At 64.4% G+C, this 49,208-nt stretch carries 53 protein-coding genes, 1 pseudogene and 2 riboswitches; of the genes and pseudogenes, 25 read left to right on the forward strand and 29 right to left on the reverse strand.

Annotation, left to right across the window (positions count from 1 at the left end; translation table 11 throughout):
• Positions 1 to 182: 182 nt before the first annotated feature.
• Positions 183 to 1,682 carry a UbiD family decarboxylase gene (locus L5876_RS13625; RefSeq protein ID WP_236956909.1) on the reverse strand — a complete coding sequence of 500 codons (1,500 nt, stop codon included), beginning with the start codon at positions 1,680 to 1,682 and terminating at the stop codon, positions 183 to 185.
• 125 nt (positions 1,683 to 1,807) lie between these two features.
• Here L5876_RS13625 and L5876_RS13630 point away from each other — a divergent pair, with 125 nt between their 5' ends.
• The gene (locus L5876_RS13630) at positions 1,808 to 2,071 is read left to right on the forward strand and encodes a hypothetical protein (protein ID WP_236956910.1); all 264 of its coding nucleotides are present in this window, start codon (positions 1,808 to 1,810) and stop codon (positions 2,069 to 2,071) included.
• On the opposite strand, the gene L5876_RS13635 is transcribed toward L5876_RS13630, so the two are convergent.
• Genes L5876_RS13635 through L5876_RS13650 form a run of 4 tightly spaced genes read right to left on the reverse strand, consistent with a single transcriptional unit; the run spans position 2,068 to position 5,076 of the window.
• On the reverse strand, positions 2,068 to 3,435 hold the full coding sequence (locus tag L5876_RS13635) for a serine hydrolase (RefSeq protein ID WP_236956911.1): 1,368 nt from the start codon (positions 3,433 to 3,435) through the stop codon (positions 2,068 to 2,070). The genes L5876_RS13630 and L5876_RS13635 overlap by 4 nt on opposite strands.
• 56 nt (positions 3,436 to 3,491) lie before the next feature.
• A complete protein-coding gene (locus L5876_RS13640) occupies positions 3,492 to 4,364 on the reverse strand; it encodes an SRPBCC domain-containing protein (RefSeq protein WP_236956912.1) in 873 nt (290 codons plus the stop codon).
• On the reverse strand, positions 4,361 to 4,723 hold the full coding sequence (locus L5876_RS13645; RefSeq protein ID WP_236956913.1) for a metalloregulator ArsR/SmtB family transcription factor: 363 nt from the start codon (positions 4,721 to 4,723) through the stop codon (positions 4,361 to 4,363). The genes L5876_RS13640 and L5876_RS13645 overlap by 4 nt, the downstream gene beginning before the upstream one ends.
• Positions 4,724 to 4,776: 53 nt before the next feature.
• Positions 4,777 to 5,076, reverse strand: a complete 300-nt coding sequence (locus tag L5876_RS13650; RefSeq protein ID WP_236956914.1) for a GNAT family N-acetyltransferase — start codon at positions 5,074 to 5,076, stop codon at positions 4,777 to 4,779.
• 117 nt (positions 5,077 to 5,193) lie between these two features.
• Between L5876_RS13650 and L5876_RS13655 the strand changes: the two genes are divergently transcribed.
• A complete protein-coding gene (locus L5876_RS13655) occupies positions 5,194 to 5,634 on the forward strand; it encodes a BLUF domain-containing protein (protein ID WP_272906984.1) in 441 nt (146 codons plus the stop codon).
• Here the strand turns inward: L5876_RS13655 and L5876_RS13660 are convergent.
• From L5876_RS13660 to L5876_RS13700, 9 genes are all read right to left on the reverse strand, one after another.
• Complete coding sequence (locus L5876_RS13660; RefSeq protein WP_236956916.1) at positions 5,618 to 6,352, reverse strand: hypothetical protein; 735 nt, start codon at positions 6,350 to 6,352, stop codon at positions 5,618 to 5,620. The two genes, L5876_RS13655 and L5876_RS13660, sit on opposite strands and share 17 nt — an antisense overlap.
• Positions 6,349 to 7,266 carry an aminotransferase class IV gene (locus tag L5876_RS13665; RefSeq protein ID WP_236956917.1) on the reverse strand — a complete coding sequence of 306 codons (918 nt, stop codon included), beginning with the start codon at positions 7,264 to 7,266 and terminating at the stop codon, positions 6,349 to 6,351. The genes L5876_RS13660 and L5876_RS13665 overlap by 4 nt, the downstream gene beginning before the upstream one ends.
• Positions 7,266 to 8,042, reverse strand: coding sequence for an enoyl-CoA hydratase (locus L5876_RS13670; protein ID WP_236956918.1), 777 nt, complete (start codon positions 8,040 to 8,042; stop codon positions 7,266 to 7,268). The genes L5876_RS13665 and L5876_RS13670 overlap by 1 nt, the downstream gene beginning before the upstream one ends.
• A 59-nt stretch (positions 8,043 to 8,101) precedes the next feature.
• The gene (locus L5876_RS13675; protein ID WP_236956919.1) at positions 8,102 to 8,539 is read right to left on the reverse strand and encodes a MarR family winged helix-turn-helix transcriptional regulator; all 438 of its coding nucleotides are present in this window, start codon (positions 8,537 to 8,539) and stop codon (positions 8,102 to 8,104) included.
• Positions 8,540 to 8,580: 41 nt separating this feature from the next.
• The gene (locus L5876_RS13680; RefSeq protein WP_236956920.1) at positions 8,581 to 9,240 is read right to left on the reverse strand and encodes a 50S ribosomal protein L11 methyltransferase; all 660 of its coding nucleotides are present in this window, start codon (positions 9,238 to 9,240) and stop codon (positions 8,581 to 8,583) included.
• Between the two features lie 70 nt (positions 9,241 to 9,310).
• Positions 9,311 to 10,717, reverse strand: coding sequence for a pitrilysin family protein (locus tag L5876_RS13685; RefSeq protein ID WP_236956921.1), 1,407 nt, complete (start codon positions 10,715 to 10,717; stop codon positions 9,311 to 9,313).
• Entirely contained in the window at positions 10,714 to 12,159 is a 1,446-nt protein-coding gene (locus L5876_RS13690) for a pitrilysin family protein (protein WP_236956922.1), read from the reverse strand. The genes L5876_RS13685 and L5876_RS13690 overlap by 4 nt, the downstream gene beginning before the upstream one ends.
• Positions 12,160 to 12,239: 80 nt before the next feature.
• A complete protein-coding gene (gene ubiA, locus L5876_RS13695) occupies positions 12,240 to 13,106 on the reverse strand; it encodes a 4-hydroxybenzoate octaprenyltransferase (RefSeq protein WP_236956923.1) in 867 nt (288 codons plus the stop codon).
• A 98-nt stretch (positions 13,107 to 13,204) separates the two neighbouring features.
• Complete coding sequence (locus tag L5876_RS13700) at positions 13,205 to 14,569, reverse strand: NAD-dependent succinate-semialdehyde dehydrogenase (protein WP_236956924.1); 1,365 nt, start codon at positions 14,567 to 14,569, stop codon at positions 13,205 to 13,207.
• 89 nt (positions 14,570 to 14,658) lie between these two features.
• Between L5876_RS13700 and L5876_RS13705 the strand changes: the two genes are divergently transcribed.
• The 3 genes from L5876_RS13705 to L5876_RS13715 all read left to right on the forward strand — a co-directional run bounded on the left by L5876_RS13705 (position 14,659) and on the right by L5876_RS13715 (position 18,872).
• Positions 14,659 to 15,501, forward strand: a complete 843-nt coding sequence (locus tag L5876_RS13705; protein ID WP_236956925.1) for a 16S rRNA (uracil(1498)-N(3))-methyltransferase — start codon at positions 14,659 to 14,661, stop codon at positions 15,499 to 15,501.
• 90 nt (positions 15,502 to 15,591) lie between these two features.
• Positions 15,592 to 16,965: a glutamate--cysteine ligase gene (locus L5876_RS13710; protein WP_236956926.1), complete on the forward strand. Its 1,374-nt coding sequence runs from the start codon at positions 15,592 to 15,594 to the stop codon at positions 16,963 to 16,965.
• Between the two features lie 191 nt (positions 16,966 to 17,156).
• A complete protein-coding gene (locus L5876_RS13715) occupies positions 17,157 to 18,872 on the forward strand; it encodes a peptide MFS transporter (protein ID WP_369281046.1) in 1,716 nt (571 codons plus the stop codon).
• A 94-nt stretch (positions 18,873 to 18,966) separates the two neighbouring features.
• Here L5876_RS13715 and L5876_RS14840 read toward each other — a convergent pair whose 3' ends face one another.
• From L5876_RS14840 to L5876_RS13735, 4 genes are all read right to left on the reverse strand, one after another.
• Positions 18,967 to 21,108, reverse strand: coding sequence for a TonB-dependent receptor (locus tag L5876_RS14840; RefSeq protein ID WP_236956928.1), 2,142 nt, complete (start codon positions 21,106 to 21,108; stop codon positions 18,967 to 18,969).
• A gap of 102 nt (positions 21,109 to 21,210) precedes the next feature.
• A complete protein-coding gene (gene tldD, locus L5876_RS13725) occupies positions 21,211 to 22,623 on the reverse strand; it encodes a metalloprotease TldD (protein ID WP_236956929.1) in 1,413 nt (470 codons plus the stop codon).
• A 73-nt stretch (positions 22,624 to 22,696) separates the two neighbouring features.
• Positions 22,697 to 23,263, reverse strand: coding sequence for a tetratricopeptide repeat protein (locus L5876_RS13730; RefSeq protein WP_236956930.1), 567 nt, complete (start codon positions 23,261 to 23,263; stop codon positions 22,697 to 22,699).
• Positions 23,264 to 23,402: 139 nt separating this feature from the next.
• Positions 23,403 to 23,846: a hypothetical protein gene (locus L5876_RS13735; protein WP_236956931.1), complete on the reverse strand. Its 444-nt coding sequence runs from the start codon at positions 23,844 to 23,846 to the stop codon at positions 23,403 to 23,405.
• A 342-nt stretch (positions 23,847 to 24,188) separates the two neighbouring features.
• Here L5876_RS13735 and coxB point away from each other — a divergent pair, with 342 nt between their 5' ends.
• From coxB to L5876_RS13785, 10 genes are all read left to right on the forward strand, one after another.
• Entirely contained in the window at positions 24,189 to 25,037 is an 849-nt protein-coding gene (gene coxB, locus L5876_RS13740) for a cytochrome c oxidase subunit II (RefSeq protein ID WP_236956932.1), read from the forward strand.
• A gap of 11 nt (positions 25,038 to 25,048) precedes the next feature.
• Entirely contained in the window at positions 25,049 to 26,677 is a 1,629-nt protein-coding gene (gene ctaD / locus L5876_RS13745) for a cytochrome c oxidase subunit I (RefSeq protein WP_236956933.1), read from the forward strand.
• A gap of 72 nt (positions 26,678 to 26,749) precedes the next feature.
• A complete protein-coding gene (locus tag L5876_RS13750) occupies positions 26,750 to 27,724 on the forward strand; it encodes a heme o synthase (protein ID WP_272906985.1) in 975 nt (324 codons plus the stop codon).
• On the forward strand, positions 27,724 to 27,963 hold the full coding sequence (locus L5876_RS13755) for a hypothetical protein (protein WP_236956935.1): 240 nt from the start codon (positions 27,724 to 27,726) through the stop codon (positions 27,961 to 27,963). Before L5876_RS13750 ends, L5876_RS13755 begins: the two co-directional genes overlap by 1 nt.
• Entirely contained in the window at positions 27,960 to 28,535 is a 576-nt protein-coding gene (locus L5876_RS13760) for a cytochrome c oxidase assembly protein (RefSeq protein WP_236956936.1), read from the forward strand. Before L5876_RS13755 ends, L5876_RS13760 begins: the two co-directional genes overlap by 4 nt.
• Positions 28,536 to 28,612: 77 nt before the next feature.
• The gene (locus L5876_RS13765) at positions 28,613 to 29,464 is read left to right on the forward strand and encodes a cytochrome c oxidase subunit 3 (protein WP_039718566.1); all 852 of its coding nucleotides are present in this window, start codon (positions 28,613 to 28,615) and stop codon (positions 29,462 to 29,464) included.
• A 3-nt stretch (positions 29,465 to 29,467) separates the two neighbouring features.
• The gene (locus tag L5876_RS13770; RefSeq protein WP_236956937.1) at positions 29,468 to 29,836 is read left to right on the forward strand and encodes a DUF983 domain-containing protein; all 369 of its coding nucleotides are present in this window, start codon (positions 29,468 to 29,470) and stop codon (positions 29,834 to 29,836) included.
• 9 nt (positions 29,837 to 29,845) lie between these two features.
• Positions 29,846 to 30,517 (forward strand): SURF1 family protein, encoded by a 672-nt coding sequence (locus L5876_RS13775; RefSeq protein ID WP_236956938.1) that lies wholly within the window; start codon positions 29,846 to 29,848, stop codon positions 30,515 to 30,517.
• Positions 30,518 to 30,581: 64 nt separating this feature from the next.
• Complete coding sequence (locus L5876_RS13780; protein WP_236956939.1) at positions 30,582 to 31,160, forward strand: GNAT family N-acetyltransferase; 579 nt, start codon at positions 30,582 to 30,584, stop codon at positions 31,158 to 31,160.
• On the forward strand, positions 31,157 to 32,284 hold the full coding sequence (locus L5876_RS13785; protein ID WP_236956940.1) for an EAL domain-containing protein: 1,128 nt from the start codon (positions 31,157 to 31,159) through the stop codon (positions 32,282 to 32,284). The genes L5876_RS13780 and L5876_RS13785 overlap by 4 nt, the downstream gene beginning before the upstream one ends.
• Positions 32,285 to 32,536: 252 nt before the next feature.
• On the opposite strand, the gene L5876_RS13790 is transcribed toward L5876_RS13785, so the two are convergent.
• Positions 32,537 to 33,103, reverse strand: a complete 567-nt coding sequence (locus tag L5876_RS13790; protein ID WP_236956941.1) for a YqgE/AlgH family protein — start codon at positions 33,101 to 33,103, stop codon at positions 32,537 to 32,539.
• A 131-nt stretch (positions 33,104 to 33,234) separates the two neighbouring features.
• On the opposite strand from L5876_RS13790, the gene L5876_RS13795 reads away from it, so the two are divergent.
• Genes L5876_RS13795 through L5876_RS13805 form a run of 3 tightly spaced genes read left to right on the forward strand, consistent with a single transcriptional unit; the run spans position 33,235 to position 35,196 of the window.
• Complete coding sequence (locus tag L5876_RS13795; RefSeq protein WP_039718571.1) at positions 33,235 to 33,717, forward strand: peroxiredoxin; 483 nt, start codon at positions 33,235 to 33,237, stop codon at positions 33,715 to 33,717.
• 27 nt (positions 33,718 to 33,744) lie between these two features.
• A complete protein-coding gene (locus L5876_RS13800) occupies positions 33,745 to 34,728 on the forward strand; it encodes an SPFH domain-containing protein (RefSeq protein WP_236956942.1) in 984 nt (327 codons plus the stop codon).
• Positions 34,729 to 34,734: 6 nt separating this feature from the next.
• Positions 34,735 to 35,196 carry an NfeD family protein gene (locus L5876_RS13805; RefSeq protein WP_236956943.1) on the forward strand — a complete coding sequence of 154 codons (462 nt, stop codon included), beginning with the start codon at positions 34,735 to 34,737 and terminating at the stop codon, positions 35,194 to 35,196.
• 3 nt (positions 35,197 to 35,199) lie between these two features.
• Here L5876_RS13805 and rnhA read toward each other — a convergent pair whose 3' ends face one another.
• Genes rnhA through ispH form a run of 4 tightly spaced genes read right to left on the reverse strand, consistent with a single transcriptional unit; the run spans position 35,200 to position 37,433 of the window.
• Positions 35,200 to 35,655 (reverse strand): ribonuclease HI, encoded by a 456-nt coding sequence (gene rnhA, locus L5876_RS13810; RefSeq protein ID WP_236956944.1) that lies wholly within the window; start codon positions 35,653 to 35,655, stop codon positions 35,200 to 35,202.
• Positions 35,652 to 36,038: a nuclear transport factor 2 family protein gene (locus L5876_RS13815; protein ID WP_236956945.1), complete on the reverse strand. Its 387-nt coding sequence runs from the start codon at positions 36,036 to 36,038 to the stop codon at positions 35,652 to 35,654. Before L5876_RS13815 ends, rnhA begins: the two co-directional genes overlap by 4 nt.
• Entirely contained in the window at positions 36,035 to 36,463 is a 429-nt protein-coding gene (locus L5876_RS13820) for a DUF1801 domain-containing protein (protein ID WP_236956946.1), read from the reverse strand. The genes L5876_RS13815 and L5876_RS13820 overlap by 4 nt, the downstream gene beginning before the upstream one ends.
• Before the next feature lie 10 nt (positions 36,464 to 36,473).
• On the reverse strand, positions 36,474 to 37,433 hold the full coding sequence (ispH, locus tag L5876_RS13825; protein ID WP_370469070.1) for a 4-hydroxy-3-methylbut-2-enyl diphosphate reductase: 960 nt from the start codon (positions 37,431 to 37,433) through the stop codon (positions 36,474 to 36,476).
• 123 nt (positions 37,434 to 37,556) lie between these two features.
• On the opposite strand from ispH, the gene L5876_RS13830 reads away from it, so the two are divergent.
• The 7 genes from L5876_RS13830 to L5876_RS13860 all read left to right on the forward strand — a co-directional run bounded on the left by L5876_RS13830 (position 37,557) and on the right by L5876_RS13860 (position 45,078).
• Entirely contained in the window at positions 37,557 to 38,108 is a 552-nt protein-coding gene (locus tag L5876_RS13830) for a hypothetical protein (protein WP_236956948.1), read from the forward strand.
• 4 nt (positions 38,109 to 38,112) lie between these two features.
• Positions 38,113 to 39,876, forward strand: coding sequence for an arginine--tRNA ligase (argS, locus tag L5876_RS13835; RefSeq protein ID WP_236956949.1), 1,764 nt, complete (start codon positions 38,113 to 38,115; stop codon positions 39,874 to 39,876).
• A gap of 56 nt (positions 39,877 to 39,932) precedes the next feature.
• A riboswitch (glycine riboswitch) is annotated at positions 39,933 to 40,023 on the forward strand.
• 3 nt (positions 40,024 to 40,026) lie between these two features.
• Positions 40,027 to 40,123, forward strand: a riboswitch (glycine riboswitch).
• Positions 40,124 to 40,172: 49 nt separating this feature from the next.
• Positions 40,173 to 41,267: a glycine cleavage system aminomethyltransferase GcvT gene (gene gcvT, locus L5876_RS13840; RefSeq protein WP_236956950.1), complete on the forward strand. Its 1,095-nt coding sequence runs from the start codon at positions 40,173 to 40,175 to the stop codon at positions 41,265 to 41,267.
• 26 nt (positions 41,268 to 41,293) lie between these two features.
• A complete protein-coding gene (gene gcvH, locus L5876_RS13845; protein ID WP_039718580.1) occupies positions 41,294 to 41,659 on the forward strand; it encodes a glycine cleavage system protein GcvH in 366 nt (121 codons plus the stop codon).
• A 32-nt stretch (positions 41,660 to 41,691) separates the two neighbouring features.
• Complete coding sequence (gene gcvPA, locus L5876_RS13850) at positions 41,692 to 43,035, forward strand: aminomethyl-transferring glycine dehydrogenase subunit GcvPA (RefSeq protein ID WP_236956951.1); 1,344 nt, start codon at positions 41,692 to 41,694, stop codon at positions 43,033 to 43,035.
• A 2-nt stretch (positions 43,036 to 43,037) separates the two neighbouring features.
• Positions 43,038 to 44,603, forward strand: coding sequence for an aminomethyl-transferring glycine dehydrogenase subunit GcvPB (gene gcvPB / locus L5876_RS13855; protein WP_236956952.1), 1,566 nt, complete (start codon positions 43,038 to 43,040; stop codon positions 44,601 to 44,603).
• 160 nt (positions 44,604 to 44,763) lie between these two features.
• The gene (locus L5876_RS13860) at positions 44,764 to 45,078 is read left to right on the forward strand and encodes a hypothetical protein (RefSeq protein WP_236956953.1); all 315 of its coding nucleotides are present in this window, start codon (positions 44,764 to 44,766) and stop codon (positions 45,076 to 45,078) included.
• Between the two features lie 73 nt (positions 45,079 to 45,151).
• Here L5876_RS13860 and L5876_RS13865 read toward each other — a convergent pair whose 3' ends face one another.
• The 6 genes and pseudogenes from L5876_RS13865 to L5876_RS13890 form a co-directional block, all read right to left on the reverse strand.
• Complete coding sequence (locus tag L5876_RS13865) at positions 45,152 to 45,646, reverse strand: F0F1 ATP synthase subunit B (RefSeq protein ID WP_236956954.1); 495 nt, start codon at positions 45,644 to 45,646, stop codon at positions 45,152 to 45,154.
• 10 nt (positions 45,647 to 45,656) lie between these two features.
• Positions 45,657 to 46,229 (reverse strand): F0F1 ATP synthase subunit B', encoded by a 573-nt coding sequence (locus L5876_RS13870; protein WP_236956955.1) that lies wholly within the window; start codon positions 46,227 to 46,229, stop codon positions 45,657 to 45,659.
• 82 nt (positions 46,230 to 46,311) lie between these two features.
• Positions 46,312 to 46,539 (reverse strand): F0F1 ATP synthase subunit C, encoded by a 228-nt coding sequence (locus L5876_RS13875; protein WP_039718586.1) that lies wholly within the window; start codon positions 46,537 to 46,539, stop codon positions 46,312 to 46,314.
• A 53-nt stretch (positions 46,540 to 46,592) separates the two neighbouring features.
• Complete coding sequence (locus L5876_RS13880; RefSeq protein ID WP_236956956.1) at positions 46,593 to 47,366, reverse strand: F0F1 ATP synthase subunit A; 774 nt, start codon at positions 47,364 to 47,366, stop codon at positions 46,593 to 46,595.
• A 41-nt stretch (positions 47,367 to 47,407) separates the two neighbouring features.
• Entirely contained in the window at positions 47,408 to 47,743 is a 336-nt protein-coding gene (locus L5876_RS13885) for an AtpZ/AtpI family protein (protein WP_236956957.1), read from the reverse strand.
• A 113-nt stretch (positions 47,744 to 47,856) separates the two neighbouring features.
• A pseudogene (locus L5876_RS13890) lies at positions 47,857 to 49,208 on the reverse strand (chromosome segregation protein SMC); the annotation flags it as partial.

Genomic DNA, 49,208 nt, shown 5'->3' on the forward strand with positions numbered 1-49,208 from the left:
CCGGGGTCGTGCGCGCATTCGCGTGAAGCCGGACCTGCATCACCCAGCCCTCCGTCTCAACGCAACATAGGCTAGCCCAGCAACGATCGCTGGGGAATCAAAACAATCGTCCGAAACGAAACACGAAAGCCGGGGTCCAGATTGAAGAGTGCTCTGGATTCCGGCTTTCGCCGGAATGACGCTTACAGCCCCAGCCTCTCCCACATCTCGGTGACGCGCTGCTTGGTCGCCGCGTCCATGTCGAGCTTGTCGCCCCATTCGCGGTTTGTCTCGCCGGGCAGCTTGTTGGTCGCGTCGAGGCCGATCTTCGAGCCGAGGCCCGAGACGGGCGAGGCGAAGTCGAGATAGTCGATCGGCGTGTTCTCGATCACGGTGATGTCGCGGCCCGGGTCCATGCGGGTCGAGACCGCCCACATCACGTCCTTCCAGTCGCGCGCGTCGATGTCATCGTCCACGACGATGACCCATTTCGTGTACATGAACTGCCTGAGATAGGACCACACACCCATCATCACGCGCTTGGCGTGGCCGGCATAGGCCTTCTTCATCGACACGACGGCGATGCGGTAGCTGCAGCCTTCCGGCGGCAGCCAGAAGTCGACGACTTCGGGGAATTGCTGGCGGAAGAGCGGGATGAAGACCTCGTTCAGCGCCTCGCCCAGCACGCTCGGCTCGTCGGGCGGGCGGCCGGTGAAGGTGGAGAGGTAGATCGGATCGCGGCGCATCGTGATGGCGCTGATCTCGAACACCGGGAAGCGCTCGACCGAATTGTAATAGCCGGTGTGGTCGCCATAGGGGCCTTCGGGGCCATCCTCGTCGAGGAGGACATGGCCTTCGAGCACGATCTCCGCCTCGGCGGGCACTTTCAGCGGCACGGTCTTGCAGTCGACCAACTCGGCCTTCTTGCCGCGCAAGAGGCCCGCGAACTGGTATTCGCTGAGCGTGTCCGGAACGGGCGTGACGGCAGCCAGGATGGTGCCGGGATCGGCGCCCAGCACGACGGCGGCGGGCAGGGGTTCGGGCTTGGCCTTCTTCCAGCGCTGATAGTGCTGAGCGCCGCCGCGATGCTTCAGCCAGCGCATCAGCGTGCGGGTCTTCGACAGCTTCTGCATCCGGTAGATGCCGAGATTGAAGTCGTCCTCGCGATCGGCCGACGGCCCCTTGGTGACGACGAGCGGCCAGGTGATCAGCGGGGCGGGTTCGCCGGGCCAGCAGGTCTGGATCGGGATGCGGTCGAGGTCGATGTCGTCACCGGTCAGGACGATGTCCTGACAGGGCGCCTTGTTCACCGTCTTCGGGCGCATCGCCAGCACGTCCTTCGCGATGGGCAGCATGGCGATGGCGTCCTTCAGGCCGCGCGGCGGTTCGGGCTGGCGCAGGAAGGCGAGCAGCTCGCCAACCTCGCGCAGTTCCTTCGCGTTCGTGCGCGGCTTGCCGCCCAGTGTGACGGCGCGGGCGACGCGCTCCACCGTGCCGAACAGGTTAACCAGCACGGGCATTTCGGCCGGGGTGCCGTCTTCCTTCACGGCGTTCTCGAAGATCACGGCTGGGCCGCCCTCTGCGAGAAGACGGCGCTGGATCTCGGTCATTTCGAGCGCGGTTGAGACCGGTTCGGTGACGCGTTTCAGAAGGCCGTCGGCCTCCAGTATGTCGATGAAGTCGCGCAGCGATTTGTAGGCCATGCCCTGCCTCTTCGTGGTGCGCGGTTCAATCTGCCCCTTTGTCTGTCCAAGTCCAGAGCAGAGGGCTGCGACGGAACCGCGCCCGGTCTTGCCGGTTAACGATACGAGCCACCTATCCGCCTGCCATGTCGACCTTCTACAAGCTGATCGGAATTCTCCTGATCCTCGGCGGACTTCCGCTGTTCTGGACGCCCATCCCGGTCGGGCTGATCATGATCGCGGTCGGCCTGTCGCTGATCATCGCGAACTCGAACACGGCGCGCGGTGTCGTCCGCCGCCAGCGGGAACGGCATCACGGGTTCAATGACTGGCTTTTGAAGGCGGAGAAGGTCATCCCCCACCCGTTCGCCCGGATATTGAGACGGACCGACGCCCCGCCGCGGGCCTAGTCTTCGCTGGCCTCCGGCGTGCGCATCGCGGCGACCACCAACACGGCGAGGTCACGCGCGCCCGTACCGCCCTGGTTCGACGCGCCCATGCGGATGACGACGAGTCCGCGTTCCGGAATGGCGTAGCCGTACTGTCCCTGGAAACCCTGCGCATGGAAGCTGCCCTCGGGCAGGTAATCGCCGTCGAGCCAGACGCCGGAGCCATAGTCTCCATTCGATCCGGGCGTGGGTGTGGTCACATAGTCATCCCACCAGTTCGGGATCAGGCGCTGACCGTCCGGGGCGAGACCGTCATCGACATAGAGCTGCATCATCCGCGCCCAGTCGTGCGGGGTGGCGTACAGGTAGGACGATCCCTGGAAGGTGCCACTCTCGTCCGGCTCGATGACGGCGGAATGCATGTTCAGCGGTGCGGAAAAAAGGTCGCGGATTGCGCGCGCCTGCTCAGCGAGCCCGTCACCCATCCGCTGCTGCATGGCGTGGGTCGCCAGGATCGTGTTGCCGCTCATGTATTGCCAGTGGTCGCCCGGCGCGTGAAGGCGTTCGCGCGTTGCCGCGAAGCGCGCCATGTCGGACTCGGTCATCAGCATGTCGGAGTTCGGGTCGAAGCCATTGTTGATCTCGGCAATGGAAAGGCCGCCGGTCATCCGCAGGAGTTGATCGATCGTCGTGGCCTCGGCCTCTTCGCCCCGGCCCAGAAGTTCCGGAACCTGTCCGGGTTCGAAGGCGTCGATCTGGCCGCGCTCGGTCAGAATGCCGGCCAGCGTCACCATTGCCGTCTTGGTCATCGACCAGCCGTGCAGGCGGTTCTCGCGGGTCAGGCCGTCGGCATAGCGCTCGGCGACAAGGTGTCCGTCATGCAGGACGACGACAGCCAGCGTGTTGCGGGTGCCGCGCGGATCATCGAAGGCGGCATCGACCGCAGCTTGAAGCGCGTCGGTGTCGAAATTCGCATCGCGGTGCGCGGCGTCGAGATCGAAATAGACGGGGGCTTCGGTCTCGATCGTGAGGTCGGGATCGAAATCGCCGGTCCCGTGCACAAGGGTGCAGCCCAGCCCGTCGCGCCAGACGGCGCGCTGACGCCAGAACAGGCCCAGCACGCCGGCCGTGACCTCGCGATTGTCGCGATCGATGTCGTAGTGGATCAGGCTGGCCGCGTCGCCAAGAAGCGGGGTGATGTAGAGGGCATTGGCCCGCTCTTCGTCCAGGCCGGACAAGAAGACGAGGGAACAGTTCTGCTTCGCCACCAGACCGGTTCCGGCCCAGAGATAGGTCCGTCCCACCGGTGAGACATTCAGAGCGACCAGCGCAATGACGATCACCGCGGCGAGCCCGCCGCCGATCCACGCGAATATCCGGCCCATCGAATTCCCCTGCCGCCCGTCTGACGTTGGTCAGTGTGCGGTCGCACGGGGCGGGGTCAAGCCTTCGCGGCCTTTTCGGCCGCTTCCCTGATCTTGCCGAGGAAGTAGCTCCAGCCGAAGGGATAGTCGCTGACGTCCACGGCGCGCACGAAGCCGTCATGGATGAGGGTCACGCGGGTGCCCTCGCCCTCGTCTTCGAGGAGCCAGGTCACGCGCTGGTCGGGGACAGACTTGTCGCCGCGCCAGTCCGGCCAGCTGGTGACGAATTTCCGGTCCTGTTCGAAGTCCAGGATCTTCATCGGCGGCGGCACGACCATCTGGCCGTCATTCTCATAGGCCCAGCCGAAATCGAGCGTGCCGGCATCAAGGTCGACCTTGGCGTCCTTGGCGATCCATTGATTGAGCAGTTCGGGATCGTTGAAGGCACGGAAGACGACGCTTCGCGGCGCATCGACATAGATCGAGCTTTTGACCACGGCCTCGGTTTCCGTGAAGTCGGGGAGGGTGACCGGCGCACCCATCAGGTGGCACATCAGCGCGCCCAGATGGATGCGCCACATGTCATCCACCAGCTCTTTCGCACGGCCGATGGAAGGGGCGCGTTCGAAGCTGTGTGTAATGTTGAGCTTGGCCTTTTCGCCATCGGGCTCGACCTCGAGCCGGGCGAGACCTTTGCATCCCTCGACGGGCCAATCGAAAGTGATCATCTTGCCTGGTTCGAACTCGCGGATCACGCCGCTGGCATCCGCCGGGCCGGGCGTGCCGTAGGTGTGGCGGCCCCAGAAGCGGAACTTGCCCAGCTTTCGCGGTTCGATGTCGACGTGTTCGGCCAACCAGACCCTGAGGTCTTCCGGATCGGTGAGGGCGTCGAACAGGCGGGACGGTGTGGCCTCAAGCGTCACCGAATGGGTGTGGGTCAGACCGGTCATGGCGTGTCTCCCTCGCCGGATGATTTCGATTTCCGGTGTTCGGCCTCGACGGCCTGCTTGAGGCCGGTCAGCCGGGCGGCCCAGTAGAGGCGATAGGGCTGAAGCCAGCGATCGACCTGCTTCAGGCCAGAAGGGTCAAGCGAATAGAGGCGGGCACGAGCCTCACGGCGTTCCCTGACCAGCCCGGCTTCGCGCAGCACACGGACATGCTTGGCGATGGCCGGCCGGCTGACCGGGAAGCGGGCGGCAATGTCTCCCGCCCGCATCTCGCCGCCGCGCAACAGGTCGAGAATGTCCCGCCGCGTCGGATCGGCGATGGCGGAGAAGCTGTCCCGTTGCTCGCTATTTTGTGTAACCATACGGTTACGTATAGCGGTTCGGAATATCGCTGGCTAGCCCATGGATCGAAAAATCAGGCGATGAGGTCGGCTTCGTCGGGGTGTTTGCGGAACCACGCTGCCACATAGGGGCAGAGCGGGACGATCTTCACACCTGCCGCACGGGCTTCTCGTACGAGCGCCCGTGCCAGTTGGCTGGCGATGCCGCGCCCGGAATAGGCGTCCGGCACGCCTGTGTGGTCGGCGATCCATTTGCCCGTACCGGCGCGGGAATAGGTCAGTTCGGCTTCGGCCCCGCCGTCGAGGTCGATGACGAAACGCCCGCGCGTTTCCTGCTGCTCGTGGCGAACCTGATGTTGCTCGGCTTCTGACATCGATCTGCAAATTCCTATCCGAAGTTGTGGTTGAGCGGCATCGCTCATGGCTAGGTTCAAGGTTACAATCGAACTCGGTTTCCACCCAAGCAAAACCGCCGTGAGCGTTTCCGTTCCATGTTGCTTTGCCGTCTCATCTATTTCAGTCGCGCTGCCATACCGGCAGGACCGGGTGCCTTGAGCGGCGATCTCGGCCGCATTCTCAATGCCAGCCTGAAAAACAACACCCGCGACAGGATCACGGGGGCGTTGATTTATGACCGTGGCCGCTTCGTGCAGGTGCTGGAAGGTGGCCGATCGGTCCTGAACCAAACCTATCAGCGCATCCGTTACGACATGCGCCACGAGAAGGTGACGCTGACAGACTTTGCCGAAATTCCGGCCCGCGAATTCGGAGCCTGGTCAATGGCCTTTGCTGATGCCGCCAATGCCGGCGACGTCGGACCTGCGCTGATCGACCTCGAAGTTGCTCCGGCGGAGGTGCTGCTTGAAAAGATCCGGCGGGTCACCGCGAAGGGCGTCATCGCCGAAACTCAGGAAATCATCGACCGGGTGTAAGTTTGAGCTTCCTCAGCGCTTCGTAGTGCGGGCGGCATTCGGCGACGACCGGGTCGAGACTGTCCGGGAAATCGTGCGGGCTGTCGCGCGGAGGTTCGAAGCCGATGGAGGTCTCGACACGGCCATACCACCAAGGCGCCCACGGCCCGTCGCTGTCGCGTTTGCCGGCCGGCCAGGACAGCATGTGTTCGTCGAACGGCACGTCGACCGCAGCGCAGATCTTTCGCAGCATGCCCTCGGGTTCGCGCAGCACGTCGATGCCCTCGACCACCGGCCAAGCATAGCCGCTGAAACTGCAGGCGACTTCATAGAGTTCGCGCTGGACGGCCATGCCGAGATCGTCGGCGGTGACGCCTCCGGCAGCAGCGTTGAAACTGGCGGCGACCTCGGCCGGGTCCCGGATCAGGAAGATGTGGCGGCACACGGCCATCCAGTCGCGGCGGAAGCCCGGAAGCATGTGCTGGGCCATGTGCTTCTGGAAGAAGATCGGACTGCCGCCCGGCGCGTCGCCGGCGCATTCCGACGCGATGGTAAGCGCGTCGAGCGGCACCGATTGCAGGATGTGATCCCGGCCGGGATGGTCGAGGCCGGTCTGTAGCAGATAGGGACCGTAGAAGGGTTCGTCCCACACCTCGCAATCGGGCCGGTTCTCCCACGACCGCATGGTGGCAGTGGAGATGTTGCGCGGTCCCGACCACAGGCAGATGCGGATCGTCATCCCCGCGCCTCCCGTTCGATGCGCTCGCGGTAGAGGGTTTGAAGCCGTTCCACGACCGGGCCGCGCTCCGCGCTGATGGTGCGGCCATCGATTTCGGTCACGGGCACAACGCCGGCGAACGTGCCGGTGGTGAAGGCCTCGTCCGCGCCATAGACATCGGTCAGCGAGAAATTCTTCTGGAAGACCGGTATTGCGGCCGCCTCGCACAGTTCGATCACCACGCCGCGCGTGATCCCGCCGAGGCAGAAATCGCCGGTCGAGGTCCAGACCTCGCCCTTTCGCACAATGAAGAAATGGGTCGAGTTGCAGGTTGCCACGAAGCCGTGCGGGTCGAGCATCAGGGCTTCGTCCGCGCCAGCTTTCGTCGCCTGGATGCAGGCCATGATGCAGTTGAGTTTCGAATGCGAGTTGAGCTTCTGGTCCTGCACGTCGGGATATCCGCGCCGGACGTGAACGGTGAAGAGTTTCAGACCGCGTTTGGCGACTTCCGGATCGGGGGTCTTCCATTCCGGCAGGATGACGATCGTCGCCGGCCCGATGGTGACGCGCGGATCCTGATACGGCGTCGCCTTGACCCCGCGCGTGACCATCAGGCGGATATGCACACCCTCGCCCGTCAGCATGGCGTTAGCGGCAAGCGTGTCGCGGATGGCAGCGGTGAGTTCGTCCCGATTGAGCCCGATATCGAAGTCGAGCGTCTTCGCGCCCTCGTAAAGCCGGTCGAGATGCCGGTCGAGGAAAGCGATATGGCCGTGATGGACGCGCAGGCCTTCCCACACGCCGTCGCCCAGCACGAAGCCGGAATCGAGCACTGATACGGTCGCTTCGGCGCGCGGTTTCAGCGTGCCGTTGATCCAGACCTTCACCGCCTCGTTGCGCGGATCGGGCAGGTAAGTATGCGCGCCGGTGCCCATCAGCCGAACTTCGAAAAATCAGGCTTGCGCCGCTCCATGAAGGCGGTGGCCGCTTCGGCGAATTCCGGCGATTGCAGCATTTCAGCGAAAAGCTGGCCTTCCTTCAGCATGCGCGCATCGACCGATTCCGGTTCGGCGTTGATCAGCGCCTTGGCCTGGCGCACCGCACCCGGCGATTTCGCCGCGAGGGCAAGGGCGCGATGGTGAACCTCGTCGGCCAACGTGCCGGAGGGGAAGATGCCGGCAATCATGCCGGCCTGCAGCGCACGTTCGCTGTCCCATACCGAGCCAAGGAGGAGCAGGTCGGACGCCGGGGACCGGCCAAGCCGAGCCGGGAAGAGGAGGCTGGACGCGTATTCCGGCGCGAGGGCGAGATCGACGAAGGGTGTCTTGAACTGCGCGCGCTCGGACGCGTAGGCGAGGTCGCAATGCATCAGCAGCGTGGTGCCGATGCCGACGGCGACGCCGTCAACCTCGGCGATGACCGGCTTCTCGGCATTGAGGAGCGCACGCATGAAGCGTTCGACCGGCGGGGTCTCGGCGGCGCCGATATGCGGCGGGGCCTCCATGAAATCCATCAAATCGTTGCCGGCGGTGAAGACACCCGGCTGACCGCCAAGGACGAAGACCTTCACCGACTTTTCCCGGTCGCCGGTCTCGATCGCTTCGGCGGCGGCGGAATACATGGCGCGGGTCAGCGCATTCTTCTTGTCGGGGCGATTCCAGCGGATGGTCCGCACGCCGCTATGATCCTCGACCGTCACCAGTTCCGTCATCGTCATCCCTCGCTTGGTTCGGCGGAAAGACTAACGGCAGTTCCGCGGCACGAAAACGCCTATTCCGCCGGGCGGGTGACGATCGCCGTCAGCGCGTCGTGCAGCGCGTCGGCAGCATCCTCGCCGAGCATGTCTTCAAGCTCGGCATTGAGCGATTTGAGGGCGGCGTCGGCCTTCTCGCCGGCCTCCCGGCCCTTGGCCGTCAACGTCACGAGGGCGCCGCGGCGGTCGGACGTGTCGGTGCGCTTGGCCACCAGACCGGCCTTCTCCATGCGCGTGACGAGGCCCGTGACGGCAGGCGGGTTCAGCGACAGCGTCTCGCCGATCGCGCCCATGCGGCGGTCACCGCGGCGAAGCAACAGGAACAGGACAGCGGCCTGAGATACGCTGACACCGGCTTCGGACTTGAGGCGTGTGTCCGCATCCCGGCTCATCCGCCGGGCGGCGATCTCGATCAGAAGGAAAAGCCGCCGGTCGACGGCGCGTGCCTTGGCCATGACGCAAATCTGCGCCGATTCCTTCGCCTGCGAAAGAGATGTCAGGCGATATAGCGCCAGACCTTGGCGTGCCGGACCTCGCGGTCTTCCAGGTCGCGCGTGACCGGCACTGCATATTCCGCCAGCTTCTCGAGCCGGTCCGTCGGCAGGAAGCTTCGCCCCGGATCACCGATCAGCACGGTTGCGCCCTTTGCGTGACGGGCCGAGAGCCAGCAGTCGATCCGCTCGGCCGGCCCCTTCTCGTAGAAGACGTCTCCGGCGAGAATCACGTCCCATTCGCGGTCCATCTCCGTGACGTCACCCAGTACGGTCTCGACGCTGCTGGCGTTGAGCGCGGCGTTCAGCTTCACGGCTTCGATCGCGAAGGCGTCGATCTCGCTGGCGGTGACGGCAGACGCCCCGGCCCGGCCCGCGGCGATGCCCGCCATGCCGCCACCCGCGGCAAAGTCGAGGATGCGCTTCCCGCTGACGATGTCCGGCCGGTCGAGGCAATAGCGTCCGAGCGCCTGGCCGCCTGCCCAGGCGAAAGCCCAGAAGGGCGGCGGCAGGCCCTGTTCCTCCAGCGCCTCCTCGGTCTGGCTCCACAGTTCGACGGTTTCCTCGGCGAGGTGGAAGCGCAATTCCGGCAGGAGCGGGGGCGCGATGACGCCGGTCACGCGTTCGATGAAGGCCGCCGGTGTTTCGCCATTCTTCAGGATCACGCCAAAGGCTCCGATACGAAACGGCCGGGCCCGTTTCCGGACCCGGCCGTCACCAGGGATACGAGAACGATCAGTCCTCGATGAAGTCCGCGCCCGACAGGGCCGGCAGGAGCTGGATCTCGTCAGAGATCGAGCCCTCATCGCCGACCACGACCAGGACGAGATTGTCGGTGTCGAGATACTCGGTGGCGACACGAGCGATATCCTCGCGGGTCACCGCCATCACGCGCGGGACATAGGTCTCGAGATAGTCGTCCGGCAAACCATAGGAATCCCGGAAGGCGATCTGGTTGATCAGCCCGCCGGTCGAGGCGTTCTGCAGGATGAAAATACCCGATATCCAGGTCTGCATCCCTTCGGCTTCACTTTCCGGGACGAGGTCAATCTGCATCCGGTTGATTTCGCCAAAGGTCTCGGCCAGGGCTGGAGCGGTCTGCGCCGAGACGATGTCAGCATTGAACGTCCAGTAGCCCGAGCCCGGGCGGTTGGTGATCCCGGAACCCGGCGAATAGGTCCAGCCCTTGTCCTCGCGCAAATTCTGCGTGAGGCGCGAGGTGAAGGACCCGCCGAGGATGGCATTCATCACCGTCAGCGGAATGGCGTCCGGATGGTCGGGACCGACCGTCGGAAAGCCGAGGCGAAGGGTGGATTGCGGCGCGCCGGGACGGTCGATGATTCGAACCACCGGGCCGACTTGCGGCGGGATCGGCTCTGCCGTCCGTGCTTCGCCTTCTTCCCAGTCGCCGAAGGCCTCGCGGATCGCGGCCTCCATCGCGGCCTCGTCGAACCGGCCCGCGACATAGATCCGGGTGCGCGCCGCCCCGAAATTCTCGTCGTGGAAGCGGTTGATGTCGGCCATCGTGTAGCTGTTCAGTTGTTCGATGGTCGGCAGGGTGTGACCATAGGGGTGGTCCGTTCCGTAAAGCAGTTCGGCATACGCCTCGTTGGCGACCGGCTGCGGACGCGAGCGCGCATCGGTCACGTTGCGGATGATATTCTGACGAACCCGGTCGAGTTCCGATTCCGGCAGGTCCGGACGGCGTACGACGTCGGCCAAAAGCGCCACCGCTTCCGGGCCATTCTCGGCCAGGACGTTCAGCGCCAGCGTCGTGTCATGGATGCCGACGCCGACATTGAGATTGCCGCCCATGGCCGCTGCCGCGCGGGCAATTTCGTCGGAAGCGCGGCCACCCGCCCCCTCTTCCATCATCGCGCCGGTGAGGTCGGCGAGCCAGGTCTGTTCACCGTCATCGATATTGCCGGCTTCGACGCGGACCTGGATGTTCACCATCGGTGCCAGGCCGAAGTTGATGAAGGTCATCTCCAGACCGTTCGAGAGTTCGACGGTGCGGGTGTCGGGCAATTCGAAGGGGCGCGGTTCGCCGATTTCCGGGCGCGGAGGGCCGGATTGGGCGAAAGCAGGCCAGGCGGCAAAGGCCGCGGCGGCCAGCCCGGCGATCAGGATGGAGCGATTCATTGCGCGTCCTCCTCTTCACCGGCCTCGTCTTCTTCGGCCGGGACGACTTCCAGAACAGTGCGGTTGGTCGGGCGCAGATATTCCTGCGCGGTGGCCAGAACGAGTTCCGGCGTGACCTGGTCGAAGCCTTCCTCGATGCGGTTGATCCGGGAGGGATCGTCATCGAACAGGGCGAAGGCGGCGAGCAGGTCGACGAGACCGAAACGCGTGCCGGAATCGACGATGCCGTAGAAATCCGAGCGCAGCTTGGTCAGCGCGCGGTTCAGCTCCTCGTCGGTGATCTCCTCGGTGCGAACGCGTTCGATCACGCTGTCGACCGAGGTCATGATCTCTTCCCGGCTGTTCTCGCTGCCGTGGATCATGCCGACCGTCCAGAGCATCGGGCCGTTGTAGTTGTAGATATTGCCGAGCAGGTTGATGCCGCCGAACACGTCCGACGTGTAGCCCTCATCGACCACGAGTTCCTGGCGCAAAAGACTGTCATTGCCCTGGACCAGAAGCTGATCGAGCACCGCCATCGCGTAGTATTCCGGGGTGCCGCGATCCGGCATCTGGTAGCCGAAGGCAAGCGCGGGCTGCGGCGCGAGCGGGTCCGGATTCACGCCGAACTTCTCTTCTTCCTGACGCGGCTCGGAGACGTCGATCTCGGGCAAGGGATTGCCGGAGGGAATGTCCGCGAAATAGGTCTCGACCCACTCCAGCGTCGCTTCGGGATCGATATCGCCCGCGACGACGATCACCGCGTTCGACGGGCTGTAATAATTGTCGAAGAAGGTCTGGGCGTCTTCGAGCGAGGCCGCGTCCAGATCGGTCAGGTCGCCGTAGAAGTTGTGCGCGTTGTGCCAGTTCTCGAAAGCGAGCATCGGCAGGTCGATCCAGATCCAGCCGCCATAGGGCTGGTTCAGGACATTGACGAAGACCTCGTTGCGGACGACTTCGCGCTGATTGTCGAGGGCTTCCTGATCGATGATCGGGCGGGCCATGCGGTCCGCCTCGGCCCAGAGAATGGCCTGGAGTGCGTTCGAGGGAACGACTTCATAGTAGTTGGTGAAGTCGAACCGGGTTGAGCCGTTGTTCACGCCGCCGGAGTTGTAGATCAGCTGGTCGAATTCTCCGCCCGGCAGGTTTTCCGAGCCCTGGAACATCAGGTGTTCGAACAGGTGGGCAAAGCCGGTGCGCCCTTGCGGTTCGTTGCGGAAGCCGACGCCGTAGTAGACCGCCACGGTCGCCGTCGGAATGGTATCGTCTTCCGAAAGAACGACGCGCAGGCCGTTCTCGAGTGTGTGATAGCTGACATCGATCTCGATGCCGCTTTCCATCGCGCCGCCCGTGTCCGTGCCGGTGTCCGTGGTGTTCGGATCGTCCGCCGGAGGGCCGTCAGTTCCATTGCCGCAGGCGGCGAGCGTCAGCGCGCCGAGTGCGGCAAGAAGCCGGATTAGCATAGGTCAGTCTCCCCAATGACCGCCGCATCCCTCAAAGCGGCGGAGATGAACACCCATCACGCCATGGGCGGCGGTCCGGGTCAAATGAACGCTGCGACAGCCAGTGCCAGAACCAGTAACAGTCCGGTGAGCTGGTTCGCCTTGAAGACGGCGAGGCATTGATTGCCGAAGGCCGGATCGACATGGCGGATCTGGTCGAACAAATGCCAGGCGTAGAGCGCGAACGGAACCACGAACCAGGGCGAAGCTCCGGCCAGCAGGGCGGCCAGACCCGCCAGCGCAGCGGACGCGCCGTAGAAACCCCAGAGCCAGAGATGCAGGTTCGATTGCAGCGCCCGCGCCGTCGATCGCACGCCGACCAGGGCGTCGTCTTCCATGTCCTGGCAGGCGTAGATCGTGTCGTAACCGAGCGTCCAGAAGAAGCCCGACGCGTAGAGCGCGATCCCGGCGGCATCGATCCGGCCGGTCATCGCCGTATAAGCCACGAGCGCCCCCCAGTTGAAGGTCAGCCCGAGCCAGGCCTGCGGCCACCAGGTGATCCGCTTCATGAAAGGATAGGCCGCGACGAGCACGAGCGATCCGAGCGCAATGCCGATGGCAAGGGGCGGAAGCTGCAGCAGCACGACAAAGCCGACGAAGCATTGGGCGAGGATGAACAGCCAGGCGGCGCGCAGCGTCACCGTGCCCGCCGCGAGCGGCCGGTCGCGGGTCCGTGCCACCTGTCGGTCAAGATCGCGGTCGACGATGTCGTTATAGGTACACCCCGCACCGCGCATCGCGACTGCGCCGATCAGGAAGAGCAGGGCGAAATAGGCATCGTTCCAGCCGAGCCCGTTCCCGACGGCTGCGAGCGCCACACCCTGGAAGCAGGGTATGGCGAGCAGCCAGAACCCCGCCGGGCGGTCATACCGCGCCAGACGCAGGAAGGGGCGGATGCGCGTGGGCATCCGGTCGACCCAGGTTTTCGGAGCGGAATCCGCAACGCGGCGGTCAGAGGCGAGAGTCATCGCGCGCAGTGTTAACCAAAGCCCGGCGGGCCGGAAAGTTACTTAATCGCCACAGCCTTGCGGTTGGTGAATTCGAGAGCGCCGTCGCGGGCCAGTTCGCGGCCATAGCCGGACGCTTTCACGCCGCCGAAGGGCAGTTCCGGGGTCGAGGCGACTTTCTGGTTCACGGCGGTCGTTCCGGCATTGAGCCCGTTTACCGCAGCTTCGATCTCGTCCTCATTCTGTGTGAAGATGGCCGAGCCCAACCCGTAGCGGTGAGAATTGGCGAGATGGATGGCGTCGGCGAGCGAGCGTACGCGGCTGAACAGGGCGACCGGGCCGAACAATTCCTCCACCGCACCTGGGCTCTGCGCGGGGATGTCTTCCAGTACTCCGGGTTCGAAGAAGGCTCCGGGACGCTCCATCGGCCTGGCGCCTGTCACCCGGACCCCGCCCATCGACACGGTCTTCTTCACCTGTTCGTCGAGGCCGGTGCAGGCATCGGCGGAAACAAGCGGGCCGACATCGGTGTCGTCCTGCGTCGGGTCACCGACGGTTTGCTTGTCGATCTCCGCGATGAAGGCGTCGCGATAGGCGTCATAGATGTCGGCGTGGATGATGAAACGCTTGGCGGCGATGCAGGACTGGCCCGAATTGGTCAGGCGCGCGTCGACGCCGACTTTCGCCGCGGCCTCGAGATCGGCGGACGGCATGACGATGAAGGCGTCCGAGCCGCCGAGTTCCAGCACCGTCTTCTTGATCACCTCGCCGGCAACCGACGCCACGGCGGATCCGGCCTTTTCCGAGCCCGTCAGCGTGACGGCGCGGATCCGGTCGTCGCGAATGACGCGTTCGACGCGCGCTGACGTGATCTTCAGGGTTTCAAACGTGCCCGGTACGAAGCCGGCTTCGGCGAACAGGTCCTGCAGGGCGAGGGCGCAGCCCGTCACATTTCCGGCATGCTTGAGCACGCCGGTATTGCCCGCCATGAGGTTGGGTGCCGCAAAGCGGATCACCTGCCAGAAGGGAAAATTCCACGGCATGACGGCGAGCACCGGTCCGATGGGCAGGTGGCGGACATAGCGTTTCGGATCGTCATCGACGCGCTCGTCGGCCAGGAAGCCTTCCGCCCTGTCGGAATAGTAGCGGCAGGCAAGGGCGCATTTCTCGACCTCGGCGCGGGCCTGCTTGATCGGCTTGCCCATCTCGGCTGTCATCAGGTGGGCGTATTTCTCTTTCCGGTCCTCCAGCACACCGGCGACGGCGCGCATCCGCTCAGCGCGCGCGTCGAAGCTCATTGACCGGTTCGTATCGAAAGCCTTCGACGACCGGTTCAGAGCAGCCTCGATCTCGGCGTCGGTGTGCTGTTCGTGCTCCGACAGGGTTTCGCCATTGGCGGGATTGATCGATTTCAGCATGTCCATCGGGGGGCTCTCCTGTCGGTTTGTCCCAGTGTAACAGGAGATGACGCGGCCGCGTTCCGCTGCGCCTTCATCCGGGCTATGCATCGCGGATGAACATACCGCGCCTCTATCTCGATCAGCCGCTCAGCGAAGGCAGCGAGTTTCGCCTCGGCAAAGACGACACGCATTACCTCGTCACGGTGATGCGGCGGGGGTCGGGCGATCCGGTGCGCGTGTTCAATGCGCGCGACGGTGAATGGCAGGCAGGCGTCAGCGAGGCGAGCCGCAAGGCGGCCGTGCTCACGCTGGGGCCCCAGCTGCGCCCGGCGCAGTCCGTGCCCGATCTGGACCTCTTGTTCGCGCCGGTGAAAAAGGCGCGCACGGACTTCATCGTCGAAAAGGCCACGGAGCTTGGCGTGCGGCGGATCCGCCCGGTCATGACCCGTTTCACCCAGGCCGAGCGGGTGCGAACCGACCGTTTCCAGGCGCTGGCCAAGGAGGCCGCAGAGCAGACCGAACGGTTCGACATTCCCGAGGTATTCGAGGCCGAGGCGCTCGACCGGGTTCTCGATGACTGGGATGAAAGCCGCGTGCTGATCTATTGCGACGAGGCAGGCGACGACCCCGATGCCCCATGGGGCGGGGATGCCGGACGGGCCGGACCGGCGCTGGAGGTTTTCCGGGCACTCCACCCCACCCCGACCCTCCCCTCAAGGGGAGGGAGTCAGGACGGCGTTTCACTCCCTCCCCCATCGGGGGAGGGCCGGGGTGGGGGGCTGAAGGCGGCGATCCTGATCGGGCCAGAAGGCGGGTTTTCTCCCGAGGAGCGGGATCGGCTTCGCAGCCTGCCCTTCGTTCGCGCGATCAGCCTGGGGCCTCGCATTCTGCGCGCGGATACCGCGGCGGTCGCGGCGCTGACGCTGTGGCAGGCGATGTGCGGCGACTGGTCGTAAATCCGTGAACCGCGTTCAATCGATCGTGAACCGCCCTTGCCGATCCGGCCGGCTGCGCATAACTGACACGCGGGCAAGCGAGGGCAGGCTTTGAGCGGAACTTACGGACAAGGTGGCGAAGGCGCGCCGGTCACCACAATCGAAGACCTTGCGGGTCATCTTGCGACCGGCTGCAAACCGCGCGAAGCGTGGCGCATCGGGACCGAGCACGAGAAGTTCGGCTTCACGCTCGAAGGTCACCATCCGCTGCCCTACGAGTCCGACGGTCCGAGCGTTCGCAAGATGCTGGAAGGCCTGACCCGGTTCGGCTGGGAAGAAGTCCTTGAAAACGGCAAGCCGATCGCGCTGAAGCGCGATGGTGCGAGCGTCAGTCTTGAACCCGGTGGCCAGTTCGAACTGTCCGGCGCGCCGCTGGAAACCCTCCACCAGACCTGCGCCGAAGTGAATGGCCATCTCAAAGAGGTGAAGGCTGTCGCGGACGAAATCGGCGCGGGTTTCCTTGGCCTCGGCTTCTCGCCGAAATGGTCGCTGGAAGAAACGCCGCTCATGCCGAAGGCGCGCTACGGCATCATGAAGGCCTACATGCCGAAGGTCGGCACGTTGGGCCATCAGATGATGTTCCGTTCGTGTACCGTGCAGACCAATCTCGATTTCTCGAGCGAAGCGGACATGGTCAAGAAGCTGCGCGTCTCGCTGGCGCTGCAGCCGATCGCGACCGCGCTGTTCGCCAATTCGCCCTTCGCCGACGGCAAGCCGAACGGCTATCTCTCCTATCGCGGGCACATCTGGACCGATACGGACAACAACCGGACCGGCCTCCTTCCCTTCGCCTTCGAGGACGGGATGGGGTTCGAGCGCTATGCCGAATGGGTGCTCGACGTGCCGATGTATTTCGTGAAGCGCGGCGGGAAATTCATCGACGCGTCGGGCCAGAGCTTCCGCGACTTCATGGAAGGCAAGCTGCCGGCCCTGCCGGGCGAGCGCCCGGTGATGAGCGACTGGGAAGACCATCTCTCGACCATCTTCCCGGAAGTGCGCCTGAAGACCTTCCTGGAAATGCGCGGCGCGGATGGCGGGCCGTGGAACCGGCTGTGCGCCCTGCCGGCCTTCTGGGTCGGTCTGCTCTACGATGACGGCGCGCTCGACGAGGCATGGCAGCTGGTGAAGGACTGGACGGCGGAAGAGCGCGTTGCTCTGCGCGAAGGCGTGACGAAGACCGCGCTCAAGACGCCCTTCCGCAACACGAATGTCCAGCAGATTGCGCGCGACGCGCTGGCGATCAGCCGCAAGGGCTTGCGCGCCCGCGGCCAGCAGAACATGCACGGGGAATACGAAACTCTCTTCCTCGACGACCTCAACGAGATGGCCGCGACGGGAAAGACGGCAGCGGACGACCTGCTCGAACGCTATTACGGACGCTGGAACCAGTCGGTCGAACCGGCGTTCGAAGAGTGCGCCTACTGACGATCACTTGAAGTAGAGCAGGCTTGAGCCTGCCTCCCCCGCGTGATCAAGTGCGCGCCAATTCGAGCACTTGATCGAATGAAGGGGAGATCAACTTGACCGACACGACAGTCGCTTCGCGGCCTGATCCGTCGCAGGACCGCAGCTTTTTCGGGCATCCGAAGGGGCTTGCCATCCTGTTCTTCACCGAGATGTGGGAGCGCTTTTCCTATTACGGGATGCGCGGCCTGCTGATCATCTATCTGACCCAGCACTTCCTGTTTTCGGACGAACGGTCAACGCTCATCTATGGCGCCTACACGGCGCTGGTCTACGTGATGACGATCATCGGTGGCACGCTGGCCGACCGTTATCTCGGCCAACGAAAGGCCGTGACATTCGGTGCGATATTGCTGGTGCTTGGACACGGCATGATGGCATTCGAAGGGGCCGGATCACGTGAAATCCTGACGTTCGAAGGCACGGAATACGAACTGACGCTCGACGGGCGAGGTGGCGACGCCAACCAGATTATCGTGCTGGGAGACGCACAGTCGCGGATCGAGTTCGCAGAAGGCGGCACCGTCATCGCCGTCGCCGATCCAGACGCGGTCGGCCTTCCGGCGGAAATTCCGTTTTCGAGCGACATGACACGAACGGTTCAGGAGCCGCTCTACGTCAACATTCTCTACCTGGCGCTTGCACTGATCATCGCCGGTGTCGGCTTCCTGAAGGCGAACATCTCGACGATTGTCGGCACGCTCTACGGGCTTGGCGATCCCCGGCGCGATTCCGGCTTCACGCTTTTTTACATGGGGATCAATCTCGGTTCCTTCCTGTCCTCCGTAATCATCGGCTATATCGGCATCGCCTACGGCTGGGCCTGGGGTTTCGGCCTCGCCGGCGTCGGCATGCTGGCTGGCCTGCTGACCTTCCTGGTGTTCCAAGGTTGGCTGGAGGGCCGAGCCGATCCGCCCGATGCAGAGAAGCTGAAGCAGAAGGTCTTCGGGCCGATCAATGTTGAGTGGGCCTGCTATCTCGCGGGTCTTGGCATCATCGCGATCTCGATGTTGGCCGTGATGAACCCTCAATACATGGGCGGCATTCTCGGTCCGCTCGGCCTGATCATGCTGATCTTCCTGGCCGGTTACGCTTTCCTGAAAACGAAGGGGATCGAGCGCCGTCAGATGTTCGCGGCGATCTATTTCGTGCTGGCGCAGATTCCGTTCTGGGCACTGTTCGAACAGGCCGGCTCCTCGCTGAACCTGTTTACCGACCGACTGGTGGACCGCACGATGTTCGGCTGGTCCGTCCCGGCACCGGTCTTCCAGAGCCTCAACGCGGGCTTCATTTTCATCTTCGCGCCCATCATGGCATGGCTCTGGATCTATCTCGCCAAGCGCAACCGCAATCCCTCGACTCCGGTCAAGTTTGCTCTCGGCGTGCTCATGGCCGGTCTCGGATTCTTTGCGCTGGTCGGTGGTATGGGGATGAGCGGTGAAGCCGGTCTGACGGCCGTCTACTTCATCTTCCTGATCTATTTCATCCACACGATGGGTGAATTGATGCTGTCGCCGGTCGGCCTGTCAGCCGTGACCAAGCTGGCACCGGCCCGTGTTGTCGGCATGACGATGGGGGCCTGGTTCCTCTATTCGGGCCTGTCGAACTTCCTGGCGGGCGTTATCGCGTCAACGACCGGTGCCGAAACGATCGGTGGTCAGCTGACTGACGTGGCTAGTGCCAAAGCGACCTATACCGATGTCTATACCCAGGTGGGCCTCATTGCCGTGGGTATCGCCGTCGTGATGTTGCTGATCTCGCCCTTCATCAAGTGGCTGATGGCGGGCGCGGACCAGCGAATGGAATCACATCCCGAGGATACCGAGGCGGGCGGACCTTCCATGGACCGCACGTCGGGTGCGCCATAATCGGCGCTCCCACGGGAGAAACGAAGAAGGGCCGCGGAGTTATCTCCGCGGCCCGTTTCATTCTGACGCCCGTCTCGGAGGGGGCCGGTACCGGTCAGAATGTTCCGCGCATCTGGACGTAGAGGGTGGCGCCTTCGCTGGTGTTGCGGTCCTCGATGAAGGCCACGACACCGCCCTGACGCCCGCCCTGGTCGGGGTCGAAAATGAAGCGGCGCAAATCCTGACCGTTGTCGAAGACGTAGTCGGCACCCAGGCGCGTCGTCACGCCGAACCAGCGCGTCGTCTCGATGTAGATGTCGAAATCACCGTCGGAGAAGCCTTGCTGTTGCAGCTCGTTGGCGCGGAAGACCTTGCCGTTCGACAGCCAGTAATAATCCCAGCCCCAGGCCCATTGCTGTTCGGGGAAGGTCTGGCGGAAGTCGAGCCGGGCCTCCCATTCGCGGATGCCGGTGAAAACGCGGTCCCGCCCGGTCAGCGGATCGGTGATGTTGGTGCCGTACCATTCAAAGAAGGTCGTCAGGACAGCGTTGCGAAGTCCGATCCGGTCGAGCGGGGTGGTCGCATTCAGGGTGACCCGGTCGATCGTGCCGTCGCCGATATTGCCCGGCACGTCGAAATAGCGGCCGGTGACGAGGTTCAGGCGTGGCTCGAAATCGTCGAGCCCTTCGATGAAGTCGCGCCCGACCTTGATCGACACCGACGCATCATCGCCGAAGGTCCGCGTCCACTCTGCTTCGACCGTCCAGGTGCGCTGCGGCTCGTAGTCCGGATTGCCGAAGGTCGAGTTGTTGTTGTCGAGATCGACTGAGCTGGCGAACTTCCCGAACTCCAGCTGGGCGACGTCTCGTTCGACCGCGAAACGCAGGCGGTTGGCAGCGTCCAGCCGCCAGTTCAGCGTCACGGACGGCTTCGGATAGAAGAAGGTCCGCGACTGTTCGACATCGCCGGTCTGGCTGATCTCGGAGAATTCGAGGCGCAATCCGCTCTCGATATTCACGTCGTCATTCAGCGTCCAGACATGCCGGCCAAACAGCTCGGCGCGGCGTTCCTCGACCCGGGCATCGGCGACCGGCAGGTCGATCGGGGTGAGGGTGGTGCCGTCGTCATAGGTCAGCGCGACGAAGGAATCGCGGGCGTTGAAGGCGCCCTCCGCGCCGAATTCGATCGTGTGGGTCTCGTTCGGTGTCCAGGTGAAGGCCTGACGTAACGCCAGTTCGGTGTAATTGCCTTCGGCTTCGAAGATCACCGCCTCGACGAAGGCGACGGGATCGTAGACCTCGAAGGGTTCGGGACCGTCCTCCCATTGTTCGTAAGAGACGAAGCCGGTCGTGGTCGAGGCCAGCGTGTCCGTCCAGTCGCGGCTCCAGGTCACGGAACCGCGTCCGCCCATGCCGTAGTTGAACGTCTCTGAGCGTTCAAAGCGGATCGGAGCGAAGCCGCCGCCCGGTTGGACGCCGTCGACGAAGCCCACATTCTGCCGGTGCCAATCCCAGATCCAGCCGCGACCATCGATGCGGAGCTCTGACCCGTCGCCGAGCGTTGTGTTCAGCGAGAATGTGGGATTGATCTCCCATGAATCGCGCTGATCGCTCTCGCTTCGCCGTTCCAGCCAGTTGCCGGCACCGTCATAGAGGGCCTCGCGCCGATTGAACCGGCGTGCACTCAGGCTGCCTTCCAGACCCAAGGTGAGTTCAGTCACCTCGCCGAGCCGCCGCGACATGGAGATCGACCCGGACGGTGTGATGCGCGCATTGTCCCAATAGGACAGTCGCAGATTCCAGGACGTCGATTCCCCGGCCCCTTCGCGCAGGATGATGTTCGCGAGACGCGCGTGACCGCGCATTTCGAACTCGCCGGCGGAATCGCTGATCAGCTCGATCCGCTCGACATCCCCGGCGGGAATGCGTTGCAGGACCGTGTCCAGGGAGATCGACTTGTTCGACGGCCGCCGTCCGTTGATCAGCAGGTTTCCGAAGGAATCGCCCAGCCCCCGGCGCTCCGTATCCCCGCCATTCAACGAAAAGCCCGGCAGGCGCGTGATCATGTCCAGCGCCGTGACCGGTGAGAAGCCTATGAAAAAGTCGGCCGGATAGGACTGCCGGCCGTCAGTGACGACCGCAGCATCCGGTTCGATCTGCCGGACAGCGGCTTCGCCCTCCTGGGCGTCAGCCATGGTGAAAAATGCAAAGACAGTCGTGGCCGCACTTGCCAGTGCGGCAACCTTGATCCCTGTCACGCGCGTCTCCCTCGCGAACGCGCCCGTCCCTAGCCGAAGCCGACACTAGTCCGCATTCGCAGCTTCGTGCGTTACATGTCAGTAAGGGGGTTCACGCGTTCGTCAGGCGGCACCGCCAACCGTAAGTCCGGTGATCTTCAGCGTCGGCTGGCCGACACCGACCGGCACGCCCTGGCCGGCCTTGCCGCAAACCCCGATGCCGGGATCGAGCGCGAAATCATTGCCGATCATGGAGATCCGGGTGAGGGCGGTGGGACCATCGCCGATCAGGGTTGCGCCCTTCACCGGGGCGACGATCTTCCCGTTCTCGACCTTGTAGGCTTCGGTACACTGGAAGACGAATTTGCCCGAAGTGATGTCCACCTGACCGCCGCCGAAATTCACGGCGTAAAGACCATCCTTCAGGCTGGCGACGATCTCCTGCGGATCGTCCCGGCCGCCGAGCATGTAGGTGTTGGTCATGCGCGGCATGGGCATGTGGGCGTAGGATTCGCGTCGGCCATTGCCGGTCGATGCGACGCCCATCAGGCGGGCGTTCAGCCGGTCCTGCATGTAGCCTTTGAGGATGCCGTCCTCAATCAGCACGGTGCGGCTGGTCGGCGTGCCTTCATCGTCAACGGTCAGGGAGCCGCGGCGCTTCTCGATCGTGCCGTCATCGACCACGGTGACCCCCGCAGACGCCACGCGCTCCCCGACACGGCCGGAGAAGGCGGAGCTGCCCTTGCGGTTGAAGTCACCTTCGAGGCCATGCCCCACCGCTTCGTGGAGCAGGACGGCGGGCCAGCCCGGGCCGAGGACGACGTCGGCCTGGCCGGCGCGGGCGTCGATTGCATCGAGATTGACGCGGGCAATGCGCAGTGCTTCGTCGGCGAGCCCTTTCCAGCTTTCAGGCTGTATCCAGACATGAAAGGCGTCGCGTCCGCCGGCGCCAGCGGAGCCGGATTCGCGGCGGCCATCGCGCTCGACCGTGACCGAGACATTGATCCGGACCAGCGGCCGGTCATCGGTCTTCAGATCGCCGTCGGCGCGCAAGATACCGATGATGCGGCGCGAGCCCGCGAGGCTGGCCGAAACCTGAACGACGGACGGATCCTTCGCGCGGACATAGGCGTCGATTTCCGCGAGCAAATTCACCTTGGTCTCGAAATCCGGTTCGCCGACCGGGTCGATGGAATCATAGAGGCGGCGATTGGTACCGGCAGGCGGCTCGGCCAGAACGCCCGAGCGTCCGCGCTTGGCGGCTGCGGCGGCTTCACCGGCCCGGTCGAGAGCGGCGAGGGTGGGGTCGGACGTGTGGGCGTAGCCGGTGGATTCCCCGCTGACCACGCGCAGGCCGAAGCCGCGCAGCGCATCGAAGCTGGCCGATTTCAGCCGGCCATCGTCCCAGACGAGGGATTCGCTGACACCGTGTTCGAGGAAGAGTTCGCCATCGTCGGCACCGTCCAGCGGCCCGGCAATCCGGGCGCGGGCGGAATCGGCATCGAATTCAAACGGGGCGAAGGGGTCGCCGGTCATGGAGCCTCACTCGTTTCGCATGAGGCTCCATGGATAACCGACGCATGGCGCAGGCGCGAGGCCCGCGTGTCAGTCAGCTGTTGTTGACGATGCGAAACCGGTCGAGTTCACGGCGGACCGCCGTCCAGTCCGGATCGAGCTCGAGCGCGGTCAGATAGTCCTGATAGGCGGCCACGTTATTTTCCATCATCTCGTAGGCGATGGCGCGGTTCACATAGGCGCGCTCCGGATGGTCGATCCCGGCCTCGATCGCCGCGGTTGCGGCATCAACGGCGTCCTGCGGACGGTTCAGGCGGACATAGGCGGCTGAGAAGTTCAGCTGGATTTCCGGGGCCTCGAAGCCGAGATCGACGGCATCTTCGAGGTCACGCAGCGCCGACAACGGCTGGCCCATATTCATCAGGATGACGGCGCGGTTCACATAGGTCCGTGCCCGCGTGTCGCGATCCATCATGTTGTGGTCGAAGGCGGCGTTGCAGTCGCGCAGCGCGGCCATGTCGAACTGGTGCATGGCGGCATTCTGGTAGCAGCCGGCGGCAGCGCTGCGGCCGACGACGACCATGGACTGGGAAAAGGCCGGGGCCGACAAGGCGGTCGCAGCGGCCAGGGATGCAATAGCGATTGCGAGTTTGGTTTTCATGGCGTTCCTCCCGAAAGCCGGTCCGGCGGCTTCAGGGCTGCTGCAAGCCGGACCGTGATGCTCACCACGCTAGCGCCGCGGCGGAAGAACGGAACTCAGGCAGGCCTACTCTCACGCCGAAGTGATTCCGATCACGTGGTCAGGAGAGAGAGTGAACCTGGAAGCGGTCGAGCGCCTCTCGCGGGCGTGACCAGTCCGGCGCGACCTCTGCGGCGTCGCGATAACTTTCATAGGCCGAGCGGATGTCGCCGAGCAGCTCCAGGGCCACGCCCCGGTTGAACAGCGCATTCGCACGGGAATTCGTGCCGGCGGCAACGGCATAGTCCGCGGCCTCCACTGCCTCGGCATAGCGTTCGAGCAGAATGAGAGCGGCCGAACGGTTCGTCGCCGATTCGGGCATAAGGGTCGGATCGATCTCGTCGGCGCGGCTGAAATCGTCGAGCGCTTCATCGGCATGGCCGATATTGATCAGGATGATTCCCCGGTTGATGTGGGTCTTGGCGAGTTCGTTCTGGGTCAGATTGGCCCGCGCAATCGCGCGGTCGCATTCGTAGAGGGCTTCGCGCTGCGCGTTTCTCTGCATAGCGCCTTCAAAGCAGTTCCGGGCGGGACTGCCTGCCGCATATGCAGTGTAAATCTGTGCGTCTGCAGGCGCGGACAACCCGATAGCGGCTGCCAGAATGGCCAGTCTGATGACCATGACTCCCTCCCTTGAAGCCATAATTCAAACCGCACAGTAGCAAATTCGAACCGCAGCAAAAAGCCGCCCGTTGCTTCACCCGGCCATCGACAAGCGCCGCCTGACGTCTTATTGCGACAAAACAACGCTGTTAGCGGCCTGACAGGACCGTCACACGGCTCTATATTCCGCCGCGCCTGGCGAGGGGGCTCGCTCCCGTTAAGCCGAATTGCACCTGGGGAAGACATGCGATTCTTGACCGCGATACTTGCCACCTGGGCCGCCGCCGCATCCGGTGCGTTGGCTCAGGCCGGACGGCCGCACGATGGCGGCATCGGGCTTCAACGTTCCGTCACGTCGATGATGGACGGGATTACCCATTTCCACACTTTCGTGCTGATCATCATCACGGCGATCACGCTGATCGTTCTGGCGCTGCTGATCTACGTGATTTTCCGCTTCCGGGCGAAAGCCAATCCGGAGCCGAGCAAGTTCAGCCACAACACGCTGGTCGAGGTGATCTGGACCGGTATCCCGGTTCTGATCCTGTTCGTGATCGCGATCCCGTCCTTCCGACTCCTCTACCACAATGACGTCATTCCGGAGTCGGAGATGACGATCAAGGTGACCGGTTACCAGTGGTATTGGGGCTATGAGTATCCCGACCAGGAGATCGGCGAATACCTGTCGAACATGATCCCGGACGAGGAAATCGACGAGGCGGCCGGCCAGGTCCGGCTCCTGTCGGTCGACTATCCGATGGTGATCCCGGTCGATACGACGGTGCGCGTCCAGGTGACCGCCGCGGACGTGATCCACTCGTTCGCGATGCCGTCCTTCGGCAACAAGATCGACGCGATCCCGGGCCGTCTCAACGAGACCTGGATCAATGCGCGTGAAACCGGCGTGTATTACGGCCAGTGCTCGGAACTGTGCGGCCAATTCCACGCCTTCATGCCGATCGAGATCCATGTCGTCCCGCAGGACGTGTTCGAGCAGTGGTCCGCCGCGGTCGCGGAAGACCCGGACTCGGGCAATGCCATTCTCGCCGAATTCCAATCCGCACAGCGCGACACGCGCATGGCCGCGCGCTGAGGAGCTGACCCATGACTGACGCTGTCGCTCATCACGAAGACCACGACCACAAGCCGGGCTTCTTCACCCGCTGGTTCTTCTCCACGAACCACAAGGATATCGGCACGCTCTACCTGATCTTCTCGATCGTGGCGGGCGTGATCGGCTTCCTCATGTCCGGCGTGATCCGCTGGGAACTCGCCGAGCCGGGCATGCAATTGTTCGGCGGGCAGATCGGCAACGAGCACATGTACAACGTGTTCGTCACGGGCCATGGCCTGATCATGGTGTTCTTCGTCGTCATGCCGGCGCTGATCGGCGGGTTCGGCAACTGGTTCGTTCCGATCATGATCGGCGCACCGGACATGGCCTTCCCGCGGATGAACAACATCTCGTTCTGGCTGCTGCCCTTCGCCTTCATGTTGCTGCTGATCTCGATCTTCGTTCCGGGGTCTTCGGGCGGGAATGGCTTCGGCGGGGGCTGGGTGATCTATCCGCCGCTGTCGACGTCGGGTCACCCCGGACCGTCAATGGACTTCGCCATCCTGTCGCTGCACCTCGCCGGTGCGTCGTCGATCCTGGGGGCGATCAACTTCATCACGACGATCTTCAACATGCGCGCGCCAGGCATGACTCTGCACAAGATGCCGCTCTTCGCCTGGTCGATCCTGATCACCGCCTTCCTGCTGCTTCTGGCGCTGCCGGTTCTGGCAGGTGCGATCACCATGCTGCTGACCGACCGCAATTTCGGGACGACCTTCTTCGACCCGGCCGGCGGCGGCGACCCGGTGATGTTCCAGCACCTGTTCTGGTTCTTCGGTCACCCCGAAGTTTACATCATGATCCTGCCGGGCTTCGGCATCATCAGCCACATCGTGTCGACCTTCTCGAAAAAGCCGGTCTTCGGTTATCTCGGCATGGCCTACGCGATGGTCTCGATCGGCTTCATCGGCTTCATCGTCTGGGCGCACCACATGTACACGGTGGGCATGGACGTCGATCTGAAGGCCTATTTCGTGGCCGCGACTATGATCATCGCCGTGCCGACGGGCATCAAGATCTTCTCGTGGATCGCGACGATGTGGGGCGGCTCGATCGAGTTCAAGACCCCGATGGTCTGGGCGATCGGCTTCATCTTCCTGTTCACCGTTGGCGGTGTGACGGGCGTGATGCTGGCCAATGCGGGCGTCGATAACGCGTTGCACGACACCTATTACGTGGTGGCACACTTCCACTACGTGCTGTCGCTGGGCGCGATCTTCACGATCTTCGCCGGCTTCTACTACTGGCTCGAGAAGATGAGCGGGTACAAATACTCCGAATTCCTGGGTCTGGCCCATTTCTGGGTGACCTTCATCGGTGTGAACCTGATCTTCTTCCCGCAGCACTTCCTCGGACTGCAGGGCATGCCCCGGCGCTATGTCGACTATCCGGACGCCTACGCGCTCTGGAACATGGTGTCGTCGATCGGCTACGCCGTGACCATGGTCGGCACGATCATCTTCTTCGTGATGCTGGCGGATGTCTTCGTCCGCCGCCGCAAGGGGGTCGCCAATCCGTGGGGTGTGGGTGCCACGACGCTGGAGTGGACGTTGTCCTCTCCGCCGCCCTTCCACCAGTTCAACGAACTGCCGAAGATCGAGCCGGACCACCACCACTGACCGAAAGCAAGCGAACCCCGGCCCGGTCCGGGGTTCGCCTCTTCCGGTGATGGACAACAGGCCTGAACCGACATGACTGCGCCGCGTCACCCGTCTGCCGCACAAGGAGTGCGGAGTCTTCCCGCCGACTGGCGGGACTATCTCGCGCTGATGAAGCCGCGCGTGATGACGCTCGTCGTGTTCACGGCGTTCGCAGGCTATGTCGCCGCGCCATCAGGCATTCATCCGGTGATGGCAGCAATCGCCATCTTCGCACTGGCCCTCGGTGCCGGGGCGGCCGGCGCGCTGAACATGGCGTATGATTCCGACATCGATGCGACGATGCGCCGGACGCGGAAACGCCCGGTGCCGGCGGGGAAGGTCAGCCGCTCCGACGCCTACGGGATGGGCCTTGTCGGGTCCGGTCTCGCCGTCATCCTGATGGCGCTTTCGGCGAATTACATCGCCGCGGGCCTGCTGGCCTTCTCGATCTTCTTCTACGCCGTGATCTACACGATGGGTCTGAAGCGCCGCACGCCGCAGAATATCGTGATCGGCGGCGCAGCCGGGGCATTTCCGCCGATGATCGGCTGGGCGATCGCGACCGGCGGCGTGTCGCTCGAAGCGGTCATGCTGTTCGCGATCATCTTCCTGTGGACGCCGCCGCATTCCTGGGCGCTGGCGCTCTACAAGTCGGGCGACTACGCGGCGGCCGGCGTGCCGATGATGCCGGTCGTCAAGGGCCCGGCGCGCACGCGCCTTGAAATCTTGATCTATTCCCTGGTCCTGGTGCCGTTCGCCGCACTGCCGGTCTTCACCGGCCTCGGCGGCTGGGTGTATGCGGCTGCGGCTTTCGGCGGCGGCGCATTGTTCCTGATCCTCGCCTACCGGGTTTTCCGCTCGCGTGCGGGTGAGGCGGGTTCGGCCGAAGAGGGCGATCTCTATGCCGTCCGCTCCGGCGACAAGGCGGCCCGCGACCTTTTTGCCTATTCCATCGGATACCTGGCGCTGCTTTTTGCTGCACTCATCGCCGAGCACGGGCTTGGCGCCTATATGGGTGTGATGTGATGAGCGGTATTCCGACACCTCCCCACCAGAAGCCGACGATCTCCGACGGCAAGGTGCCCGGCCCGGACGAGCGCGGTGCGCCGCGCGAGATGACGCCGGAAGAGCGCGAGGCCTTCATCAAGGCGCGCAAGGGGCGCAACCGGGCGATCGCGCTCGGCCTGATCGCCTTCGCCGTCCTGGTCTTCGTGATCACGGCGCTGCGCCTGATGCAGAATATCGCAGCGGGGCAGGCAGGATGAACTGGCTACCGAAGAACAAGAATACCCGCCTGATGGCGATCTGCGCGACCGTCGCGGTGTCGATGGTCGGCGCGGCCTATGCCGCGGTTCCGCTCTACGACCTGTTCTGCCGGGTCACCGGATATGGCGGCACGCCGCAGGTCCGCGTCGCGGCCGCCGACCGGGTGATCGACCGCGAGGTCACCGTCCGCTTCGATGCCAGCCGCAATGGCGGCCTGCCGTGGGAATTCCAGCCGATCGACCGGGCGATCACCGTGAATGTCGGGGAAAGCGCGCTGGCCTATTTCCGCGCGACCAACACGTCCGACCGGCCGATCACCGGCGTCGCGACCTATAATGTGACGCCGTTCAAGGCGGCCCCGTATTTCGTGAAGATCGAATGTTTCTGCTTCACCGAGCAGACGCTGCAGCCCGGCGAGTCGATCGAAATGCCGGTGCTGTTCTTCGTCGATCCCGAGATCGAAACCGATCGCCGGGCCGATGACATTCAAACAATCACTCTGTCCTACACGTTTTTCGAGGCAGAGAATTCCGAGCTCGCCGCGGCTTCTGGCCGCGACGCGGCACCATGACGTTGATCCGGGGCAAGGCCACGGGTATCAGGAGCAACTGACCGCCTGACTGGTTGGGGAATCGCAGGAGACGCGCGATGGCTGGGCAAGCCGTAAAGCATGACTATCACCTCGTGAATCCGAGCCCGTGGCCGCTCGTGGGTTCATTCTTCGCCTTCGTCCTGGCGATCGGCGCGATCGTGATGATGAGGGGCCTGTCGGACGATCCGACGAATGTATTCTTTGGCGCGGGCCAGCCCTGGCTGCTCGCCATCGGCTTCGGTGGTGTGCTCTACACCATGTTCGGCTGGTGGTCGGACGTGGTGAAGGAAAGCCGCGGCGGCGACCATACGCCGGTCGTCCAGATCGGCCTGCGCTACGGCATGATCCTGTTCATCGTGTCGGAAGTGATGTTCTTCGTCGCGTGGTTCTGGATCTTCTTCGAGGGCGCGCTGTTCCATGAAGTCCGCATGATCGAGGGCTGGGACAGCTGGCCGGTGACTGATCCGTCGACGGGCAGCGTGATCGAAACCTTCGATCCCTGGCATCTGCCGCTGATCAACACGCTGATCCTGCTTCTGTCCGGCACGACGGTGACCTGGGCGCACCACGCGCTGATCCACGGCGACCGCAATGGCGCAAAGATGGGCCTCCTCTTCACCGTGCTGCTGGGGCTCTGCTTCACGGCGGTGCAGGTCTACGAATATTCGCACGCCACCTTCGCCTTCTCGGGCAATCTCTATGGCGCCAGCTTCTTCATGGCGACGGGCTTCCACGGGGCGCACGTCATCATCGGGACGATCTTCCTGGCGGTCTGTCTGTTCCGCCTGCTGGCGGGGCATTTCACGCCGCAGAAGCATTTCGGTCTCGAGGCTGCGGCCTGGTACTGGCACTTCGTCGACGTGGTGTGGCTGTTCCTGTTCGCCTTCGTCTACGTGACGTTCCAGTAGCGCATGACCCGTATCTCGCCCTTCGCCGCAGGACTGACCGGGCGCTGCCCGCGCTGCGGCGAAGGTGAGATGTTTTCGGGCTTTCTGAAGATCGCACCGTCCTGCGACGCCTGCGGGCAGGACTTCAGCAATGCCGATATCGGGGATGGTGCGGCGGTCTTCGTCATGTTCATCGCCGGCTTCGGCGCGGTGATCCCGGCCCTTCTGATCGACATTGCCTACCGGCCGCCGATCTGGGTGCATTTCGCCTACGGCATTCCGATCATCCTCTTCCTCAGCGTGTTTCTGCTGCGGCCGATGAAGGGTCTGCTGTTCGCCTACCAGTATCACCACAAGGCCGAAGAAGCCCGCTTCCCGCCCGGCCGCGAGTAGGCGCCTGCGGTGTATTTCCGCCCCTACCCCATTCTCTCCGTCCTGACCCTGCTGGGCCTCGCCGTGCTGATCTGGCTTGGCCAGTGGCAGTGGTCGCGCATGGGCGAGAAGGCCGCGCAGATCGCAGCCTATGAAGCGGTGGCAGACGCGGAGCCGGTCGCGCTCAGCGATGCGATTTGCGGGCAGCCCATGCCCGGACGGGCGGTCGAGCCGGGTGCAGGGGACGGTCCGGAAGTCCGCATCTGGGGCCGGGGCGCCGACGGGCAGGGCGGATGGCGCGGCTTCATCGCTGTCGAACTGCCCGGCTGCGTCACCAGCACGCACATCCTGCAGGAAGTTTCGTTCACCGCGTTCGCGGGAGAGGACTCCGAGAGCGCCGGACCGGATCTGCGGTTGATGCGGGTTCCGCCCGCCGGTCTGTTCGACGCGGACAACGATCCGGAAGCGAACGAATTCTACCGCTATGATGCAGAGCAGATGGCCGACGTCGCGGGCGTGGCCTCGCTCAGCCCCGGCTACTGGCTCGTTGCCGATCGCGGTTTGCCGGCGGAACTGGCGGAGGTCCCCCCTTCGCGTCATTTCGGCTATGCCCTGACCTGGTTCGGACTGGCGCTGGTGCTGGTCGCTGTATTTCTGGCATTTCATGCTGCCCAGGGACGGTTCGGCTTCACCCGGCGTTAGGCGGTTTGTGCTAGCGTTTCACTCCCCTTGGCGTCCATCGGACGCGTGACAGCATTGAAGACCGATGGCGCTCTGGCGAGACGATACCCCCGAGACCGAACTGAGTGACCGCGCGATCGTGCTGCGTCCGCCGCGGATCGACGACTATGATTCCTGGGCGAAGCTGCGTTCGGCGAGCCGCGACCACACCAGCCCGTGGGAGCCATTGTGGGCACCCGACGAGCTGACGCGCGCGGCCTACAAGCGGCGCATGCGGCACTACGAGACCTGCTGGTCCGACGGCAGCGGCTACCCCTTCTTCGTCTTCCGGAAGAAGGACAAGGTGCTGATCGGGGCGTGCAATCTGAACAATGTCCGGCGCGGCGTGCTGCAGGCGGCCGATATCGGCTACTGGATCGGCCGGCCCTATATCCGCCGCGGCTATGCCCGCGCAGCGGTCCGGCTGATCTGCGGTTTTGCCTTCGACACGGCGGGTCTGCACCGGGTGGAAGCGGCCTGCCGGCTGGAGAATGACGCGTCGCGTTCGCTTCTGCTGTCGCTTGGCTTCCAACCCGAAGGCATTGCGCGCCAGTATCTGCGCATTGCCGGCGAATGGCGCGACCATGACAAGTTTGCCCTGCTTGCGAGCGACCCGAGGCCATGACGCCTGACGACTACGCCAAGAGCCTTGATGCCGCCCACGCGGTGATGTTCCGCGCGGACTTTGAATCGGTGCGGTTTGCGGGGGATCTCAACCGGTTCGGGCTGGCGGCCGACCAATACGACTTGGCCGACTTCTTTACGCGGATCGCCCCGACCGACCGAGCCGCAGTGGAGCGAGGCTTCTTCGACCATGCCATCGATGTGCGTGTCCGGCTGATCGGGGATGATAGCGGGGTGCGCTATGTCCGCCTGATCGGACGTCGGCGCGACAGCGGGGCGTTCCGCGGCCTGATGTTTCCCGCCGGTGCCGCGAGTGCCGGGGCGAAGGGCCGGATCGACGACGAAACCTCTCTGGCGCGGGGCGTCGAAAAGGGCGAGGTGGTCGCCTACTACCAGCCGATCGTCGCGCTGGAGACGGGCCGAGTGGCCGGTTTCGAGGCACTGGCACGATGGGTGTGTCCGGGGCGCGGCGTTCTCAGCCCCGACGATTTCCTGGACCTCGCCGAGGACATGAAGCTGATCGGCGCGATCGGCGACCAGGTGCGGGCGTTCGCGGCGCGCGACCTGGCGGCCTGGCGGACGGCGGCCCCGGCCGCCCCGCTCTTCGTGGCGGCCAATGCAACGGTCAGCGAGCTGGTCTCGCCGGGCTTTGCGCAGCGTCTCGCCGACGAGGTCAGTGCGGCGGGCCTGCGTGCGGGCAGTTTCAAGCTGGAAATCAACGAGACCGAAATCATGCGCGACCCGGAGCGGGCCGAGGGCGTGATCCGCGATCTGAAATCCGCAGGGATCGCGATGGCACTCGACGATTTCGGGACGGGCTATTCCTCGCTGGCCCGGCTCGACCGGTTCAATTTCGACACCGTCAAGATCGACCGTTACTTCGTGCGCGCGCTGGCGATGGGTGAGAACGCGGCGAAGGTGGTCGAATCGGTGCTGCAGCTTGCCCGGCATTTCGGCATGACCGTCGTGGCCGAAGGCGTAGAAAGCGAAGACGTGGCCGAGAAACTCTCAGAACTCGGCTGCGATTACGTGCAGGGCTTCCGCTACTCCGGCGCGATGGAACCCGATACGGCAGCCGACGCGGCGCTCAACGGCGTCAAGGGCCGGTTCCTGAGGGCGGTTTAACCGACCTGAATCTTCCCTCCCCCTGAAGGGGAGCGGGGTGGGGTGAACCCTCAAGACCAAGACGACGTTTCCCGGACGCGCAGCGCGATCCGGGATCCAGACCGGACTCCGGTCTTCGCGTTCCGCGAAACCGGGGAGCGACGGGATTGCTATATTGAACTTCAGGCTTCCCCGCCGAAGCGGAAATCCGAAACCGCGTAAGAGCTTCAGGTCCCCATTTTCATGGGGACCCCGTGACTGATCCATAGAGATTCACGCGTGCCCCGACTGGCCGGTCAGGTGTTGCGGGTCGACGCCAAGCGATTTCAGCGCGCGTTCCCACTTGTCTGAAAAGCTTTCGTCGAACAGCAAGGTCTCGTCCGCGTCAGCGACCAGCCAGGCATTCGCCTGCAGCTCGTCGTCAAGCTGGCCCGCACCCCAACCGGCATAGCCGAGCGCGAGGACGGCGCGGCGCGGCGGATGTTCGGACGCCATCGCATCGAGCACTTCCTTGGTCGCGGTGAGGGCGAAGCCGTCACCGACCTTCAGCGTAGCATCGTCGTTGCCGAACTCGCCTGTATGCAGGACGAAGCCGCGATCACGGTCGACCGGGCCGCCATCGAGCACGGCGCGGTCGGGGACGCGAATCGCACCTTCCACGCCCAGCTGCTCCAGGAGGATCGGCAGGCGCAGATCGCGCATCGGCTTGTTCAGCGTGATTCCCATCGCGTGCTCGTCACTGTGATCGACGACATAGATCACGGCGCGATCGAAACGCGGATCGCCGATCGCCGGCGAGGCGATGAGGATTTTTCCGGTCATGTAGCCGTCGGCAGGCATGGGCGTGATCCGATCTTTCGGATATCAATCATGCCGCCAAGCATGGGGACACGTCCAGATCGCTTCCCGCTTTCCTCATGTCCGGCAACAGGGTCTAATCCCTCCAACACATCGATAAACGGAGCCAATCCATGACGATTTCCACCGGCGACCGCCTTCCCGACGCCACCTTCACCGTGATGACGTCCGACGGTCCGACCAAGATGACGACGCAGGATGTTTTCGGCGGCAAGACGGTGGCCCTGTTCGCCGTTCCGGGGGCCTTCACCCCGACCTGCTCTGCCAAACACCTGCCGGGCTATGTCGAAAAGGCCGCCGAGCTGCGCGCCAAGGGCGTCGACGCCATTGCCTGTACCTCGGTCAACGACGTGTTCGTGATGGGCGCGTGGGGCAAGGACCAGGGTGTCGGTGACGACGTGATCATGCTGGCCGACGGCAATGGTGACTTCGCAGCGGCCACCGGCCTTGAGATGGACGGATCCGGCTTCGGCATGGGCAAGCGTTCCAAGCGCTATTCGATGATCGTCAAGGACGGCGTCGTCACCGAGCTCAACATCGAAGAACCGGGCGACTTCAAGGTCAGCTCGGCGGACTTCATGCTCGGCCAGCTCTAGGCCGGCATATCAGAGGAGGGACAGGATATGGGTGGCTTTATCGTCGTCGGGATCATTGTCGTCCTGGCATTCCTGATCGTCGCCGGGACGATCAAGGTCGTGCCCCAAGGCATGGAATTCACGGTGGAACGGTTCGGCCGCTTCACCCGCCGGCTGACGCCGGGCCTCCATATCCTGATGCCCTTCATGGATTCGGTCCGCTACAAGATCAACATGCGCGAGCGCGTGCTCGACGTGCCGAAACAGGAAGTCATCACGCGCGACAACGCGATGGTTTCGGTCGACGCGGTGGTCTTCATCCAGGTGATGGACGCCGCCCGCGCGGCGTATGAAGTCGACAATCTCGACTTCGCCATCATCAATCTCGCCATGACCAATGTGCGGACCGTGGTCGGCTCGATGGACCTCGACCAGGTGCTGTCGAACCGCGACGACATCAATGCCCGCCTCCTGTCCGTGATCGACGCGGCGACCAATCCCTGGGGCGTGAAAGTGACCCGTATCGAGATCCGCGACCTGTCGCCGCCGCCTGACATCACCGAGGCGATGGCCCGGCAGATGAAGGCCGAGCGACTGAAGCGCGCGGAAATCCTCGAGGCGGAGGGCCAGAAGCAGTCGCAGATCCTGAAGGCCGAGGGCGAAAAGCAGTCCCAGATCCTTGAGGCGGAAGGCCGCCGTGAGGCCGCCTTCCGGGACGCCGAGGCCCGCGAACGCGAAGCCGAAGCCGAAGCGAAGGCGACCGACATGGTGTCGAAGTCGATCGCGGAAGGCGACATGAATGCGATCAACTACTTCCTCGGCCTGAAATACGTCGAAGCCTTCGGCAAGCTGGCCGAAAGCAACCAGCAGCGCACGGTGATCGTGCCGGCCGATTTCGCCAACCTGACCGGCATGGTCGCGGGCCTGAAGGCGCTGGTGGAGGACAATGGCGGGACGGGCGGTACCGGGGGCGGCGGAGCCGCGCCGAGCGCAGGCGGCGGCCGCAAGCCGGCCCCGTGGGGCAAGGAGTAAACCGTCATGGATGCTGTCATCGCCTTTCTCGAAGGCCTGAATCTCTGGTGGTGGCTCGGCCTCGCCGGCCTGTTCCTGATCGGCGAACTGGTCACCAACACGACCTACCTCCTGTGGCCCGCGGCTGCGGCCTTGCTCGTGGGCCTGTTGACGCTGATGTTCCCGGGGCTCGGCTGGCCGTGGCAGTTCGTGATCTTCGCCGTGGCGTCGATGATCTTCCTGTGGGCCGGGGACCGCTGGGTCCGTCCGCGCCTCAAGGCCGGCAGCGACAGCGGGCTGAACACGCGCGCGACCTATCTTGTCGGCCAGCGCGTCACGGTCGTTTCGACCTCCGGCGCGACCGGCCGGGTTCGCGCCGGCGATACCGAATGGTCGGCGGAAAGCATTGACGGCAGCGCGCTGGAAGTCGGCCAGTCGGTGACGGTCTCGGAACTGCGTGGCACCACGCTGGTGGTTCAGCCCGGCTGAGCGCTAGATTTTCGCGGCGTCGCGCATCTGCGCGATGGCGAGGCGCGCCAGTTCGTCGGCGCGGTCATTCTCCGGGTGGCCGGAATGGCCCTTCACCCACTCCCAGGTGACGTCGTGGCGGCGCGCGGCCTCGTCGAGTTCCTTCCAGAGATCGTCATTCTTGACCGGCTTCTTCGCCGCGGTCTTCCAGCCATTGCGCTTCCAGCCGTGGATCCACTTCGTCACGCCGTCACGGACATAGACGGAATCGGTCACGAGGCGGACGCGCTTGTCCTTGCCCCTGATCGCCTGCAGGGCACGGATCGCGGCCAACAGCTCCATCCGGTTGTTGGTAGTGTCGGACTCGGCACCGGACAGCTCCTTGCGGTGACCCTTCCATTCCAGGATCGCGCCCCAGCCGCCCGGTCCGGGATTGCCCGAACAGGCCCCGTCGGTGTGGATCAGGATTTCCGAACTCAACCCGCCAATCCCCGCCGCAAGGCCTCGTCGGCACTCAGCCCCTGGGCCTTCAGAAATGTCAGGCGATCCCAATATCCTCGCTGGAAACGGATCAAACCGTCCACAACACGAAAGAAGCCGCAGCCGTGCAAACCGTTGGGGTCGCGCCATTCCAGAATCGCCCAGTCGCCGTCCTCGAAGATGTTCTCGACGATGCAGTCCATGTCTGCGCCTGCAAACTCGCGCGCGAACATCGCGTGTATCGCGTCGCGGCCTTCGACCGGGTCGGTGTTGACCTGATGGTTCACCGCGTCCTCGGCATAGAGCGACACGACTGCATCAGGGTCAGCCCGGTTGAACGCCTCGACCCAGGCTTCGACGGTTTGCCGCGGAGATCGTGTCATGACGCCTTCACCGGATAGAGTTTCGACAGGTCACGGATACCGGCCGCGATCAGCTCGCCGAGGACGTCGAGGTCGATGTCCTCGAGCTTGTTGACGTAGAGGCAGGACTTGCCGGTCGAATGCTTGCCGAGGCGGGCGAGGATCGCCGAGTAATCCTGATATCCGGGCAGGATGTAGATGGAGAGCTTGGCCTTGCGCGGCGAGAAGCCGGTGGCCATGAAGTCGCCCTCGCGGCCCGAGTCATATTTGTAGTGATATTCCCCGAAGCCGACGATGGCCGGGCCCCACATGACCGGCTCCCAGCCCGTCACCTTGCGGAACAGCGCCAGCAGGACCTGCGCCTCGGTGCGTCGCTTGTCCGGCTCGACCGTCGCGATGAAATCCGCGGCGGACAGCTTTGTGGCCTGGGTCTTGTTCTCGGCCATGATGCCTCCGTCAGGCGGCGTCTTCGTTCAGGATGCGCGGCAGCTTGAACACCACGTCCTCGTCGGTCACGCGCAATTCTTCGACTTCCAGGTCGAAGCGTTTTCGAAAGGCCTCGATCAAACCCTCGACAAGTTCTTCGGGCGCGGAGGCTCCAGCGGTGATCCCCACCGAACGCACGCCCTGAAGCGCGGACCAGTCGACACCGCTTTCGTCATCGACCAGCCAGGCCTGCTTCGCGCCGGCGCGCAGTGCGACCTCGACAAGGCGGCGGGAGTTGGACGAGGTGGGCGAGCCGATCACCAGAACCGCGTCGCAGTCCACAGCCATCGCCTTCACCGCAGCCTGCCGGTTGGTGGTGGCGTAGCAGATGTCTTCCTTGTGCGGCGCCGCGATCTGCGGGAAGCGGCGCTGCAACTCGGCGACGATGGCCGCCGTGTCGTCCACCGACAGGGTGGTCTGGGTCACGAAGGCGAGGCGGGACGGGTCTTCCGGCTGATAGGCCGCCGCGTCTTCGACCGTCTCGATCAGTGCAATCGCACCATCCGGCAGCTGACCGAGCGTGCCGACCACTTCCGGGTGACCGGCATGGCCGATCAGGACGATCTCCTTGCCCGCCTCGAAATGGCGCTGGGCCTCGACATGGACTTTCGAGACGAGCGGGCAGGTGGCATCGACATAGAGCAGGTTGCGCGCCGCGGCTTCGGCAGGAACCGATTTCGGCACGCCGTGCGCAGAGAAGACGACCGGTCGGTCGTCGGGGCATTCGGACAATTCCTCGACGAAAACCGCGCCAAGGCGTTCGAGGCGCTCGACCACATGCCGGTTGTGCACGATTTCATGGCGCACATAGACCGGCGCACCGAATTTGGCGAGCGCGCGCTCGACGATCTGGATGGCGCGGTCGACACCGGCGCAGAAGCCGCGCGGCGCGGCGAGGGTAAGGCGCATTTGAGGCTGCATGGCAGACACGAAAATTCCACTCCTGCGGGCCGACCGTTGCGGCCCGGCGATGTGCGTCGTATGACCCTTGCCTATCTAAGCCGATGGCGGGCGAAATGCACGCCGGGCACTCACCAGGTCAGGTCTTCGCCGATGTTCAAGCGTCTCGCCCTTCTTGCTCCCGTGATCGCCCTCGCCGGATGTTCCTCGCTGCGCGATGCGCCGGACAATCCGGGCCCGTGCCCGTCTGCGCTGACGCTGTATGACGCGTCGCGCGTCGTGAATCTGCATGGCGAAGCGGTGTACGACAATGTCGGTTTCACGGGCGAGATCATGGCGGTGCGTTCGCTCTGCCGCTATTATGACGACCGTCCGATCGTCGCGAGCCTGGAACTGGACATGGGCTTCGGCCGGGGTCCGGCGGCCTCCGGTTCGACGCACACCTACCAATTCTTCGTGGCCGTCACGCGCCGCGACGTCGCCGTGATCGAGAAGCAGGTCTTCCCGATCGAAGTGACCTTCCGTGCGGGCGAGGACCGGATCTATCTTCAGGAAACGATCGACGAGATCACCATTCCGAGGGCGACCGAGGAAACTTCCGGCGACAATTTCGAGATCATCGTCGGCTTCGAATTGACGCCGGAACAGCTGGCCTGGAACCGGACCGGTCAGCGCTTCCGCGTTGATGCCGGACAGGACGACTAGGCTCGTGGCGTCCATCGCAGACATTCTGACGCGCCGGGCCGGAGCGGCCTTTGCTGCGCAAGGCCTGCCGGACTCGCTCGGCCGGGTCGTGGAATCCGGCCGTCCGGATCTCGCGCCGTATCAATGTAATGGCGCGATGGCGGCGGCGAAGATTGCCGGCAAGCCCCCGCGCGCGATCGCCGAGGCGGTCGCCGCCGCGCTTGAGGACGACGATCTGATCGAGACGATCGAGATCGCCGGTCCGGGCTTCATCAATCTGACGCCGAAGACGCATGTCTATGCGATGCGCGCGGCCGAGATTTCAAACGACGCGCTGTCGGGTGCGGAGAAGGTCGACACGCCGCGCGGCGTGGTGATCGATTTCGGCGGGCCGAATGTCGCCAAGCCGATGCATGTCGGCCATCTGCGTTCCTCGATCATCGGCGACAGCCTGCAGCGCCTGTTCCGCTTCCGCGGCGACCGGGTGACCAGCGACGTGCATCTCGGCGACTGGGGCCTGCAGATGGGCCAGCTTATCACCGAAGTCGCGCGTGTGATGCCGGACCTGCCCTATTTCGACGAAAGCTTCACCGGGCCCTATCCCGACGAGTCGCCCGTCACCATGGACGACCTGCAACTGCTTTATCCGCGCGCGTCCGCGGCCTGCAAGGAAGACAAGGCGCGCCTCGAAGAAGCGCGCCAGGCAACCCGCGACCTGCAGGCCGGCCGGGCCGGCTATGTCGCGCTGTGGCGGCACTTCGCCGCCGTGTCCAAGGCTGCGCTCGAAACCGATTTCGCGGCGCTCGGCGTGCATTTCGACCTGTGGAAGGGTGAAAGCGATGTCGATGCGCTGATCCCCGGCATGGTCGAGGATCTGAAATCGCGCGGCGTCACGCACGAGGACCAGGGCGCATGGATCATTCCCGTGGCCCGGGAGGACGAGAAGCGCGAGCTGCCGCCCTTTCTGCTCCTGAAATCGGACGGGGCCGCGCTCTACGAGACGACCGATCTCGCGACCATTCTCGACCGCAAGACCGAGCAGGACCCGGACCTGATCCTCTATGTCGTCGATGCGCGTCAGGCCGATCATTTCGAGAAGGTTTTCCGCGCCGCCGACAAGGCGGGCTATTTCGACCGCACCCAGCTGGAGCATATCGGCTTCGGCACGATGAACGGGCCGGACGGCAAGCCGTTCAAGACGCGCGAAGGCGGTGTCCTGAAACTCGCCGACCTGATCCGCATGGCGACCGACAAGGCGCGTGCACGACTGGAGGAAGCCGGGCTGGGGCAGGAGGGCAGCGCTGAGGAACGCGAGGCGGTGGCCAAGGCCGTCGGGATCGCGGCGATCAAGTTCGCCGACCTCTCCAATTTGCGGACCACCAATTACATCTTCGATCTCGACCGCTTCGTGGCGTTCGAGGGCAAGACCGGTCCCTACCTGCTCTACGCCGCGGTGCGCATCAAATCGATGATGCGAAAGGCGAAGGATCAGGGCGTCGCGCCGGGCGAAATCTTCATCGGGGCGGACGAGGAAGCCGCGCTCGTGCGCGCGCTCGACGGGTTCGCGCTGGCGGCCTCCGAAGCCTATGACAAGCGCTCGCCCAACTATCTGTGCGACCATGCCTTCACGCTGGCGCAGGCGTTCTCGAAATTCTACGCCAACTGCCCGGTTCTGGGGGCCGAGGACGAGGCCGTGAAGGCGTCGCGCCTGGCGCTGGCCGCGCTGACGCTGAAGCAGCTGGAGACGGTCTTCTCGCTGATCGGGATCGACGCGCCGGAACGCATGTAGGGCGGGCAAATCCCGCGATTGACTCCTCTGCGCCATGCCGTAAACGTGGCGCCACTACCGCCCCCGCGGGAGAGACCGGCGAAAAAGGCCGGCGCCGAAGGCGCAACCGCCCCGGAAACGCTCAGGCCGAAGGACCGCGGGACGCGAAAACGCTGGAAAGCGGGTGCGGGCAACCGCATCCCACCGACGGAGCAAGCGATCCCGGTCCACCGGTTTTCGCGGAATCTCTCAGGTCATGAAGACAGCGGGGGCGGCTTGGGCTAACCAAGCGCGCCGTAACCCGTCTGGAGACCTGAATGTCCGACGCCAACCTACATCACACACCGCTCGATGCGCTGCATATCGAGCTGGGCGGCCGCATGGTGCCCTTCGCCGGCTATTCGATGCCGGTGCAGTACGAAGGCATCATGGCCGAGCACAATCACACGCGTGACGCTGCCGGCCTGTTCGACGTCTCCCACATGGGACAGGCGCGCTATGTCGGCGACGAAAGCGCATTGGAAAAGCTGATCACGGCGGATTTGACGGCGCTGCAGCCGGGCGAGCAGAAATACACGCTGCTGCCGAATGAGCAGGGCGGCATTCTGGACGATCTGATGGTGTCCCGCCCGGACGCGGACGGTGTTTTCCTGGTGGTCAACGCCGCCACGAAGGAAGCTGACTTCGCGCGCATCGCCAAGGCGACGCAGGGCAAGGGCACGCTGGAAATCCTCGCCGACCGCGCGCTTCTGGCGCTGCAGGGGCCCAAGGCGAAGGACGTTATGGCACGTCTCGCCCCGGACGCCGCCAAGATGGTCTTCATGCAGTGCGGCCATTTCGACCTTCTCGGCACCGACGCGATCATCTCGCGCTCCGGCTATACCGGCGAGGACGGGTTCGAGATTTCCATTCCCGCCGCCGAAGCGGAACGCATCGCCCGCGTACTGCTGGCGGAGCCGGAAGTGAAACCGATCGGTCTCGGCGCGCGCGACTCGCTGCGCCTTGAAGCCGGGCTCTGCCTTTATGGCCACGACATGGACGAGACCAAGACGCCGGTCGAAGCCACTCTGATGTGGGCGGTCGCCAAGCCGCGCCGCGAGCGCAAGGACTTCCCGGGCGCTGAGACCGTGATGGCGATGTTCGCCGACGGCCCGCAGCGCAAGCGGGTCGGCTTCACCATGGCCGGCGCGCCGGCGCGCGAAGGCGCGGAAATCGTCAAGGACGGCAACACGATCGGTGTCGTCACCTCCGGCGGATTCGGCCCGACGGTGGGCGGACCAGTAGGCATGGCCTATGTCGACACCGAGTTCGCCGTGCCCGGCACCGAAATCGAGATCCTCGTGCGCGACAAGGCCCGTCCGGCCACGATCGCGAAAATGCCGTTTGTCGAACAACGCTATTACCGCGGCTGAGCGGCCGCATCAGGGAAGGGAAGATCATGAGCACCCATTTCACCAAGGACCATGAGTGGATTCGCGTCGAAGGCGACGAGGCCGTCGTGGGCATTACCGCCTATGCCGCCGAACAGCTGGGCGATGTCGTCTTCGTCGAACTGCCGGCGACCGGCAAATCCTTCGGCCAGGGCGACGAGATGGCCGTGGTCGAGTCCGTGAAGGCGGCCTCGGAAGTCTATGCGCCGGTCTCCGGCGAGATCGTCGCGGTCAATGACGCGCTCGAAGACGCGCCGCAGACCGTCAATGAAGCGCCGACCGGCGATGGCTGGTTCGTGCGCATCAAGCTGGCCGACAAGTCCCAGCTCGACGGCCTGATGGACGAAGCCGCCTACAAGCAGCACATCGCGTAACCGAACTCCCGACAGGAAGGCCGAAAGCCGCCATGCGTTATCTCCCGCTGACTCCGCAGGATCGTGCGGACATGCTTGCCAAGATCGGCGTGAAGTCGATCGACGACCTGTTCACCGACGTGCCGCAGGCGGCGCGTCTCGGCGGCACGGTCGACCTTCCGAAACACATGACCGAGCTTGAAGTCGAGCGGCATGTTTCGAAGCTGGCCTCGAAGAACACGCCGGCCTCGTCGGTGCCTTTCTTCGTCGGCGCCGGGGCCTACAAGCACCACGTGCCCTCGACCGTGGATCACCTGATCCAGCGTTCGGAATTCCTGACGGCCTACACGCCGTATCAGCCGGAAATCAGCCAGGGCACGCTGCAGACCCTGTTCGAATTCCAGACCCAGGTCGCGCTTCTGACCGGCATGGATGTGGCCAATGCCTCCATGTATGACGGCTCGACGGCTTGCGGCGAAGCCGTGGTGATGGCGAGCCGGGTGACGAAGCGGAGGAAGGCGGTGCTCGCCGGTTCACTGCACCCGCACTACGCCGACACCACCAAGACGCTCTGCAAATATCTCGATATCGACGTGGTATCCGAGCCGGCCCGCCATGACGGGCTTGGCAAGCTGACCGACCACATCACCGAGGAAACCGCCTGCGTCGTCGTTCAGACGCCGGACGTGTTCGGCCGCCTGCACGACCTCGAACCGGTCGTGAAGGCCGCGCACGACAAGGGCGCGCTGGTGATCGCCGTCTTTACCGAGCCGGTCTCGCTGGGCCTCGTGAAGTCGCCCGGCGAGATGGGCGCGGACATCTGCGTCGGTGAAGGGCAGGGGATCGGTGTCGGCCTGAATTTCGGCGGACCTTATGTCGGTCTCTTCGCCTGCAAGAACGACCGCAACTTCATCCGCAACCTGCCGGGCCGCCTGGCCGGGGAAACCGTCGATGCTGACGGCCGCCGCGGGTTCGTTCTGACCCTGTCGACGCGCGAGCAGCACATCCGCCGCGAGAAGGCGACGTCGAACATCTGCACCAATTCCGGCCTGTGTGCGCTGGCCTTCACCATCCACATGACGCTGCTGGGCGAGAAGGGTTTGCGCCAGCTCGCCCGTCTCAACCATGAGACGGCCTGCGACCTTGCCGACCGTCTGACCTCGGTCCCGGGTGTCGAGCTTTTGACCGACAGCTTCTTCAACGAGTTCTCGCTGAAGCTGCCGAAGCCGGCCGCTGGCGTCGTCGATGCGCTGGTCGAGAAAGGCGTGCTGGGCGGGGTTCCCGCGAGCCGCCTCTTCCCGGGCGCGCTTGAAGACGTGCTGATCGTGGCTGCTACCGAAACCAATACCGAAGCCGATCTGTCGGCCTTCGCCGCTGCGCTGAAAGAGGTGCTCTGATCATGGCGCTCAATTCCCAAGGACGCCCGACCCGCATGGCCGAGAATCTCTCGACCGGCGGCTATGCCGACACCTTCTCCGGTTCGCGCGGTCTCGATCAGTCCGAACCGCTGATCTTCGAGCGCGGCCGCAGCGACAATACCGGTGTCGACCTGCCCAAACCGAAGGGCACGAAGACCCGTCTCGGCGGTCTCGACCGCACGGCGGATATCGGCCTGCCTGGCCTCGCCGAGCCGGAGGCGATGCGCCACTATGTCCGCCTGTCGCGGAAGAATTACGCGATCGACCTCGGCCTCTATCCGCTCGGATCGTGCACCATGAAGCACAATCCGCGCCTCAACGAGAAGATGGCCCGCCTGCCGGGCCTGGCGGACATTCACCCGATGCAGCCTCAGCAGACGGTGGAAGGCGCGATTGAGCTGATGGGCGAGCTCGCGCATTGGCTGATGACGCTGACCAACACGCCCTGCGTCGCCCTGTCGCCGAAGGCCGGCGCGCATGGCGAATTGTGCGGGATGATGGCGATCCGCGCGGCGCTCGACGCGCGCGGTGAGACGAAGCGCCGCCGCGTGCTGGTGCCGGAATCGGCCCACGGCACGAACCCGGCAACGGCCGTGCAGTGCGGCTTCACGACCGATGAAATTCCGGCCGATGCGACGGGCCGGGTCGATCTGGAAGCCCTCAAGGCCAAGCTGGGTGACGATGTGGCCGGCATCATGCTGACCAATCCGAACACGTGCGGCCTGTTCGAACGCGACATCAAGACCATCGCCGACCTGATCCACGATTGCGGCGGGTATTTCTATTGCGACGGGGCGAATTTCAACGCCATCGTCGGCCGCGTACGCCCGGGCGATCTCGGCATCGACGCGATGCACATCAATCTGCACAAGACTTTCTCCACGCCGCATGGCGGCGGCGGCCCGGGTTCCGGCCCGACCGTCTTCTCCGAAGCGCTGGCACCCTTCGCGCCGGTGCCGCGGGTGGAGCAGACGAAGGACGGCTGGCGCCTGATCGAGCAGGAAGCGGATGCCGATGGCGAACCCTTCGGCCGCATGACGGCCTTCCATGGCCAGATGGGCATGTTCTCACGGGCGCTGACCTACATGCTCAGCCACGGCTCGGACGGTCTGAAGCAGGCGTCGGAAGATGCGGTTCTGAACGCCAATTACATCCTGGCGCGCCTGAAGCACGTCATGACGCCGGCTTTCGACGGCACCTGCATGCACGAGGCGCTGTTCGACGATCGCTTCCTGAAGGACACCGGGGTCACCACGCTCGACTTCGCCAAGGCGATGATCGACGAGGGCTATCACCCGATGACAATGTATTTCCCGCTCGTCGTCCACGGCGCCATGTTGATCGAGCCGACCGAGACCGAATCGAAATCGGGTCTCGATCGCTTCTGCGACGTTCTGGAGGCGCTGTCGGAAGCCGCAAAGGCGGGAGACACCGACCGTTTCCGCGCGGCTCCGGTTCACGCCCCGACCAAGCGTCTCGACGAGACGCAGGCGGCGCGCAATCCGGTGCTCCGCTGGACGCCGCCGGTCGTGGCTGCGGCCGAGTAGGGCTCCGGCGAAACTGAATCGGGCGTATCTCCGTTTCCCGACTGCGGGAGGGACGGCGATACGCCCCATTCCCGTCTCTTTCCGGCGCGATGTTGCAGTATCGTCCTATCCGTGGACGGTCCGGCACCCTATTTCAGGGACCGGTTGGAAAGTTGAGACGATGAACGAGACGCTTCGGCGCATGAATGGCAACCCGATCGGCAGTGCGGTCGTGACCGTGATCCGGATGATCGGCGCGGCGCTTGGTCTTGCGCTGATCATCATCGCCATCCCCTTCGCGATCACGCCGATCCCGCTGGGTCTGCCGCTCTTCATCGTCGGCATCGTCCTGCTCGCGGGCAGCTCCAAGACCGCACACCGTCACATCACCAATTTCCTGAAGCGCCATCCGGCGATCTGGAACCGCGTGAAGGGCATGTTCGGCGGCGACAAGGACGAGACCGAGGCCGAGGCTCAGCGCCAGGCGGCGGAATAAGATCGCGTCATACCGGAAAAGAAAAAGGCGGCCCGTGGGGCCGCCTTTCGTGTTTCAGGACTGAGGCCTGCGCCTAGTTGAAGCGCTGTTCCAGCGTTTCGAGGTCTGCCTTGATCTGGTCGGAAATCTGCTTCTTCGTCAGCTTTTCACCGAGCAGTTTCGCCGCGGCATCGACCGCAAGGTCGGCAGCCAGAGCGCGGATCTCCTGCGTGGCCTGGACTTCGGCCTGCGCAATGCGCTGTTCGGCCATGGCCGTGCGGCGGTCGAGGCGTTCGGCGAGTTCCTTGCGGGCTTCCGCGCGCATGGACTTCGCGTCCTTCTTGGCCTGGGCCACGATGGCGTCGGCTTCCGCCTCGGCTTCACGCTGCTTGCGCTGGAAGGAGGCCAGCAGCTCCTGCGCTTCCTCGCGCAGGCGGCGGGCCTCGTCGAGTTCCTTGCGGATCGTATCCGCACGGCCGTCCAGCATCTTGGAGATGGCGCCTGGCACCTTTTGCCAGACGAGGACGCCGACGAAGAGCAAGAGGCCGATAAAGGCCCAGAAGGTCGGATCGGAAAGAAGGTAGTTCATGTCGATCCTCCTATCGGGCCGTGGTGTCGGGCAGGGCGGCTTCGGCGTCCGCCTCGGTCACCGACAGGCCGGACAGGCTTTCGGCGATCGCTGCTGCGGTCGAAGCGGCGATACCGCGCACTTCGCCAAGCGCCTTCTTGCGGGCCTTTTCCAGCGTCTTTTCCGATTCCGCCGTGCGTTCGGCGATTTCGGCTTCGAGCGCGGCGGTCTCCTCCGCGATCTCGGCAGAGACCTTGGCCTTGGTTTCCACGGCCAGGGCGTGCGCCTTGGCGCGGGCATCGGCCAGCGACTTCTCGTAGGCGTCCCGCGTCTCGTCGGCCTGGGCCTTGAGTTGCTGGGCGGTATCGAGATCGTCGGCCACGCGGTCGCGGCGCTCCTCGATGATCGAACCGATCCGCGGAAGGATCCAGCGCGACATCAGGAGGTAGAAAAGCACGAAGAAAATCGCCAGCCAGAAAAGCTGGGAGGCGAAATAGGTCGGGTCGAACGGCGGGAAGGCAGCGGCTTCGCCGTGCTCCGCACCGTACTCCGCCGCCTGTTCGGCGCCGGGAGCGGCTTCGATGACCGTTTCGATGAGCGTCATTGGACGTCTCTTCTATGGCTCAAGGCCGGCGGAACGCGCGCGTCCCGCCGGCAAGACCGTCAGTTAAGCAATGCCGTCCTGATCAGACGACGAAGAGCAGCAGCAGGGCGATCAGCAGCGAGAAGATGCCCAGGGCTTCCGTCACGGCGAAGCCGAAGATCAGGTTGCCGAACTGCTGCTGGGCAGCGGCCGGATTGCGCATGGCGCCCTGAAGGAAGGACCCGAAGATGTTGCCCACGCCGATGGCGGCGCCCAGCATGCCCAGGCAGGCCAGACCGGCACCGATGAATTTCGCGGCTTCCGCTTCCATTTGATTGCTCCTCTTGGATGGATTGCGGTTGAAGAAGAAACGTCCCGTCCCGATCAGTGTCCCGGGTGCAGGGCGTCGTTGAGGTAGATGCAGGTCAGGATCGCGAAGACATAGGCCTGCAGGAAGGCGACAAGGAATTCGAGTGCGGTCAGCGCCACGACCATGAAGAGCGGCAGCGTGGCTCCGAGGAAGCCCAGCACGCCCGCCGTGCCCATCATGACGATGAAGCTGGCGAACACTTTCAGGAGGATGTGGCCCGCCAGCATGTTGGCGAACAGACGCACGGAAAGGCTGAGCGGACGCGAGAGGAAGGAGATGACCTCGATCGGCGTCACGATGATGTAGAGCGGCAACGGCACACCCGACGGCACGAAGAGCTTCAGGAATTTGAAGCCGTTCTTCCACACGCCGTAGCCCACCACGATGGCCATGACGAGCATGGACAAGGCGAAGGTCACGATGATGTGGCTGGTCACGGTGAAGCCGTGCATTCCCGGTGCCGGGAAGTAGTGCATCATGCCCAGCATGTTCACCGTCAGGATGAACATGAAGAGGGTGAAGACGAAGGGGAAGAAGCGCAGGCCTTCGGTGCCCGCTGTCGACCGGATCATGCCCGCGACGAATTCGTAGAGCATTTCGGCGACCGACTGGCCGCGGCTCGGCACGAGGGCGCGCTTGGTCGTCGCCAGCCACATCAGCGCGGTCACGCCGAGCACGGCCACCGCCATGAAGTAGCTGGAATTGGTGAAGGACAGATCGATCCCGTTCACTTCCATCGGAAGAATCGGGTGGATTTCGAACTGTTTGATCGGGTTGGTGTCTGCCACGCCCGGCCCCTTTTGACCTGCGAAGAACGCGGAGGTTCTTCCTAGTTTTTCGCGCCGGTGTCGCCACTGGCGTTGATGTCACGCGCGGCCCGGACAACATTCAGCGTCCCCGCCGCAAAACCCAGTATCAGCCCGACAATCAGCCCCCAGGGCGTCCAGCCGAGCAGTCTGTCGATGACCAGACCGCCGCCCGCACCAACGAGAACCCCGGCGAAGAAGTCGCTGCCGTAGCGCAGTCCGATGGACCAGCCGCTGCGGCTCGGGTTCCGGCGCTCCTCCTCGACGCGTCTGGCTTCGATCCTGGCGTTGAGACGCCGCTCGAAATCAGAGGCCTTGTCGCGGGGATCGCTATGGTTCGATTCGTCTTGGTCAGACATGATTTTCCGTACCCGCCAGGCCCCCCGGCGAGCGCGCGCAAGCTAGACAAGGGGTCTGCCCAAGTCAAGCAATGCACATGCATAGCTAAATTCTTGAAATGCCGTGGCTTTTATTACTCTGCGGCGATCAGCGTCTCGGCTTTCTGGAGATCGACCGAAACCAGCTGCGAGACGCCGCGTTCGGCCATGGTCACGCCATAGAGGCGGTCCATGCGCGACATGGTCAGCGGATTGTGGGTGATTACGAGGAAGCGCGTCTCGGTCAGGCGGCGCATTTCGTCGAGCATGCGGCAGTAGCGATCGACATTCGCGTCATCAAGCGGGGCATCAACTTCGTCGAGCACGCAGACCGGGGCGGGGTTCGACAGGAAGACGGCGAAGATCAGGGCCGAGGCGGTCAGCGCCTGCTCGCCGCCCGACAGAAGCGCCATGTTTTCCAGCTTCTTGCCCGGCGGGCAGGCGTAGATTTCAAGGCCGGCTTCCAGCGGATCGTCGCTCTCGGTCAGGCGCAGCTCGGCGCGGCCGCCCTCGAACAGCGTTTCGAACAGCTTGCGGAAATGCCCGTCGACCCGCTCGAAGGCTTCCAGCAGGCGCGCCCGGCCTTCGCGGGACAGCGCGTCGATTCCCTTGCGCAGCCGGTCGATCGCCGCGAGCAGGTCTTCGCGTTCCTTGGTCAGCTCCGTGCTCTGGGTCTGAAGCTCCTGGGCCTCTTCGTCGGCGCGCAGATTGACCGCGCCAAGGCGTTCGCGGCTCTGGCGCGCCGTATCGAGCCGGCGTTCGAGATCGTCGAGGTCGAGTTCGAGGTGTTTCTCCTCGACCTGTTCCCGCAGAGCCTCGGGGCCGGCACCGCACGCATCGCGCAGGCGGTCGGCGGTCTCTTCCAGCCGTTCGCGGGCGCCGGACAGGCGGGCTTCGTCGGCGGCGCGGGCTTCACGCGCGGCGGAGGCTTCCCGTTCGGCGGCGCGGGCGGCGGCGTCCGCGCTGCGGGCACCATCCTCGGCGCTCAGGACCGCTTCGCGGGCGTCATTGGCTTTGCGTTCGGCGCGTTCGAGCGAGTCGGCCAGTGCGTCGAGCTTGGCCTCGATCTCGGCCGGACGGCCTTCGAGGGCTGCGCGCGCGGTTTCCGCTTCGGTCACTACCTTGCGCAGCGCGTCGATGCGGTCGCCCGCTGACGTGGCGCGGCGGTTCCAGTCCTCGCGCTCGCGGCGGGAGGCGTCGAGTTTCTGCTTGCGGGCGGTCGCCTCGCGGTGGGCGACGTCATAGGCGGTGCGGGCGTCGTCGGCAGCGCGCCGGGCGCGTTCGGCCTCGTCGCGCGCCTTCGTCAAGTCGGCTTCCGCTTCGGTATTGCCTTCGGCCGCGGCGAACTGGGCCTCCGCCTCCGCCAGCGCGGTTTCGGCTTCCAGCTTTTCGCCGGTCAGGCGGGTTATCTCGGCCTCGAGCGAAGCGCGGCGTTCTGCTACGCGCG

Source organism: Hyphobacterium sp. SN044 (genome assembly GCF_021864465.1).
Classification (GTDB): Bacteria; Pseudomonadota; Alphaproteobacteria; order Caulobacterales; family Maricaulaceae; genus Hyphobacterium.

Coding starts and splice junctions, on each gene's coding strand:
- gcvPA (WP_236956951.1), top strand. CDS start 41,692: ATGCGTTATCTCCCGCTGACTCCGCAGGATCGTGCGGACATGCTTGCC.
- L5876_RS13870 (WP_236956955.1), bottom strand. CDS start 46,229: ATGACGCTCATCGAAACGGTCATCGAAGCCGCTCCCGGCGCCGAACAG.
- L5876_RS13780 (WP_236956939.1), top strand. CDS start 30,582: ATGGCGCTCTGGCGAGACGATACCCCCGAGACCGAACTGAGTGACCGC.
- L5876_RS13875 (WP_039718586.1), bottom strand. CDS start 46,539: ATGGAAGCGGAAGCCGCGAAATTCATCGGTGCCGGTCTGGCCTGCCTG.
- L5876_RS13820 (WP_236956946.1), bottom strand. CDS start 36,463: ATGGCCGAGAACAAGACCCAGGCCACAAAGCTGTCCGCCGCGGATTTC.
- gcvPB (WP_236956952.1), top strand. CDS start 43,038: ATGGCGCTCAATTCCCAAGGACGCCCGACCCGCATGGCCGAGAATCTC.
- L5876_RS13690 (WP_236956922.1), bottom strand. CDS start 12,159: ATGCTAATCCGGCTTCTTGCCGCACTCGGCGCGCTGACGCTCGCCGCC.
- L5876_RS13860 (WP_236956953.1), top strand. CDS start 44,764: ATGAACGAGACGCTTCGGCGCATGAATGGCAACCCGATCGGCAGTGCG.
- L5876_RS13790 (WP_236956941.1), bottom strand. CDS start 33,103: ATGCCTGCCGACGGCTACATGACCGGAAAAATCCTCATCGCCTCGCCG.
- L5876_RS13665 (WP_236956917.1), bottom strand. CDS start 7,266: ATGGGCACCGGCGCGCATACTTACCTGCCCGATCCGCGCAACGAGGCG.
- L5876_RS13760 (WP_236956936.1), top strand. CDS start 27,960: ATGAACTGGCTACCGAAGAACAAGAATACCCGCCTGATGGCGATCTGC.
- L5876_RS13700 (WP_236956924.1), bottom strand. CDS start 14,569: ATGGACATGCTGAAATCGATCAATCCCGCCAATGGCGAAACCCTGTCG.
- L5876_RS13660 (WP_236956916.1), bottom strand. CDS start 6,352: ATGACGATCCGCATCTGCCTGTGGTCGGGACCGCGCAACATCTCCACT.
- L5876_RS13625 (WP_236956909.1), bottom strand. CDS start 1,682: ATGGCCTACAAATCGCTGCGCGACTTCATCGACATACTGGAGGCCGAC.
- L5876_RS13805 (WP_236956943.1), top strand. CDS start 34,735: ATGGATGCTGTCATCGCCTTTCTCGAAGGCCTGAATCTCTGGTGGTGG.
- L5876_RS13675 (WP_236956919.1), bottom strand. CDS start 8,539: ATGGCCAAGGCACGCGCCGTCGACCGGCGGCTTTTCCTTCTGATCGAG.
- L5876_RS13640 (WP_236956912.1), bottom strand. CDS start 4,364: ATGACCGGTCTGACCCACACCCATTCGGTGACGCTTGAGGCCACACCG.
- L5876_RS13785 (WP_236956940.1), top strand. CDS start 31,157: ATGACGCCTGACGACTACGCCAAGAGCCTTGATGCCGCCCACGCGGTG.
- L5876_RS13885 (WP_236956957.1), bottom strand. CDS start 47,743: ATGTCTGACCAAGACGAATCGAACCATAGCGATCCCCGCGACAAGGCC.
- L5876_RS13645 (WP_236956913.1), bottom strand. CDS start 4,723: ATGGTTACACAAAATAGCGAGCAACGGGACAGCTTCTCCGCCATCGCC.
- L5876_RS13755 (WP_236956935.1), top strand. CDS start 27,724: ATGAGCGGTATTCCGACACCTCCCCACCAGAAGCCGACGATCTCCGAC.
- gcvT (WP_236956950.1), top strand. CDS start 40,173: ATGTCCGACGCCAACCTACATCACACACCGCTCGATGCGCTGCATATC.
- gcvH (WP_039718580.1), top strand. CDS start 41,294: ATGAGCACCCATTTCACCAAGGACCATGAGTGGATTCGCGTCGAAGGC.
- L5876_RS13630 (WP_236956910.1), top strand. CDS start 1,808: ATGTCGACCTTCTACAAGCTGATCGGAATTCTCCTGATCCTCGGCGGA.
- L5876_RS13750 (WP_272906985.1), top strand. CDS start 26,750: ATGACTGCGCCGCGTCACCCGTCTGCCGCACAAGGAGTGCGGAGTCTT.
- L5876_RS13735 (WP_236956931.1), bottom strand. CDS start 23,846: ATGCAGAGAAACGCGCAGCGCGAAGCCCTCTACGAATGCGACCGCGCG.
- L5876_RS13670 (WP_236956918.1), bottom strand. CDS start 8,042: ATGACGGAACTGGTGACGGTCGAGGATCATAGCGGCGTGCGGACCATC.
- L5876_RS13795 (WP_039718571.1), top strand. CDS start 33,235: ATGACGATTTCCACCGGCGACCGCCTTCCCGACGCCACCTTCACCGTG.
- L5876_RS13765 (WP_039718566.1), top strand. CDS start 28,613: ATGGCTGGGCAAGCCGTAAAGCATGACTATCACCTCGTGAATCCGAGC.
- L5876_RS13830 (WP_236956948.1), top strand. CDS start 37,557: ATGTTCAAGCGTCTCGCCCTTCTTGCTCCCGTGATCGCCCTCGCCGGA.
- L5876_RS13730 (WP_236956930.1), bottom strand. CDS start 23,263: ATGAAAACCAAACTCGCAATCGCTATTGCATCCCTGGCCGCTGCGACC.
- L5876_RS13635 (WP_236956911.1), bottom strand. CDS start 3,435: ATGGGCCGGATATTCGCGTGGATCGGCGGCGGGCTCGCCGCGGTGATC.
- L5876_RS13715 (WP_369281046.1), top strand. CDS start 17,157: ATGTGGGAGCGCTTTTCCTATTACGGGATGCGCGGCCTGCTGATCATC.
- ctaD (WP_236956933.1), top strand. CDS start 25,049: ATGACTGACGCTGTCGCTCATCACGAAGACCACGACCACAAGCCGGGC.
- ubiA (WP_236956923.1), bottom strand. CDS start 13,106: ATGCCCACGCGCATCCGCCCCTTCCTGCGTCTGGCGCGGTATGACCGC.
- L5876_RS13685 (WP_236956921.1), bottom strand. CDS start 10,717: ATGAATCGCTCCATCCTGATCGCCGGGCTGGCCGCCGCGGCCTTTGCC.
- L5876_RS13705 (WP_236956925.1), top strand. CDS start 14,659: ATGAACATACCGCGCCTCTATCTCGATCAGCCGCTCAGCGAAGGCAGC.
- L5876_RS13815 (WP_236956945.1), bottom strand. CDS start 36,038: ATGACACGATCTCCGCGGCAAACCGTCGAAGCCTGGGTCGAGGCGTTC.
- tldD (WP_236956929.1), bottom strand. CDS start 22,623: ATGACCGGCGACCCCTTCGCCCCGTTTGAATTCGATGCCGATTCCGCC.
- L5876_RS13770 (WP_236956937.1), top strand. CDS start 29,468: ATGACCCGTATCTCGCCCTTCGCCGCAGGACTGACCGGGCGCTGCCCG.
- L5876_RS13865 (WP_236956954.1), bottom strand. CDS start 45,646: ATGAACTACCTTCTTTCCGATCCGACCTTCTGGGCCTTTATCGGCCTC.
- coxB (WP_236956932.1), top strand. CDS start 24,189: ATGCGATTCTTGACCGCGATACTTGCCACCTGGGCCGCCGCCGCATCC.
- L5876_RS13650 (WP_236956914.1), bottom strand. CDS start 5,076: ATGTCAGAAGCCGAGCAACATCAGGTTCGCCACGAGCAGCAGGAAACG.
- L5876_RS13655 (WP_272906984.1), top strand. CDS start 5,194: ATGTTGCTTTGCCGTCTCATCTATTTCAGTCGCGCTGCCATACCGGCA.
- L5876_RS13800 (WP_236956942.1), top strand. CDS start 33,745: ATGGGTGGCTTTATCGTCGTCGGGATCATTGTCGTCCTGGCATTCCTG.